Raw genomic sequence first — 56,974 nt, forward strand, 5'->3', positions numbered from 1 at the left:
CCCCGCCACGAAGAAGACGACCGCGCCGATGGCCTGCCAGGGCAGCCACCACCACTGCCAGGCTTCGACGATGCCGGTCAGCGAGAGGGTGCCCGCCGCCATCGCCACACTGGAGGCGGCCAGCACCAGCGGCAGCTCGTACGACATCAGCTGCGCAGCCGACCGCATCCCGCCCAGCACCGAATACTTGTTGCCCGACGACCACCCGGCCATGATCGACCCAAGCACGCCGACGCCCATGACGGCCAGCACGAAGAACAGCCCGGCGTCCAGATCCACGCCGTACAGACCCGGCCCGACCGGGATGACGATCATCACGACCAGGTACGGCACCAGCGCGACCGCGGGGGCGATCTTGAAGATGGCCCGATCGGCGGCGGCCGGGATGACGTCCTCCTTCTGGACGAACTTCACCCCATCCGCGATCAGCTGCGCCCAGCCGTGAAACCCCCCGGCGTACATCGGCCCCAGCCGGGACTGCATATGCGCCATCGCCTTGTGCTCCATCTGCCCGACGATCAGCGGCAGCAGCAGGAACGCGCCGATGATCACGATGAGCCGGAGCGCGATCTCAAGCATCCTTGCCCCAATCGGCCGGAACCCCGGGCGGAGCCATCTTGCGGCGGCTCGGCGCGCCATGACCGGATTCGCCCGGCTCCTTGGCCCCCGGCCAGACCTTCGCCACCCGGGCGGCGAGCACGAAATCCTTACGCAACGGATGACCCTCGAAGCCGTCGGGCAGCAGCAGCGGCTTCAAATCCGGATGACCTTCGAAAATCACCCCGAACATCTCGTACGTCTCGCGCTCGTGCCAGTTCGCCCCCCGATAGACGCCCGTCGCGGAGGGCAAGCGGGGCTCTGCGCGCGGCACCCGCGTCCGGATCAGCAGGTGCGCGAAGGACTCCGGGTCAAAGACGTGCGCCACGACGGAGAAGCCATCCGGCGGGTCGTCGACCCCGGTCAGCCAGTCGAAGAAGGTGAAACCCTGATCGCGAGCGTGCCGCAACGCGTCCGCCCAGCCGGCCGGTTCGACATCGGCGGTGGTCTCACCGAAGCTCTCGGAGAGCACGGCTCCGGGAAAGTCGATCACGCGATCACTCGACCCTTCGCCCGGACAGCCCGCTCAGGCAGGCCCTTGTCGCTGGGCAGCAGCGCGGCGGCCATCAGCAGCAGGCCGACGGTGGGCACACGCGCCGCGTGCATGGCTCGATCAGCCGTGACCGATTCCCGTCCGTCGCCGCTCATGTGATCACCAGGTTCCAACGCGTCTGCCCAGCCGGACGGTTCGACATCGGCGGTGGTCTCACCGAAGTCCTCGGAGAGCACTGCTCCCGGGAAGTCGATCACGCGATCACTCGACCCTTCGCCCGGACAGCCCGATCAGCCGTGGCCGATTCCCGCCCGTCGCCGCTCATGTGATCACCGGATTGCCCGGCTGGTCCTTGGCCCAGACGTAGCGGTCGCTGAGGTTCTCGGTGGCGATCATTTCCTGAAGTTTCACGATGCCGTGGAGCAGGGCCTCCGGCCGGGGCGGGCAGCCGGGGACGTACACATCGACAGGGATGATCTGGTCGACGCCCTTGGTCACGCAGTAGGAGTCCCAGTAGGGCCCGCCCGAGTTGGAGCACGCGCCGAAGGAGATCACGTACTTGGGGTCGGGCATCTGCTCGTAGAGGCGTTTCACAGCGGGGGCCATCTTGTCGGTCACCGTGCCGGAGACGATCATCAAATCGGCTTGGCGGGGACCGTTGGCGAACGGAATGACGCCGAACCTGATGAAATCGTGGCGGCTCATCGAGGTCGCGATGAACTCGATCGCGCAGCAGGCCAGGCCGAAGTTGAACACCCAGAGGGAGTACTTGCGGCCCCAGTTGAGGACGAACTTCATCGGTTTGGGGGCGAGCCGGGAGACCGGCCCCACGGTCGGCATCGGAAGATCGGCCATGCGTGGCATTCTCCTCCTCGAATCACGTCCAGGCGAGTACGCGTTTGCGCCAGGCGTACAGGATGCCCAGCGCGATGAACGCCAAGAACACGAACATCTCCACCAGCGTGGTGAGACCGAAGCCGGCATCGGCGAAGACGGTCGCCCAGGGGAACAGGAACACCGCGTCCACCGCGAAGACCACGTAAAGATAGGTGAACACGTAGTACCTGATCTGCGACTGCGCCCACCCCTCACCAACGGGGTCGACCCCACACTCATAGGTGGTCAGCTTCTCAGCCGTAGGCCGATCGGGCCGAAGCAACCGATTGACCAGCAACCCACCCGCGAAGATCGCCACACCAACCCCGAGCAAAACGGCCACAACCACGTATGACCCGAAATATCCGGTCATCAGCCCTCCTCGCTCCTGCGCAGCCTCCCAAACGAGGTTAACCCAACAACCCCAGGGCAATTCCTACCCTTTGAGTCGTATGTCCCGGCTTGTCCGCGACTGCGCCTGGACTGAGGAATGCAGGTCGCGGAGCGGCCGGAGCGACGAGGGAAGACGCAGGCCAAAGGCGGCCAAACCACCGTGCCGGAGGCGGCCATAGACACAGCCGCAACTGCACCTGGACTGAGGAACGCAGGTCGCGAAGCGGCCGGAGCAACGAGGGAAGACGCAGGCCAAAGGCGGCCAAACCACCGTGCCGGAGGCGGCCATAGACACAGCCGCAACTGCACCTGGACTGAGAAATGCGGGTCGCGAAGCGGCCGGAGCAACGAGGGAAGACGCAGGCCAAAGGCGGCCAGGCCGCCGTGCCGGAGGCGCAGTCATGGACACAACCGCGACTGCGCCTGGACTGAGGAACGCAGGTCGCGAAGCGGCCGGAGTGACGAGGGAGAACACAGGCCGAGGGCGGCCAAGCCCGCCGTGCCGGAGGCGCAGCCAACGTCCCTGCCAAGCCCGCGATCCGAAGGATCGGCATGTCACTGCCACAGACCCGCCACACTCCAGTCAAAGAAACGCCCAAACAATGACAAAGCGGTATGGCGCGTGGACAAATCGTCCTAACGTGGCATACATGCCCTCACTTCGATTCGCCGGAGGAATTACGCTGTGTGTCGCGCTGAGCGCGGGATGCGCCGTAGTCACCTCCTCAGGTGATGGCAACCCCGAAGATCACGTCACGCTGGCATCAGAGCCGACCATGCTCACCTACGTCGACCCGGCCTCGGTCCAAGGCCTGAACCCGGAGACCATCTCCGGCGAATCACGGCAACCCCACCTGCACCTCAGCTACCCCTCCCTAGCCGACACCCCCGCGCTCAACAAGCGGCTGAAAACCGACATGACCAAGGCGGCCAACTACTACACCGCCCACACCAAGACGGCCGACCGTTTCCCCGCCCCCGAATACAACGTGGACTGGCAGCTCACCGCCGCCTCCCCCGACGTGGTCGGGGTCCGGCTGCGCACCGGCGAGTTCGAAGGCACCCGCTGGGCCAACTCCACCAGAACCCTCTGGTACGACCGACCGGCCGACCGCGTGCTCGGCTCCGCCCAATTGGTCAACGACCTGGACCTGCTGGCGGCCCTGGTCAAGCAGCACCTGGCTCGCGACCCCGCGGTGGACTCCGAAGCCGTGCGCCCCGACCCCCTCCTGTTCGACTCGCTGGACTTCAACTCCCGCGGCGATCTGGTGGCGGAGTTCGACGACTACCAGGTGGCCCCGGGCTCGATGGGCCGGATCGCGACCGCCATCCCGCGCAAGGACGCCGACGCCCTGCTCACGCCGTTCGGGCGGCGGGCCAGGCGCGCGGTGGAGAATGTCAAGCCGGCGACCGTTCCGGAGATCGTCACGATGAGCGGGGGCGGCGGGCGGTCCGGGCCGAACGCGGGCACGCCGGACCTGGGCACGGCCGCCGACCGGAAGGGCCGGGTGAACTGCGCGGTCGCCACCTGCGTGGCGCTGACCTTCGACGACGGCCCCGGACCGAACACCGCGCAGGTGCTGGACGCGCTCGGCGACAACCGGGCCACCTTCTTCACCCTCGGGTCGAACGCGGCGGTCCGGCCCGAGTTGCTGGCCAGGATGCGGGAGCGCGGGCACGAGGTGGCCAACCACACCTGGTCCCACCGGGATCTCACCACGATGCCGGAAAACCGGGTGTACGAGCAGCTGAGCCGTACCCAGAGCTTCATCAAGGGGATCACCGGGAACACGCCGACGCTGGTCCGGGCGCCCTACGGCGCGACCGATCCGGACGTGGCCGAGGTCGCCAGGGAGCTGGGCCTGGCCGTGGTGCAGTGGAACGTGGACCCGAAGGACTGGCGGGACGAGGATCCCGACGCGATCGCGGCGCGCACGCTGGGCGGGGTGCGGCGCAATTCGATCGTCCTGCTGCACGACACCAACCCGGCCACCGCCGACGCCATCCCGGCGATCGTGGCGGGTCTCGCCGCGCGCGGGTTCACGCTCGTCACCGTGCCCGAGTTGTACGGCCCTGGGCAACTCGCCCCCGGCCACACCTACGACGCAGGTGGGACGGCTGCCGTCTCGCGTCGTGGGCAACCGCTGCTGTGAGAGCGGCGGGGACATATAGTTAGACAGCGTGACCCGAAACATCCTCTTCACGCGTCGACACGTAGACCTGTGCCGGCTCGCGTCGGGGCTGTGTCGCCGGGCGACCTGACAACAGTGACGTTCCCCCCTGATGGCCCCAGGATCACTGTCCGACCGCTCCGCGTAAGTCACACCCTCGGCGAAGAGCAAACTACGACAATTTTTCGTAGTTCCGGGGACCTAGCATGAAGACAAGAACGCGACGAGCTCCTGCGCTCGGTCGCGTCAAGGAGGATTGAGCAGCTGTGACCAAACAGGTTCAGCAACTCGACCGCGTGATCATCCGGTTCGCGGGTGACTCCGGCGACGGCATGCAGTTGACCGGAGACCGCTTCACAGCGGAGACCGCCGAGTTCGGTAACGACCTCTCCACCCTTCCCAACTTCCCGGCCGAGATCCGCGCTCCCGCGGGCACCCTGCCGGGCGTATCGAGCTTCCAGCTCCACTTCGCCGACCACGACATCCTGACCCCAGGGGACGCGCCCAACGTCCTGGTCGCGATGAACCCGGCGGCGCTCAAGGCGAACCTGTCCGACCTCCCGCGCGGAGCCGACATCATCGCCAACTCCGACGAGTTCACCAAGCGCAACCTGGCCAAGGTCGGTTACGCGGAGAGCCCGCTGGAGGATGAGTCGCTGAGCGAGTGGCGGGTGCACTCGGTGCCGCTGACCTCGCTGACGGTCAAGGCGCTGGAAGAGTTCCAGATCTCCAAGAAGGACGCGGAACGCGCGAAGAACATGTTCGCGCTGGGCCTGCTGTCGTGGCTCTATCACCGGCCGGTCGACGCCACCATCAAGTTCATCGAGTCGAAGTTCGCGAAAAAGCCGGACATCGCCAGGTCGAACGTGGCGGCCTTCAACGCGGGCTGGAACTACGGCGAGACGACCGAGGCGTTCTCGGTGTCGTACGAGATCAAGCCGGCCAAGCTGGCACCCGGGATCTATCGCAACATCTCCGGCAACCAGGCGCTGGCGTACGGATTGATCGCCGCGTCTGTGCAGTCGGGTTTGCCGCTGTTCCTGGGGTCTTATCCGATTACTCCGGCCTCGGACATCCTGCACGAGCTGTCCAAGCACAAGCGCTTCGGGATCCGTACCTTCCAGGCCGAGGACGAGATCGCGGGCGTCGGCGCGGCGCTCGGCGCGGCGTTCGGCGGCGCGCTCGGAGTGACCACGACCTCCGGACCCGGCGTGGCGCTCAAGGCCGAGACCGTGGGCCTGGCGGTGACCACCGAACTGCCGCTCATCGTCGTGGACGTGCAGCGCGCCGGACCGTCCACCGGCATGCCCACCAAAACCGAACAGACCGACCTGCTCATGGCGCTGTACGGCCGGAACGGCGAATCCCCCATCCCGGTCGTCGCCCCCTCGACCCCGTCGGACTGTTTCGACATCGCCGTCGAAGCCGCGCGAATCGCCCTGAAGTACCGCACACCGGTCATATTGCTGTCTGACGGTTACCTGGCCAACGGCTCGGAACCGTGGAAACTCCCGGAGGTCGACGACCTGCCGGATATTTCCGTCGACTTCACCACCGAGGTCAACAGCGACGACGGCACCTTCCTGCCGTTCAAGCGGGACACCGAGACGCTCGCCCGCCCCTGGGCGATCCCCGGCACCCCCGGCCTGGAGCACCGGATCGGCGGCATCGAGAAGGCCGACGGCACCGGCAACATCTCCTACGACCCCAACAACCACGACCTCATGGTCCGGCTCCGGCAGGCCAAGATCGACGGCATCGACGTGCCCGATCTGGAGGTGGACGACCCGTCCGGGTCCGCCCGGGTGCTCGTGCTCGGCTGGGGCTCCACCTATGGCCCGATCGCGGCGGCGATCCGCCGGGTGCGCCGGTCGGGCGGTCAGGTGGCCCAGGCCCACCTGCGCCACCTCAGCCCGTTCCCCAAGAACATCGGCGAGGTGCTGAAGTCCTACGACAAGGTGCTGCTGCCGGAGATCAACCTCGGCCAGCTGGCGCTGCTGCTGCGGGCCAAGTTCCTGGTGGACATCATCAGCTACAACCGTGTTCGAGGGCTTCCGTTCAAGGCCGAGGAGCTGGCAGGCGTGATCCAGGACGTGATCGACAGTGAGTGAGATTACGGTGAACGGCCATCAGAACGGGCGCGGGCTCGCGCTCGTCCCCCGGGCCGAGGGCAAGCAGACGCTGAAGGACTTCAAGTCCGACCAGGAGGTGCGCTGGTGCCCCGGGTGCGGGGACTACGCGATCCTGGCGGCGGTGCAGTCGTTCATGCCGGAGCTGGGCATCAAGCGCGAGAACACGGTGTTCGTGTCCGGCATCGGGTGCTCGTCCAGGTTCCCGTACTACATGAACACCTACGGCTTCCACTCGATCCACGGGCGGGCTCCGGCGATCGCGACGGGGCTGGCCGCCTCGCGGCCGGATCTGTCGGTATGGGTGATCACCGGGGACGGTGACGCGCTGTCCATCGGCGGGAACCACCTGATCCACGCGCTGCGGCGGAACGTCAACCTGAACATCCTGCTGTTCAACAACCGGATCTACGGGCTGACGAAGGGGCAGTACTCGCCCACCTCCGAAATCGGGAAAATCACGAAATCGACGCCGATGGGGTCGCTGGATCGGCCGTTCAACCCGATCTCGCTGGCCATCGGCGCCGAGGCCGGGTTCGTGGCGCGCACGCTGGACAGCGACCGCAAGCACCTGCAGTCGGTGCTGCGCGAGGCCGCCGCGCATCAGGGCACCTCGCTGGTGGAGATCTACCAGAACTGCAACATCTTCAACGACGGCGCGTTCGAGATGATGAAGGACCCGGCGACCCGGGACGCGATCACGGTCAGGCTGGAGCACGGCCAGCCGATCGTCTTCGCCGACCAGGCGGTACGGCTCGCGCCCACCGGCGGCGTGGAAGTGGTCCCCCGGGCGTCGCTGCGCGAGGACGAGATCCTGGTGCACGACGCGCACCACCCGGACCCGTCGCTGGCGTTCGCGCTCAGCCGGTTGGACGAGCCCGCCTTCGCGCACGTGCCGATCGGCATCTTCCGCTCGGTGGACCGGCCGTCCTACGACGAGCTGATGAGCGACCAGCTGGCGGCGGCGACCGCGCAGAAGGGCCGGGGCAGCCTGGCCGACCTGCTGCACGGGGGAGACACCTGGCGGATCAGCTGAGCTGATCGGGATAATTGCGGATCTACCGCTGTCGCGATACGTGCGACGGCGGTAGGTTCGTTGAACCGTTCCAGCTCAGTGGAGGCGATGTGACCGTTCTGTTAGAAGGTGTACCTCTCTACGAACTCGCCACCGAGGAAATAGGCGGCGCGTTCAGCGGAATCCTCGCCGGCAATATCCGCCGAGCCCGCCAGCGCGTGAGCCGCCTGCTCTTCGACTACCGGTACGGCGTGGAGACCACCGAGTTCGCTCACCTCGACCAGTTCGGTCTCGCCCACGAGGAACGCGTCTACTACTCTCCCGCCCACTGGGGCACCCTCCGCCGTACCCTCCCCGCGCACGAGGTCCGCGCCGAGGACGTCTTCCTCGACCTGGGCTCCGGCAAGGCCAGGATGGTCCTGGAGGCCGCCGCCCGATTCCCGTTTCGCAAGGTGATCGGCGTCGAGCTGTCGCCGGAGCTGACCGAGGTGGCGCGGGCCAACCTGAAGTCCACCCGGCTGCCGGTCCACCCGGACCGCGTCGACCTGGTCCAGTCGGACGTGCTCGACTACGAGATCCCCGACGACGTCACCGTGGTCTTCCTGAACAACCCGTTCCGGGGTGAGATCTTCGCCGCCGCGATCACCAAGCTGCTCGCCTCGGTGGACCGCAGGCCGCGGCCGATCAAGGTCATCTACTTCAATCCGACCGAGGAGCCGTACCTGCTCGGCACCGGGCGGTTCCGGCATCTGCGTACGGTCACCCGCGGCCGGGCCAGCGAAATCGATGTGTTCGGAACGACTCGGATATACGCCGTCACCGCGTGATTTCTGTAACAGACTTCGTACAAGCCTGGATAAGAGAGGCATGGCACGCGTGGGGACGGTAACCAACCTGACGGTGCATGGGATCGGGCCTACCGAACGGGAGCTCGATCCGGGTGAGGATGCCACCTGGGTGAGCATCGAGCAGTTCGAGCTGGTCCTCGACGCCGTGGTCGGACGCGACGACGTGCGGGTCACCTTCGACGACGGCAACGCCTCCGACGTCGCGATCGCGCTGCCGAGGCTGCTCGATCGCGGCCTCACCGCCGAGTTCTTCGTGCTGGCGGGGCTGCTCGGCCGGCCGGGACGGCTGACCGAGGACGACGTGCGCCGCCTGGTCACGGCGGGCATGCGCATCAGCTCCCACGGCTGGGCGCACCGCGACTGGCGGCGCATCGACGACCGGCAGGCCGAGGAAGAGCTGGCCCAGGCACATCACCGGCTCGCCGAGTTGACCGGGCAACCGGTGTCCCGGGTGGCGATCCCGTTCGGCTCCTACGACCGGCATGTGCTGCGGCGGCTGCGGAAGGCCGGGGTCACCCGGGCCTACACCAGCGACGGCGGCAGGGCCGTTCCCGGCTCCTGGCTCCAGGCGCGGACCAGCCTGGTCTGCGGCCTGGACGCGGACTGGACCAGGCAGGTGCTGGACGAGACGCCGTCGCCGGTCGTCTGGGCCAGGAAGCTGACCGGCCGTGTGGTGAAGCGGGTGCGTGGCTGACATGCGTGAGATTCCGAGAGTCGCCGTCGTCATCGTCACCTACAACAGCGCGAGCGTGCTGGGCAGCTGCCTGGCGTCGCTCCCCGACGGGGCCAAAGGCGTCGAACTGGCCGAGATCGTGGTGGCCGACAACGCCTCCACGGACGACTCGCTGGCGATCGCCGCGCTCGCCGAGGTCCCGGTCACGCCGGTCCAGCTGGGCCGCAACGCCGGATACGCGGCCGCGGTCAACGCCGGCATCGCCGCCCTGGACCTCGACACGCTCGACGCGGTGTACGTGCTGAACCCCGACTGCCGCCTGCCGCCCGAGTCGATCGCGCCGCTGGTCCGGGCGCTGGACCGGCCGGGCGTCGGCATCAGCGTCCCCAAGATGGTCAACCCGGACGGGTCTCTGCAACCGTCGCTGCGCCGCATGCCGACCGTCGGCCGGGCCGTGATCGAGGCCGTCATCGGCGGCGGCCGGGCCGGGCGGATCGGCCGCCTGGGCGAGCTGATCACCGATCCCCGCGAGTACGTGAAGGCCGGCCCGGTGGTTTGGGCGACCGGGGCGGCCATGCTGATCTCGGTGCCCGCGATCCGGGCGGTCGGCCCGTGGGACGAGTCGTTCCTGCTCTACAGCGAGGAGACCGAGTTCGCACTGCGCGCCGCCGACCTCGGCTGGAGCCTCTGGTACGAACCGGCCGCGCTCATCGAGCACATCGGCGGTGACTCCGGCGTCAACCCGACCCTGGCCGCGCTGCTGCTGGTCAACAAGGTGAAGTTGTTCCGCCGCCGGCGCGGCCCGCTGGCCGGGGCCGCCTACTACCTGGTCGTCCTGGCCGGGGAGTCGGTCCGGGCGCTGGCCGGCCGCCGGGTGTCGCAGAAGTCGGTGCTGTGGCTGCTGCGCCCGTCCCGGCGGCTGACCGCCCTGCCCGGGTGAACGCGATGACCGCCACGATGATCGCGTTCGACCGGCTTGGCGCCGCGGAACTGGACGCCTGGCACGCGCTGCGAGCGAAGAACCCGCTGCTGGACAGCCCGTACTTCCATCCCGGGTTCGCGGCGGCGGTGCACGCGAGCGGGCGGCCGGTCACGGTGACGGTGCTCAGGGACGTCGGCGGCGAGGTGATCGCGCTGCTGGCCGGGCACCGGGACGGCGCGCTGCTGCGGCCGGTGGGCTGGCCCGGCGCCGACTTCCAGGGGCCGGTGCTGGCCCCGGGCACCGCCTTCGACCCCCGGCTGCTGCTCACCGGCGGCGTCCGCGCCTTCGCCTTCGACCACCTGCTGGACGGCCTGGCCGAGGCCGAGCCGTGGGTGCTGTCCCGGCGGCCGTCCCCGTTCCTGGACGTGACCGGCGGCCTGGACGGCTATCTGGGGCGGGCCTCCAAGTCCGGCAAGGACAACATGGGCCAGGCCCGCCGCCGGGCCGCGAAGGCGGGCCGGGAGCTGGGCGAGGTGCGCTTCGCCGCCGACGTGGTGGACGCGGCGGCGCTGGACCGGGTGATCGAGCTGAAGCGAGCCCAGTACCGGACGACCGGCGCGGCCGACTACTTCGCCGAGCCCGGCCGGGCCGAGCTGCTGACCCGGCTCATGCACACCAGGGACCCGGACTTCGCCGGGGTGCTGTCCACCCTGCACGCGGGCCCGACCCTGCTGGCCGCGCACTTCGGCCTGCGCTCCGGCGGTGTGCTGCACTGGTGGTTCCCGGTCTACGACCCGGCCTTCGGCCACCTGTCCCCCGGCTGGATGTTGCTGCGCGAGCTGGTGTCCGCCGCGCCCGCGCTCGGCGTGACCAGGATCGACCTGGGCCGGGGGGACGACGAGTACAAGCGGCGGGCCAAGACCGGGGAGTGCCAGGTGGCCCAGGGCCTGGTCACCGGAAACCGGGTGCGGCTGCTGCTGCGCCGCGCGCAGGAGTCGGCGCTGGCCACGGCGAAAACCTCGGCGGCCGGGCCCGCACTGCGCTACCTGGCGCGGCGTTTGCGAGGCCGTTAGGACGGCGGGTTGGTAACGTTCCAGAGTTAGTGCACGACATGAGTGGAGACGGGGGTTACGCGTGGGAAAGTCGCCCCTAGCCTGACGAAGGGCTCTAAATCGGTGAAGATCAGCATTCTGGGGCTGGCTCGCATCGCGATCGTCATCGTCACCTACAACAGCGCCGCGGTGCTGGCCGAATGCCTTGGCGCGCTGCCCGAAGGTTCGCGGGGGGTCGACCTCACTCAGGTGGTGGTGGCCGACAACGCCTCTCAGGACGAATCCCTGCATATCGCCAAGGAAGCCGGCGCGCAGGTCGTGCAGACCGGCCGCAACGCCGGCTACGCCGCCGCCATCAACGCCGGGATGGCCACGCTGGACCTCGACCAGGTGGACGGGGTGATGGTTCTCAACCCTGACTGCAAGATGCACCCGGGCGCGCTGGCCACGCTCGTGGGGGCCTTGCAGGAGCCCGGCCGGGGCATCGTGGTCCCTCGGCTGACCAAGCCGGACGGCACGCTGCAGCCCTCGCTGCGGCGAGAAGCCACCGTGCACGGCGCATTCGCCGAGGCGGTGATCGGTGGCACCCTGTCCGGCCGGATCGGGATCTTCGGCGAGGTGATCACCGACCCCCGGCACTACGAGCGGGCCGGCCCGTTCGTCTGGGCCACCGGTGCGGCCATGCTGATCGGCACGGACGCCATCCGCCAGCTCGGCCCGTGGGACGAGTCGTTCCTGCTCTACAGCGAGGAGACCGAGTACGCGCTGCGCGCCGCCGACCAGGGCTGGGCGCTCTGGTACGAACCCGCGGCCGTAGTCGAACACATCGGCGGCGACTCCCGCACGAGCCCGATGCTGGCGGCTCTGCTCATGGTGAACAAGGTCCGCCTGTTCCGAAGACGCAGGGGCAGGATCGCCTCGGCCGCCTACTACCTGTCCATCGTGCTGGGCCAGTCGGTGCGTGCGGCCACGGGCAGCCGTACGGCCAGAGCCGCGCTGGCGGCCCTGCTCTTTCCATCACGCCGGATCCGGGAGCTACCACAGTGAAGATAAGCGTCTTCGGCCTGGGCTACGTCGGCTGCGTGTCCGCGGCCTGCCTCGCGGCCCGCGGCCACCAGGTCGTCGGGGTCGACGTCAACCCGGTCAAGGTCGAGCTGATCTCGGCGGGCAAAGCCCCGGTGGTCGAGGAGCGGATCGGCGAGCTGACCGCGGAGATGGTCGGCTCCGGCGCGCTGCGGGCCACCACCGACACCGCCGCCGCGATCAGGGAGACCGACATCTCGCTGGTCTGCGTGGGCACCCCGTCGGCGCCCAACGGCAGCCTGTCCACCGAGTATCTGGAGCGGGTGGCCGACGAGATCGGCGCCGCGCTGCGGAACCAGCCGGGCCGGCACACCGTGGTCTTCCGCAGCACCATGCTGCCGGGCACCTGCGAGTCGCTGCTGGTGCCCATCCTGGAGAAGGCCTCCGGCCTGACCGCGGGCGTGGACTTCGGAGTCGCGGTGAACCCGGAGTTCCTGCGCGAGGGCACCAGCGTGCGGGACTTCTTCGACCCGCCGAAGACCGTGATCGGCGAACTGGACCCGGCCAGCGGCGACATGGTGGCCGACCTGTACGCGGGACTGCCCGGCCAGGTCTTCCGGGTGCCGATCGCGGTCGCCGAAATGACCAAATACGCCGACAACTCCTACCACGGCCTGAAGATCGCCTTCGCCAACGAGCTGGGCGCGATCTGCGCCGCGCTCGGCCTGGACTCGCACCGGGTGATGGACGTCTTCCTGGCCGACACCAAGCTGAACGTCAGTCCCGCCTACCTGCGCCCCGGCTTCGCGTTCGGCGGCTCCTGCCTGCCCAAGGACCTGCGCGGCCTGGTGTACGCGGCCCGTCGCGCGGACGTGTCGGTGCCGCTGCTCTCACACGTGCTGCCCTCCAACGAGGAGCATCTGCGCCGCGCCTTCGAGCTGGTGGCGGTCACCGGCAAGCGCAAGGTCGGCCTGTTCGGGCTGTCGTTCAAGCCGGGCACCGACGACCTGCGGGAGAGCCCGCTGGTGGAACTGGCCGAACGCCTGCTGGGCAAGGGATACGACTTACGGATCTATGACGCCAATGTCGCCCTTTCCCGACTGATCGGCGCGAACCGCGACTACATTGAGGGCAGGCTGCCCCACCTCGGGGATCTGCTCAGCAATTCCGTCGATGACGTGATGAACCATGCCGAGGTCTGCGTGGTCGGCTGCAAGGATCCGGCCGTACTGACCGCCCTCGCCGACAGTGGTGACCGCGCGATCATCGACCTCGTCCGCCTGCCTGACGCGGAAGAGCGTCGGCAACGACCTGGGTATGTGGGACTTGGCTGGTAAAGCGCTCATCCTCGTAGAAAACCTCTCCGTACCGTTTGACCGCAGGGTGTGGCAGGAGAGCGTCGCGCTACGCGAGGCGGGCTGGGAGGTGCACGTCATCTGCCCGCGCGGGACCAAGCGGGACACCGAGGCGGAGGCGGAGATCGACGGCATCAAGATCTACCGCTATCCGCTGCGCGCCGCCACCGGCGGCCCGCTCGGCTACCTGCGGGAGTACGGCTCCGCCCTGTGGCACACCTACCGGCTGGCCCGCCGGGTCGGCCGGGTGGACGTGCTGCACGCGTGCAACCCGCCGGACCTGTTCTTCCTGGTCGCCCGGGCGCTGCGCGGGCGCGCCACCCGGTTCGTGTTCGACCAGCACGACCTGGTGCCCGAGTTATACCTGTCCAGGTTCAACCGGGGGAAGGACCTGCTCTACCGGCTGGTCTGCCGGCTGGAACGCGCCACCTACCGGGCCGCCGACGTGGTCATCGCCACCAACGAGAGCTACCGCCGCGTGGCGCTCACCCGCGGCGGCAAGTCACCCGACCAGGTCTTCGTGGTGCGCAGCGCACCCGCCGTGGAGCGATTCCACCAGGCCGAGCCGGACGAGTCGATCAAGAAGGGCAAGCCGTACCTGCTCTGCTACCTGGGCGTCATGGGCCCGCAGGACGGGGTTGACTACGCGCTGCGCGCGCTGGCCAAACTCCGCTACGAGCAGGGCCGTACCGACTGGCACGCGGCCTTCGTCGGCGCCGGGGACACCTTCGACGCGATGGTGCGGCTCAGCGCCGAGCTGGGCCTGGCCGACTGCGTGGACTTCACCGGGCGCATCCCGGACGAGGATCTGGTGCGCTACCTGTCCACCGCCGACGTGTGCCTGTCGCCGGACCCGCACAACCCGCTCAACGACGTGTCCACCATGAACAAGATCATGGAGTACATGGCGATGGCCCGCCCGATCGTCTCCTTCGAACTGTGCGAAGCCCGGGTGTCGGCGGGCGAGGCGGCCGTCTACGCCCCCGCCAACGACGAGGCCGAGTTCGCCAAGCTGATCGCCCAGCTCCTGGACGACCCGGACGAGCGCCGCCGGATGGGCGAGCTCGGCCAGGCCCGGGTGCGCGGCCCGCTGTCGTGGGAGAACTCCAAGAAGGCGCTGCTCGACGCCTATCAGGCCGCCATCCGATGACCGAAGTCGCCGGTGTGGTCATCCCCGCGCACAACGAGGCGGCCGTGCTCGGCCGCACCCTGGCCCGGCTGCTGGCCGAGGCGGCTCCCGGGGAGTTGGATGTGGTGGTGGTGGCCAACGCCTGCACGGACGGCACCGCGGAGATCGCCCAGGAAGCCGGGGCCAGGGTGATCGAGACCCCCGTCCCCGGCAAGACGCACGCGCTGCGCCTCGGCGACGCGGCCTGCCGCGCCTTCCCGCGCGTCTATCTGGACGCCGACGTCGAGCTGAGCACCGCCTCCGTGCGGGCCCTGGCCGCCGCGCTGGCCCGCCCCGGGGTGCTGGCCGCCGCGCCGGTGCCCGTCTGGGAGCTGGCCGGGTCCGGGTGGCTGGCCCGCCGGGTGCACCGCGTCCACGACCAGCTGATCGGCCCGCGCCGGGCCCTGGCCGGGGTCGGCGTGTACGCGTTGAGCGAGACCGGCCACAACCGGATCTTCCCGCTCCCCGACGTGATCGCCGACGACGAGCTGGTGCACCGCAGCTTCACCCCGGCGGAACGCGCGGTGGTCCCCGAGGCCCGATCGGTGATCCGCCCGGCGCGTACGGTGCGGGCCCACCTGAACCGCAGGGTCCGGGTCAGGCAGGGCAACCGGCAGCTCGCCGAGCTGGGCCTCCCCGCCAGGGAAGGCCGGTTGGGGGTCCGCTCGCTGGTCGCGCTGGTGGGTCGGCGCGCGGTGAGCCCGCTGGACGCGGCCTGCTACCTGGCGGTCCTGGTCGCGGACCGCGCCCTCGCGGCCCGGCGACGTGGTGGCATAACCTGGGCCACGGACGCGAGCAGCCGGTGACACAGCTGACGAGAGGAACATCGATGCGGGGGCGCCTCGGGCGAACCGTCGGAATGGCCGCCCTGCTGACCGTCTTCCTGGCGGCGGCCTGCACCTCCAGCCCGCGGCCACCGGGCGCCGAGCCGACCAGGTCCCCGTCACCGCCGTCGTCCCCTTCACCCAGTCCTTCCGGCGGCTGCGGGCAGTATCCGACGCCGGCGTGCACGGGCGTGCCCAAGGGCACCAAGCTGACCAAGCTGAAGCTGAACATGGACGGCGAGACGCTTCGGATCACCAAGCGCGGCACCAAGCTGGACGCGGTGCACGTGCCCGGCAACCTGCTGATCACGGCCAACGACGTGGAGATCACCAACAGCCGGATCGACGGTCAGATCATGGGGATCTACGATGACAAGCGCTACTCGTTCACGGTCGCGGACTCCACCGTCGGCGCACCGAACCGCTGCGACACCGCCCCCGGCATCCTGGACGCCAACTTCACCGCCACCCGCGTCCACATCCGCGGCCACGGCGACGGCTTCAGCGTCTCCGGCGACAACGTCACCATCACCGACTCCTACGTCCTGCTCTGCTCCAACCCCGGCGACCACTCCGACGGCATCCAAACCGTCGGCGCCAGCAAAAACCTCACCTTCCACCACAACACCGTCGACCAACGCAAAGCACCCTCCCACACCGCCCCCGTCTTCCTCGTCGACGCCACCGAAGGCGTCGTCGTCACCGACAACCTCCTGATCGGCGGCACCTACACCCTCCAGGTCAGAACCGCCCCCGGCGCGATCGCCAGGAACAACGCCGTGGTCAACGAGTCCTGGGACTTCGGCCCGGCCTCGATCGACTGCGGGAACACCACATGGGAAGACAACAAGCTCGTCACCATCGACGACAACTACAACGTCACCGCCGTCGTGGGCCCGCTGGAATGCCCCACCTGACCGCCGCCCTCCTGGTCGCGGCGGCGCTGACCGGCTGCGGCTCCGACGGCGGACGCTCCTTGGCCGACCCGCCCGCCACCACCAAACCGGCCGGGTCATCCGGGTCACCCGAGCCCGCCGCACGGTCGGAGGAACCGCCGACCGCTCTGGTTGGCTACCCGAACGCGGACAGCACCGGCGTGCCCACGGGAACCCGGCTCACCGTCGTGACGGGCGACCAGACCATCAGCGCCGACAACCTGGTCATCACCGGCAAGGACTTCCACGGTTTCGTCACCGTCACCGGATCGAACGTCACCTTCCGCGACTGCGTCTTCCGGGGTCGCGCCACCGACCGCAACGCGGCCCTGCTGGACACCGAACGCGGCCGGAACACCGTGGTCGTCTCCTCCGACTTCGCTCCCTCCCACCCGTCGGCCACCGTCGACGATCTGTGGACCAAGAGCACCCGGATCTACCGGGCCGACATCCGGGGCGGCGTCGACGGCGTCAAAGCCAACAGCCACACCCTGATCCAGGACTCCTACATCCACGACCTGACCTGGTTCGACCGCGATCCGAACCAGAACGGCGGCCCCACCCACAACGACGGCGTGCAGTCCTTCGCCGGGGAACGCGACGTCACGCTGCGGCACAACACCATCGACATGTCCACCACCAAGCAGGCCAACGCCGCCCTGCAAACCTCGGCGCACGACACCCGGGTCCTGAACAACCTGCTGGACGGCGGCGCCTGCGTGCTGAACTTCGACCACACCGTGCTGAACGGCCCGCTGACCGGGATCGAGGTGGCCGGCAACCGGTTCGGGCGGCACTCCGCGTACGACTGCCCGATCCTGCTCAGCACCCGCTCGATCATGACCAGGAACGAGGGCAACGTCTGGGACGACACGGGCCGCCCTATTCCGCCCCCTGAGCGACACGACTGAACCCCCGGTGGGCCTTCGTGTCCTCCGGCGCGCGCGCCATCGCCCTGCGGTCGTCCTCGACGATGCGCAGCAGCACGCAACAGGCCCCGACCATGACGAACATCAGGGATGAGATCTGCGGGAAGGCCAGCAGGTCGAAGGTGACCGCGCCGCCCAGCGGGACGATCGTGGCCGCGGCCAGGGTCAGGGCCAGGTTGCGGTCGCGTGGGTCGTGGCTGAGGTAGCGGGCCCTGACCGCGCCGTACACACCGATCAGGACGAGCCCGACGAAGGCCGCGATGCCCAGCACGCCGGCCTCGACCAGGGAGAGCAGATACTGGTTGTCGAAGACCTGGTGCTTGGGGGCGTACCAGGTGCCGATGCCGCGCCCGAACCAGGGGCTGCGCCAGAACTCCTCGATCGCGTTCGGGTAGTCGTGCACCCGGTAGCGGATGCTGTCGTCCCTGCCGATGTTGGTGAACAGGGTGTAGAAGGCCCCGAGCAGCCCGGGGAAGAGCACCTTCACCACGGCCAGGAAGATGACGACGACGCCGAGAGACTGGAACCGGCGGCGGTTGGGCCAGCCGAGGAAGAGCACGAAGCCGACCGTGATGACGGCCAGGACGCCGGACCTGGAGACCGCGAACATCAGGCCGGCCGCGATCACCGCGGCGGCGGCCCACCAACGCCGGGGCGACTCGCCGCGGTCCCGGGCGTGGAAGCCGTAGTGGATCGCGAACGGCAGGATCATCGCCATGATCACGCCGAACTCGATCGGATGTCCGGTGGTGGCCGGCACCCGCTGGATGCCCGACCGGGCTTCCACGGCCTGCACTTCCACGTCGTTGGAGCTGAGGATGGGCAACTTCATGTAGCCGGTGAGGTCGAACCCGAAGATCCATTGGATCGCTCCCACGACCGCCATCCCCACGCCGGCCACCACCAGGGCCTTCAGCACGAAGTCCAGCCGCTCCCGGCCGCGTACCGCGTCGCACATGCCCAGCGCGAGACCCAGGTTGGCCAGGGCCAGCACCAGCGAGTGGTCGGCCGAGTTGAGCTCGTCGCTGGGCAGGTAGCCGTAGGCGGCATAGCCGTACAGGAAGACGATGGCCAGCGCGTAGGCGAAGATGCCGCGGCGGACCGCGTTGCCGCCCTTGGCCATGCCGAGGGTGGTGGTCAGGTGGGCGCACATCCACATCGTGAGGGTGAACAGGCCGAGCACGTCGGACATGGTCAGCGACATGGGCAGGCCGCGCAGGACCAGCCGGGCGGGGGTCAGCAGCAGCACCAGCACGCAGACGCCCAACAGGGTCGCGCCGTCGGCACGCCGTTCGAACGTGGTGTCCAGCGAGGCGATCGTCGTCATCCGGCCACACCGGAGGGCTGGGCGTCACGGGACTTCGCGGAGGCGGGAGCGGGGTTCCGGACGGCCCGCCTGATGGCCCGGCGAACCAGGTAGCTCTCCAGCGCGAAGGAGGACCACAGGCTCAGCAGCGCGCCCACCCCGGCCGCGGCGGCGGCGGCCCTGGCCCGGCTGCCGTGCTCCGGCTGCGGCGTGGTGGGGGGCACCACGTCCATCGCGGTGAGGAAGGTCGCCGGCGGCGCGTCCACCTTGGTCTGCCTGTTCAGCAGCTCCACCCGGGTCCTGGCCAGCACCCGCGCCACCATGTCGCGGGCCCCCTCCGGGCTGTCGCTCTCCGCCTCCACGAACACGAAGGGACCGCTGGACATGCTCTCCGGGTTGGTGCTGCCGTTGGTGACCTTGTAGGAGGTCGGATCCCCCGGCGTGACCCCCAGCTCGGCCGCGATCTCCGGCGCCCCCATGGCCTGGATCAGGATCGACGCGGTCATGTTCAGCCCGTAGTCGAAGTTGAGCAGCGGATTGATGATCGGATTCGGCAGTTTCGGGTTCGGCGGGACCGTTCCCCCGGTCTTCGGGATGCTCAGCACGATCACCCCGTTGGAGAGGTACGTCGGCGGAATGCTGGTATACACCAGGCCCGCGCCGCCGACGCCGAGCAGCAACACGGGAAGGGCGACGTACCACCGCCTAAACAGGACGAGGACCGTCCCCCAGAAGTCCATGTCATTTCCTTCCCCGAACCTTGACTGGCTATCGCCATGGGATGCGGGTGGTGTTACGGCCATGCGTAACGAGTCAGATGTAGTGCCGATAGCTGATGAGGGGCCGCCCTAGGGGCGTAGCCTAGCCTTCCATCACGGGAGATGTTCGATCAAGTCACCATATACGCAGAAGACGGGAGACCACCGGCCATGACCGAGCTGGCCGTTGTCACGCCGACCTGGAAGCCCGACGGGGAGTTCTTCGCCGAGTTGCACCGGTCCGTGCTGGAGTTCACCTCCGACGACACCGTGCACCATGTGATCGTCCCGGCCGCCCACAAGAGCGCCTTCGCCCGGTACGCGGGCCCGCGCTGCCGGATCTGGACGCACCCGGAGCTGATCCCGCGCCGCTACTGGCGGATGCCGGGCGGGGTGTGGCTGAACGCGGCGCGGCCGTGGCCCCCGGTCCGCGGCTGGGTGATGCAGCAGACCGCGAAGATCGCCGCCGCCGGGCTGATCGAGGCGGACGCCGTGCTGCTGGCCGACTCGGACGTGAGCCTGGTCCGGCCGGTCCACGTCAAGAATTTCCGCACGGACGGCGCGCTGTCGCTGTTCCGCAAGGAGAACGCGGTCCATGCGGACATGGCACGCCATGTGATCTGGCATCGGGTCGCCCGGGACCTGCTCGGCCTGCCGCCCGCGCCGCCCCCGCCGCTGACCGACTACGTGGACGCGCTGGTGTTCTGGGACCCGGCCGTGGTGCGCGGCATGCAGGCCAGGATCAGTGAGACCACCGGCCGGCCCTGGGTGGACGCCTTCAACTCCCAGCTGCACGTCTCAGAATTCATCGTGTACGGCGTCTACGCCGACGAAGTGCTCGGCCGCCGCCCCCCGGCCAGCCCAACCGTCTGCCACAGCAGCTACGACCGCTCGCCGATGGACCACGCGGCGGCCATGGCCTTCGCCGACCGCCTCGGCTCCGACGCGGTCGGGATGATGATCTCCTCGCACTCCGGAACGCCCCTGGAGATCCGCCAGGCGGCCGAGCTCCGCTGCGTCCAGGTAGCCAAGGGATAAGACGGCCAGCCGGCTCAGGAGGGCCGGTGGTCGTCGGGGGAGTTGCCGTTCTGCGCGGCCCTGCCGCCCACCCCTGCCTCGTCCCCGTCGGAGGCCGCGTCCGACACGACCACCACCACGGTGTAGTCGTCGTTGTCGACGTGGACGGGGTCGTTGCGGACAACCGGGCGGGGCTCCTCCTCCACCCGCGTCACCGACCCACTGGTGATCATCGGCGGGTGCGCCTTGCGGATCACCTGATCCGCCCGCCACTGCATGGTGCTGGTGACGTCGTCCATGTCGGCGAAGCCGCCGGGCACGACCACCGGATCGGCCCGGGTCGGCCGCGCGACCGTCCGCACCGTCGGCCGCTTCGGCAGCCGCGACCGGACCACCGCGTAGGCCAGCCCGAAGGTGCCCGCCAGGGTGAGCACGAACGCCGCGATCGCGCCCTGCCACTTGCCGCCCAACTGCAGCTCCGGCACCGACACCGGGACCACCTCGGCCACCGTGATGAAGGTGGAGCGCGGTGCGCCGAGACCCTTCTGGCGGGTGTCCAGCTGACTCCGGATCAGGGCCTGGGTCTTGTCCACCACGGACTTGGCCTGCTCGGCCGTGGGCGCGTCCACCGAGATGAAAATGTACGGCCCCGAGAGGTCCAGCAGATCGGGGTTGGTGCGCCCGTCGTCGATCACCAGGTCGACGGGTCCCCCCACGGGAGCGCCGAGCGAACGCCGGATGTCGGGCGCGTTCATCGACTGGATCATGATGCTCGCCGTCGTCTTGAGCCCGTCGGTGAACTGGAGCAACGGGTTGGTCAGACCGGCCGGTTTGGTCGGATCGGTGGACACCCCCTTGGCCGATGTGGTCAGCACCATGAGGACGTTAGACGTGTAATGGACCGGTACAAAGTAAAAAGTCGCCGCAGCCACCGCAAGCGAAAGGAGCACCAGTGGCGGTCCCACCAGCTTCCGTGCGGTCAGGCTGAGGATTATCTTCCAGAAATCCATAGTTTCCCCGCCCAGGTCATGGCGCACGGGAGCGCCTCGGGCGGCCCCGACCCTACACGGTTGGAATCGCCCACAACTCCTTGATCGTTACATTCGTAACCGAGCAGTAATCGATCACAGACGTTCCGTATACTATCCATCTACCACCCGATGACCATCTCCGAACGGTCTGCTTACCTCCACTCTATGCACTCTCCACAACCGTTACATCGCAGGCTCCCCTGCCGATAGACCCTTCGAGGCCAGAAATCGCACTCGGGGGAAGAGGATCAGATGACGTCTGCTGCGGATCGGCTGGCAACTGGGACGGCTCCGCCGACCGCCCCCGCGCAGCGCCGCCTCGTGGGCCTGGACGGCATCCGCGGACTGGCCGCCCTTTTCGTGGTCCTGCACCACTGCTGGTTATCCACGTTCCCCGGCTTTCCCCGCGACACCGGCCCCGGCTGGGCCTCCTGGCTGCTCTACGGACACTTCGCGGTGGTCGTGTTCATCGTGCTCTCCGGCTTCTCGCTGGCGGTCGCTCCGGCCCGCAGGAGCTGGGAGCTGGGCGGCCTGGGGCGGTTCACGCACCGACGGCTGTGGCGCATCCTGCCGCCGTACTGGCCGGCGCTGGCAATAAGCCTGGCGGTCGCCTGGACGCTGGTGCCACAGCCCGGTGAGGGGCCTCCCACGGCCAAGTCGGTGCTGTTCTACGGGCTGCTGATCCAGGACGTGTTCGGCTCGCCCAGCCCGAACGGGGCGTTCTGGTCGATCGCCATCGAAGCCCAGCTGTACCTGGTCTTCCCGCTGCTCCTGCTGCTGGTGCGCAGGGCCGGGGTGGCGGCGATGCTGGGCGCGGTCGGCCTGGTGGTGGCCGCCATCGGCCTGCTCGCGCCCTCGGTCCCCGCGGTGGACCTGTTGATGCGGTTCACGCCGCAGTTCGCGATGCTGTTCGCGATCGGCGCGGTCGCGGCCGGGGTGGCGGGCGGGCGCTGGCTCCGGGTGCCGTGGGGCTGGCTGTCGCTGCTGGCGGCCGTCCCGGTGCTGACCCTGATCGTGCTGCGCGGCTCGGTGTGGACGGTGCAGAACTTCTACTGGGTGGATCTGGCGCTCGGACCGGCCGTGGGCTGCCTGCTGGCCGCCATCGCGGCCGGCCGCCCCGGCCGGCTGGTCCGGCTGCTGGACACCCGGCCGCTCCGCTCGCTCGGCTCCTACTCCTACAGCCTCTACCTCACCCACGCGCCGCTGGTGGTGACGCTGCACACGCTGGTGATCGCGCCGAACACGACGCCGGGCGTGCCCGCCTTCCTGGCCACCCTGGCGCTGTGCGTGCCGGTGGCGCTGCTGGTGGCCCGGGGCTTCGCGGCCGTGTTCGAGCTGCCCTTCCAGCGGCACCGGACCTGGCCGGAGCTACGTGCCGCGATCCTGGCCCGCTGGGCCAGGATCAGCGGGAGGTCATCAGGCGGGTCGCCCGAGCGCCGAAAGATCTGATCTTCTCGTACGGCACCACCAGCGCCACGTACGTGGCCAGACCGGCGCCGCCGGCCAGCGCCAGCGAGACGAACGGGTTGCCCGCGGTGAGGTAGGCCACCGGCAGCGCGACCGCGAGCAGGGCCAGACCGCCGAACAGCGGGCGGATCAGGGCCGGCAGGATCGGCTTGAGCGTGATCCCGGTCCGGCTCACCGCGACGACGGCCAGCGGCAGCGCGACCAGCAGGGCCGCCCCCGCCTGGCCGACGGCGGCCCCCCTGATGCCGTCCAGGTGGGTGCAGGCGATCACGGTGGGCACCATGACGGCGCCGTACCCGATGTTCATCCAGACCGTGGCGCGGGTGGCGCCCTGGCCGTTGAGGATGTCCAGGGCGAAGGAGGTGAGCATGCGGACCAGCATCAGCAGCGCCAGGAAGCGCAGCACGCCGGCCGACTGGTCCCAGACGGGGCCGTACAGCACGAAGACGATCTGGTGGGCCAGCGCGCCCATCAGCAGCGCCAGCGGCAGCACGCCGCTGAACAGCAGCGTGACCGAACTCTGCACGCCCCGGGAGAGCTCGTCGTCCTCGCCCTCGGCCAGCCGGGAGAATCCGGCCAGCGACACCTGCCGGATGGCGCTGCCGACCAGGCCGGGCACCCAGCTGGAGACGTTGAAGGCGAGCATGTAGTAGCCGAGCGGCGCCTCGCCCATGATGTTGCCGACGATGACGTACCCGACGTTGACCAGCAGCGTCTCCAGGCCGATGCCGGCCGCGGACGGGAGGCCGAAGCGCAGCAGCCGCCCGGCGACGGGCCGGTCGAAGCCGATCCGGAACGGCATCCTCGCCCAGAAGAGCACCAGGATCCCGGTCACCACCGCCGCCGACACCTGACCCCAGGCGAAGCTGTACGGCCCGGCCCCCCCGGCGGCCAGCGAGATGGCCAGGGCCGCGTTGACCACGAACCCGGCCAGGATGGCCATGCTGCTCTTGTCCTGCTGGAACCGGCGCAGCAGCACGCCGGTGCGGACCGCCGTGATCGCCTCGACCAGGATGACCGCGGTCAGCAGCCGCACCACCGGGGTCGCGTCCGGGCTGCCCGCGGCGGCCGCGTAGTAGGGCGCGCCCACCCAGAACGCGCCGTACAGCGCGGTCGCCGAGAACAGGTTCAGCAGGGTCGCGGTGGGGGCCATCTCCTCGACGGAGCCACGCCACTGGATGGTGGCGGCCATGATGCCGAGGTCCTTGATCACCATCACGATGTTGGTGGCGGCCAGCGCGACCGCGTAGACGCCGAACTCCCCGGGAGCCACCAGACGGGCCAGGATCAGGCCCATGACGAAGGAGCCCGCCTTCATCACCAGGTTGCCGAGCAGGCTCCAGCCGAGCCCGCGCCCGGCCTTGCGCCGCAGCGAACCCGAGGTGAGCTGGTCAGGGCTCTGGATGGTGCTGTCAGTGCTTCGATCGGGAGTCACGGGCGGAGCGTGTCGTCTATCGTGCCGTCGACGCGCCGGGCGGAGAGCCGGGCCAGCCGGGTGAACCGGTTGGCGAAGGCGTCCTCGGTCAGCCCGTGCCGCCGGTAGGCGTCCAGCAGTTCGATCGCGCCGACCTTGACCGTCCGGCTCGCCTCGTAGCCGGGCAGGGCGGCTCTGATCTTGCCGAAGTCCACCCGGTAGGAGCGTGGGTCCGCGCCGGCCTCGCCGGTGATGGTCAGCACGGACCCGGGCACCGCCTCGACCACCTCGTTCGCGATCTCGGCCACGGTCAGGTTGTTCTGCTCGGTGCCGACGTTGAAGGCCTGGCCGTGCACCGCGGCCTTCGGGGCGCTCAGGACGGCCGCGAACGCCTCGGCGATGTCCAGGGCGTGCACCAGCGGACGCCACGGCGTGCCGTCGGAGAGCACCTTGACCTGGCCCGACAGGTACGCGTGCCCGACCAGGTTGTTCAGCACGATGTCGGCGCGCAGCCGGGGCGAGAACCCGAACGCGGTGGCGTTGCGGAGGAACACCGGGGTGAAGTCGTCGTCGGCCAGCGCGAGCAGATCGTCCTCGACCCGGACCTTCGACTCCGCGTACGGCGTGACCGGTCGCAGCGGGGCGTCCTCGGCGAGCAGGTCGTCCCCGCCGGAGGCGCCGTAGACCGAGCAGGTGGACGCGTACAGGAACCGGCTCACCCCGGCCTCCTTGGCCAGCAGGCCCAGCCGGGAGGAGGCGTGATGGTTGATGTCGTAGGTGAGCTCGGGGGCCAGCGCGCCCAGCGGGTCGTTGGACAGCGCGGCCAGGTGGGCGACCGCGTCGAAGCCGGCCAGCTGCTCGGGGCGCACGTCGCGCAGGTCCACCGCGAGGGACGGGCCCTCCGCCGGCGCGGGTCCGAGCAGGCAGTCGGCGAACAGGCCGGAGTCCAGACCGACCACCTCGTGCCCGGCGGCGGTCAGCACCGGGGCCATCACGCTGCCCAGATAGCCCTGGTGGCCGGTCAGCAGTACCCGCATCAGTTCTCCAGATCGAGAGTCAGTTTGTTGGCATGGAACGCCTCGGCATAGCGGGCGTGGCATTCGATCCCGCGGATGCGAGCCAGGCCGAGGAACGCCTCCCGGTCATACCACGGTTTGCTCCGCTGGGACGGGTAGTGCCGCTGGAGCAGGCTCACCTTGGCCTCGGCGACCTCGGGGGTGAGCGGCTGGTAGACCGAGGGCGCGGCCAGGTCGCCGTCCCATTTGACGATCTCGTACGACAACGCCAGATGATCGCGAAACACCGTGGGCACCAGCTTGGCCAGCCCCCGATGGTCCTGGTGCGCGTCTCCCCGCCAGGGGCAGAACAGCAGCTGCGGGTCGATCTGGCCGCGCAGGTTCGCCACCGCGTCCTTGGCCTCCTCCCAGTGCGCGGGCAGCCGCCCATCCGGGATCTTGAGCACGGTGATCCGCAGGTCGGCGTCCGGGCAGAACGCGGCGAGTGCGGCCCGCTCCTCGTCTTCCCGCTCGGTGCCGCCGCCGGACAGGATCAGCGCGTCCACCCGCAGCCCCGGCCGGGCCGCGCAGAGGGTGAGCAAGCTGCCGCCGGCGCCGATGGCGAGGTCGTCGCAGTGCGCGGCCAGCGCGGCGACGGCGGTCACGGAGGTCGGGCGGAGGCCGATCACGCGCGCTCCCACAGCGCCCACGGCCGCTCGCCGCGCGCGTACTCCTCGTTCAGGGCGACGCGTTCCTTGACGGTGTCGGTCGGCCGCCAGAAGCCGCGATGCGGGTAGCCCAGGAGCTTGCCGCGCTTGGCCAGTTCGGCGCAGCCGTCCGCGACCAGGTCGCCGTTCTCCGGAATGTGATCAAAAATCTCCTGCCGAAGGACGAAATATCCCCCGTTTGCCCACAACGGCATGTCGCTGACCGGCGTGATGCCGCCCACCCGGCCGTTTTCGCCGATCTCGATGCAGTGGAAGGTGTCCGACGGGGGGACGACGGTCATCGAGGCGCCGGCGTCGGACGCGGCGAACCTGGCGATCATTTCGTCCAGCGGGGCGTCGGTCAGCACGTCGGCGTAGTTGGCCAGGAACATCTCCTCGTCCGCCACATACTGGCGCACCCGGCGCAGCCGCTCGCCGATCGGCGAGTCCATGCCCGTGTCCGCGAACGTGATCGACCAATCCGAGATGTCGGTGGACAGCATCTCCACCTTGCCGCCGCGCAGGACGAAGTCGTTGGACGCGGTCTCCTCGTAGTGGAGGAAGAAGTCCTTGACGTAGTGGGCGCCATACCCCAGGCACAGCACGAAGTCGGTGTGGCCGAAATGCGCGTAATACCGCATCACATGCCAGATGAGGGGTCGAGGACCTACCGGCTGCATCGGCTTGGGGACGTCACCCGGCGCGCCGCTGCGCATCCGGGTGCCGTACCCGCCACAGAACAGGACGACCTTCACACGATCTCCAGGGGACGGAATCGGGAGACTACCCTGTCTCCCCACTTTCGGACATGACGTATCGATGACGCGGCGGGTCCGGCGGAGGTTGGCGATCCGGCGAACTTCGCCAGGTCAGGAGCGGCCGAAGGCCATCTTGGCGACCTTGCGGACCCGGCGCGCCGCGGTCTGCCGGTGCCTGCGCACGTACAGCCCGCCGACCGCGCCCCGGATCTGGCGATACTGCTCGGACGTCAGCGTGCCGTCCGCGACCTGGGCGCGGGCCCAGTAGAGGGTCTCTCGGCACTGGAGCAGCGTGGAGCAGTAGCCCTTCCAGGTCGGCACGCCGAGGCGGCGCGCCAGCTTGCCGCGGTGCTTGATGTCCCAGTGCCGCGAGGCCAGCACCTCGTTGATGTGCTCCCACGGTCCGCCCATGGCCAGCCGGGCGGCGAACACCTGATCCTCCCTGGGCATGTTGCGGCGGGGGGACATGGCGGCCACCTGGGCGCGGCGGACCATGCCGTACAGCGGGTCGATGATCAGATAGCTCTCGTTGAGCAGCCGCGACAGCTCGGCGACGCGCTCCGCCGGATCATCGGAGTTGAGGCCGGAACCCGGCGCGGCCTCCTCGTACCGCTCGGTGCGGACGATGCCGTCCCGGGTGTCGGTGTAGGAGATCTGGGTGGTGACCATCAGGAGCCGGGGATCGGCGGCGAACGCGTCCAGGCACTTGGTGGAGTAGGTGGGGTCGAGCCGGTCGTCGTCCCCGATCCACCGGAAGAACTCGCCCTTGGCGTTCTGGATGGCGAAGTCGAAGTTGCGCAGCATCCCCAGGTTCTCCGGCTGGCGGAAATAGGAGATGCGGCTGTCCTCCGCGGCCAGGCCGCGGCACAGCTCCTCGGTGGAGTCGGTCGACGCGTTGTCGGTGATGACCAACTCCATGTCGCCGTGCTGCTGAGCGAGGACCGACCGGACCACGCCTTCCATGACGTCGGCGCCGTTGTATACCGGCAGGCCGATGGACACTAACATCTGTGCTCTCCTCGGGGGTGGATCTTTTCGTGGGTCAGCGCGGCTCGACGCGTTCCAGCCAGATCTCGCGCCAGAACGGCAGGTGCCCGCGGGGGCAGTTCATGTTGGGGACGCCGGGGCAGACCACGTCCTCCAGCACGATGCAGGGCGTCTTCATGGTCAGCATCCGGCCGGTCGGCTCGTCCAGGCAGCGCTCCACCCGGCCGATCACCCGCGCGGTCTGGCCGCAGAACCGGGTCAGCCCCACCTCGAAGCCCATGCCGCGGTTGCGCAGCTGCGGGTCGAGGGTGGCCGCGATCTCCTCTTTGGACTTGACCCGGACCAGCTCGCCCGGTTTCAGGTCGAGGGTCTGCACGGGGGTGCCGCCGACGGCGGTGCCCCTGAGGAAACCCCACTCGAGCCCGCCCTTGATCCACAGCCGTCTGGGCAGCACCCGGCGGCTGAGGCTCTGCAGGCGGTTGAACAGGCCGATCAGGAAGGCGCGGAAGGTCTCGAAGGCGGTGGCGTTGCCGGAGCGCACGTCCCAGGCGTACTGCCGGAAGTCCTTGAGCGGAAGGCGCTCCGGGGCGGCGCGGAGGATCTCGGTGGCCTGGCAGGCGTAGCGGGGCGCGCCGTCGGGGAACGGCTCGCGGAGGGTGTTGCGGTGCAGGATTTGCACGTCCACCGGCCCAGACCGGCGCGGCGGCGGGTCGTCCGCGGGGCCCTCCCCCTTCCGCAACCAGGCGGTCTTCCAGTAGAAGAGGCAGGCGGTCTGGCAGCCGCCGTGCGCGCCGCCGTCGCACCTGGACCCGGTCAGGTGCACCGCGTCGGGCATGTGCCGCAGACCGGTGCGTTCGATGGTGTCGCAGAGCTTGTGGGCGACCTTGTAGACGGTGAGCTTCTTGCCGCAGTAGTCCAGCATCTCCGGCATGAAGGGGAGCCCGTCGAGCTCCCCCTGCTCGTCCAGCGTCGCGAGGATCTCCTCGGCGCTGAGCACCTCGACCAGATCGCCTACCTTGAGGGATTCTGGCGCTTTTACGGCCTTGGTGGCCTCGGTCATATTCGCTCCCCGCCCTCTGGTGACTGCTCGATCAGGAGACCGGCCTCGGTCAGGGCCTCGGCCGCCTCCACCAGCGCGGCGAACGGGATCTCCGATCGCTGGGCGATGTCCAGAAGGCTGTGGTCACCATCGGAATAGTTAAGTATCCATAAGATCGCCATCTGGTGTTGCTTGTTGTCGCGGTTCAGACTCGGTGAGGTGTAAAGTCCCCGTTTTCCGAGCTGCGGTTCTCCGTACGGCTGGAGGTTCAGGTAAACGCGATCGCCCTCCAGCACCTCCACGATCTCCCGCACCGCGGCCAGGGTGTCGGCCATGGCGTCGGGCGTGACCAGCTCGGGGTCGTCCGCCGAGGTGTGATATTCGGGGTACCCCTCGTTCGGTGACCTGGTCAGCAGGCCCACCGGCAGGTTGAATCCGGGCGAGCAGAACTGCCGCTCGTCGTAGCCGTACGGGGTGAAGTCCACCACCGTGTGCTCCCGCTCGCGCAGCGCGTACGCCGCGACCCGGTCCACGGCGGCGTCGCCGCGCCGGCTGCGCTTGTACCGCAGCGGCCCGGGATCGCCCGCGCAAGCCAGCACCAGGCCGTGCTTGACCAGGCCGAGCCGGTCCCGGTTGCGGGCCAGCCAGGTGATCGAGCCGATCGTGCCCGGGGCGAACAGGAACCGATAGGTGAGCCGCGGCCCGCCCGGGATCCCGGCCAGCGCCTGAGCCAACTCGACCGCCACCGCGATGCCCGCCAGCGTCTCGTTGGCCAGCGCGGGATGGCAGGTGTGACAGACGATCAGCACCTCGTCGGCCAGCCGACCCGGCACCACGTGCTCGGCGTAGGTGAGGTGGCCGTCGGCGAGGGTGGCGTCGATCCTGACCTCGTACTCCTCGTCCTCCTGGAGTTCCTTCAGCGTGTTGTCGCTCAGGCAGAACCCCCAGGTCCCGGAGTAGTACCCGGCCCGGTACGGGATCAGGTCCGGCTGCCCCGGCAGCGTGTGCAGGTGCTCGCGCAGCTCGGCGAACGGCAGCGTGGCGTGCACCGGCACGCTGTAGCCGACCACATGCAGCGGGGTCGCGGCGAAGTCCACCACCCGCCGGCCGGTCCGGTCCTTGACGTACGCGTCCCGGATGTTCCACTCCTGGGGAATCGTCCAGTCCAGCACCGGGGTGCCGGTCGGCACCTCGTGCACCTCCAGCGGGATGCTCTCGCCGATGATCTCCAGGGTCCGCCGGACGCCGTCGCCGGTCATGCTGCGGCAGATCGGGTGCAGCCGCCGGACCAGCGCGTGCATCCGCGCCCCGGCAGTCACACGATCTCCAGGGACGGGATCGGGAAGACCAGCTTGCCGCCCCAGTCACGGACATAGGACAGCTGGTCGGTCAGCTCCGCCTTCAGGTTCCAGGGGAGCACCAGCACGTAGTCCGGGCGGTCCGCCGCGATGCGCTCCGGCGGGAAGATCGGCACCCGCGTTCCCGGGGTGAACCGGCCGTGCTTGTACGGATTGCGGTCGACGGTGTACGCCAGCAGATCCGGCCGGATGCCGCAGTGATTCAGCAGCGTGTTGCCCTTGCCCGGCGCGCCGTACCCCACCACCGAGCGCCCCTCGTCCGCGGCCCGTACCAGGAACGCCAGCAGATCCCGGCGAACCTTGGCGACGCGGTCGGCGAACTGCCCGTACCCCGATATATCCAGCAATCCCGCGGCTTGCTCCCGCGCGATCACCTCGCCCACCCGGTCGCTCACCGCGGCGCCCAGCTCCATCGGCCGCGCCCACAGGCGGATCGAACCTCCGTGTGTCGGGAGCAGCTCCACGTCCACCAGGGCGAGACCTCCGCCGGCCAGCGCCTGCCGTGCCGAGGCCACGGAGTAGTACTGGAAATGCTCGTGATAGATCGTGTCGTACTGATTCAGCTCCATCAGCGTCAGCAGATGCTGAACCTCGATCGACACCCATCCGTCATCGGCGACCAGCGCCCGCAGGCCCTGGGTGAAGCCCACCACATCCGGAATGTGGGCGTACACATTATTTGCAACGACCACGTCGGCGGGCCCGTGCTCCGCCCGCACCCGTGCCCCGACCTCGGGCGACAGGAACTCCGTCACCGTCGGAACGCCACGCTCCCGCGCGACCGCCCCCACGTTGGCCGACGGCTCGATCCCCAGGCAACGGACCCCCCGGTCCACCACGTGCCCCAGCAGATATCCGTCGTTGGACGCGACCTCGACGACGAAGCCCGGCCGCAGCCGGTCCACCACGTCGTTCACGAACCCCTTCGCGTGCTCCACCCAGGACGACGAATACGACGAGAAATACGCATACTCCGTAAATGTCTCCTCGGGCGTAATGAGCGGAGGAATCTGCGCGAGCCAGCAGGACGTGCAAACCCGCAAATGTAATGGATATGTCATCTCCGGTTCATCCAGCTGACCCGCCGTCAGGAACAGCTCGCACGGCGGCGTCGCGCCCAGGTCCACCACACTGGACAAACTGCCCGAACCACACAAACGGCAGGTAACGGCGGCGAGCTCTCCGGCGGATGGCACGTTCCCATGGACGGTCATGGCATTCCCGATCTTGTGTGACTGATGTTTCTCAACGTATCCAAGACGCCGGTGAGGCGGGGTTGGTTGGCGTGGCAATAGGACGACATTTCCCCTCCAGACCAACGGCTCGCCAGCGAATTATTCGGGCCCTTCCCCTCAAGCGTTACAACCAGGCGATCATAGACGAACGACTGTGCGATGCTCTCGTGCATGGACCGCCTGAGCATCGACGGAGCGTGGGTTCACACGCCCACCGTCCACTCCGACCCCCGTGGCACGTTCCACGAGGCCTTCCGCGCCACCGACCTGCGCGCCGCCGCCGGACGCCCGATGGAACTCGCCCAGATCAACAGCTCCACCTCCAGGCGCGGCGTGCTGCGCGGGGTGCACTTCGCGGCGGTGCCGCCGGGCCAGGCCAAGTACGTCACCTGCGTGTCCGGTTCCGTGCTCGACGTGGCGGTGGACCTGCGGGTGGGTTCGCCCACGTTCCTGCGCTGGGAGAGCGTGGTCCTCGACGACGCCACCCGCAAGGGGATCTACCTGGCGGAAGGGCTCGGACACGCCTTCCTGGCGCTGAGCGAGCAGGCCACCGTCGTGTACGTCTGCTCCCAGCCGTACGCGCCTGGCCGGGAGCACGGCGTCCACCCCCTGGACCCGGATCTCGGCATCGACTGGCCGGCCGGCCTGACCCCGCTGCTGTCGGACAAGGACGCCGCCGCGCCCACCGCCAAGGAGGCCATGGCGGCCGGGCTGCTCCCGGATCACGACACCTGCCTGGCCCACTACCGATCGCTCGCGGGCTGAGCGACCGGGTTCAGCGACGGCCAGGCCGCCCGCAGGCCCGCCCGCCAGTCTCGGATCGGCGGCAGTTCCGCGGCGGCCCACCGGTCGTGGCCGAGCACGCTGTTGACCGGCCGCTGGGCCGGGCGCGGGAAACGCGCCGAGGGGATCGGAACCACCCGGTCCGGATCCGCGCCGAGCAGCCGGAAAATCTCCTGGGCGAAGCCGTGCCAGCTGGTCCTGCCCTGGCTGGTGCCGTGATAGATCCCACCGGGGTGCCGCCTCCGCCCCAGCTGGAGCAGCCGCGCCGCCAGGTCGGCGGTCCAGGTCGGCTGCCCGAACTGGTCATCCACCACGGTCACCTGATCCTGCGAGCCGGCCAGGCGGATCATCGTGCGGGCGAAGTTGGGGCCGTGCGCGCCGTACAACCAGGCGGTGCGCACCACCGTGCCGCCGTGCGCCAGCACGGCCCGCTCCCCGGCCAGCTTGGTCCGCCCGTACGCGTTGACCGGATCGGTCGCCTCGTCCTCCCGGTAGGGTCCGGAGCCGGTGCCGGCGAAGACGTAGTCGGTGGACACGTGCAGCAGCCGGGGACCGCAGGCCGCGGCCAGTGACCGCACGGCGTACCCATTGACGGCCAGCGCCTCCGGCTCGTGCGTCTCGGCATCGTCCACCGCCGTCCAGGCCGCGCAGTTGATCACTACCTGGGGGTTCAGGTCCCGCACGGCGACGGCCACCGCGTCCGGATCGGTCAGGTCGAGCTCACCGCGGCCGAGGGCGGCGACCTGCTCGCCGTCCCGGGTGAGCGCCTCGACGACATCGGCGCCGAGCATGCCGCGGGCGCCCGTCACCAGCCAGGTGGGGTTCATGATCTGCCTGTCTCGGGAAGGGCGAGCTCGGTGAGCGTCGCACGGTGGTCGCAGTGCGGCAGCGCGAACGCGTCGAACCCCAGCACGGCGATGCGCCGGTCGGCCAGGACATGATCGATGGCGACCTTGGGGAAGAACGGCGGCTGCTCATAGTAGGGCCAGGTCATGGTCAGGCCCTTGCCCACGACGTCGGCGGCGTCGCGGTAGCCGGTGGCGATCAGCTCGCGCAGCACGGCGTGGTCGAGCGAGGAGTTGAAGTCCCCGGCCAGCACCCGCAACCGCCCGCCGACGGGGGCGGGGGGCAGTGCCCGGATGCTCGACGCCCAGCACCCGACCCGCCAGCCGCTCGACGGCGCGCACGCGTGCACCGCCACCACATCCAGCTCCTGCCCCCCGGGCAGGGTCACCACGGCGGGGATCTGGGCCGGTCCATCGCCCGGGATCGGGGTGTCGCCGGGCCGCAGCGGATGCCGGGAGAACACCGCGGAACCCCAGGCATCCTCCAGCGGCTCCCCCACCCGGTTCGGCAGGAGCTCGCTGATGCCCCGCTCCGTCAGCGCGTCGGCCAGCCAGGGCGCGTACTCCAGCAGGATGAGCACATCGGGGCGGATGGCGCGGATCGCGGCCATCAGCGCGCCGGCGTCCACAGTGCCGTTGAAGGCGTTCAGGGCCAGCACCTTGACGCGCGGGCCCGAGACGTCTGGATTGCCGCTCGGCAGCGCCCTGGGCAGCACGATCACCGCGAACATGGCCACCACCGCCAGCCAGGCCAGCGCCGGGGGCCACCGGCGCAGCGCGACGGCCAGCGCCAGTGGCAGCACTGCGGCGGCGGCCACATACGGGGTGAAGGACACCGCCTGGGACCAGCGGAACTTCGGTTCGGCGCCGGTCAGCCTGAGCACCGCCCAGGCCGCGAACGGGACCAGCAGCGCCCACAGGGCAGGAGCGATCCACGCCCGGGGAGCGGTGGTGGCGATGTGCTGAACCTCCAGCGTGATGCGCACGACAGCGGTCGGAGGCTACCGCGAACCCGACCGCAGCGGCTTCCACCAGGACGGGTTGTCCACATACCAGCGCACGGTCTCGGCCAGCCCGTCCTCGAAACTCACCTGGGGAGCGTAGCCGAGCGCGCGCAGCCGGGAGTCGTCGAGGGAGTAGCGCCGATCGTGGCCCTTGCGGTCGGGCACCCGCTCGACCATGTCGGGGGCCGCCTCCAGAGCGGTCAGCAGCCGCTCAGTGAGCTCCAGGTTGCTCAGCTCGGCGGTGCCGGCGATGTGGTAGACCTGCCCGGGCTCGCCGCGCTCGGCCACCAGCTGGATGCCCCGGCAGTGGTCGTCCACGTGCACCCAGTCCCGGATGTTGCCGCCGTCGCCGTACAGGGGGACCTTGCGGCCTTCGATCAGATTGGTGACGAACAGCGGGATGATCTTCTCGGGGAACTGGTAGGGCCCGTAGTTGTTGCCGCACCGGGTGATGGACACCGGCAGCCCGTGCGTGGTCGCGTACGCCATCGCGATCATGTCTCCGCCCGCCTTGGCCGCCGAGTACGGCGAGCGCGGCGCCAGCGGCGTGTCCTCCGCCCAGCTGCCGGTCTCGATGGACCCGTAGACCTCGTCCGTGGACACCTGCACGACCCGGCCGACGCGAGCCGTCAGGCAGGCCTCCATCAGCGTCTGGGTGCCCAGCACGTTGGTGCGCACGAACTCGGCAGGGCCCTCGATCGACCGGTCCACGTGCGACTCGGCCGCGAAGTGCAGCACCACATCGTGCCCGGGGACCAGGTCGGCCAGCAGCCGGGCGTCGCAGACGTCTCCGTGCACGAAGGTGTGACGGCCCGCCACGGGGGCAAGATTGGCCAGGTTACCGGCGTAGGTGAGCCGGTCGAGAACGGTGACTTCGGCGCCCGCGAAGGCGGGGTAGCCATCGGACAGGACGGTGCGCACATAATGGGAGCCGATGAAGCCGGCCCCGCCGGTGACAAGCAATTTCACGGGGAGATTCACAACCTGTTCGTCGTTGCCGTTCGTTGTTCACTTCGCAGCGGTTACGTCGTACCGACTCCTCAACGGACGCTTGGGTTGACCTCGTTCAGGCCAGCCAAAGCGACATGATAGGAAATTTCGCCAAAATTGATGCGAGTCCGTTACCTCACCCGCCACAATGGTCCCCCGGTACGCACACAAGTATGGACGAGCCGAGCGCCCAAAGCGCGGAGGTCAGATAAATGGCCCATTCACACTCGCACCGTCGCGGCTCCCTGCGGCGCTCGTTATCACGGTCCCGCGTCGCGTACGCGTTGTCCGGCACGCTGGTGGCCGTCGCCGTCTCGGTGACATTCCTCACCTCAGGCAACGACGGAGGACCGGCCGGGCAGACCGCCAAGCTGACCGCCGCCACCCCAGCGGCCGCGCCTGAGGTCAATGAAGTCAGCTTCTGGACGCCGACCGCCGCGATCAAACCGCCCCGGCACAAGGACAAGACCCCGCTGGAACTGGGCACCCGGTTCACCGTGGATCGGGACGGCTGGGTGACCGGCGTGCGCTTCTACAAGGCCAAGGGCGAGAAGGGCAAGCACACCGGCAACCTCTGGAATTCGAAGGGCGTCAAGCTGGCCAGCGTCCGGTTCACCGCCGAGACGGCCGCCGGCTGGCAGGAGGCCCGGTTCGGCGCGCCGGTCCAGGTGCGCGCGGGGTCCACGTACACGATCTCTTACCACAGCACACACGGCACCTACGTCGGCAAGCCCGGCGTCACCGGCCTGGCGGCCGGCCCGATGGCCACCCCCGCCAGACGAACCGGCGTCTACCGGTACGGCAAGAGCGGATTTCCCCGCGAGTCGAACCCGAAGAACTACCACTACTACGTCGACCCGATCTTCCGCTGGATGGACTGGCGGCCGAATCCGGTCGAAACCACCGCTCCCGTGGTAACCCCGACCCCGGCCGAGCCGGCCGTCGTCACGCCGACGCCGAGCCCCTCGCCCACACCGACGCCTATCGTGACCGTCACTCCCACCCCGTCGCCGACACCGACCCTGACACCGACACCGACGCCCACACCCAAGGTGACACCCACCCCCAAGGTGACGCCGACCTTCACGGCGAGCCCGCTGCCCCCGGACCCGGGCAGCCGGACCTGCGCCGACTTCCCCACCCCGGCCTGCACCGGTGTGCCCCCGGGCATCCAGCTGAAGAAGCTGGCGCTGAACTTCGACGGTGACTCCTACCGGGTGACCCAACCGGGCACGGTGCTCGACGGGGTGCACATCCCCGGCACGCTGCTGATCACGGCGAACGACGTGACCGTGCGCAACAGCCAGATCGACGGCCAGATCATGGGCGTGTACGCGGACAAGCGCTACTCGTTCACGGTCACGGACTCCACCGTCGGCGCACCGAACCGCTGCGACACCGCCCCCGGCATCCTGGACGCCAACTTCACCGCCACCCGCGTCCACATCCGCGGCCACGGCGACGGCTTCAGCGTCTCCGGCGACAACGTCACCATCACCGACTCCTACGTCCTGCTCTGCTCCAACCCCGGCGACCACTCCGACGGCATCCAAACCGTCGGCGCCAGCAAAAACCTCACCTTCCACCACAACACCGTCGACCAACGCAAAGCACCCTCCCACACCGCCCCCGTCTTCCTCGTCGACGCCACCGAAGGCGTCGTCGTCACCGACAACCTCCTGATCGGCGGCACCTACACGCTGCAGATCAGAACCGCCCCCGGCGCGATCGCCAGGAACAACGCGATCGTGAACAACAGCTGGAACTACGGCCCGCTCAACGTGGATTGCCGTAACACGGCCTGGTCGGGGAACAAGCTGGTGACCATCGACAACGACTACAACGTGACCTCCACCGTCAGCCAGCTGGACTGCGGCGGCTGACCCCGGACATGAAAGAAGGGCCCCGGACGCATCCGGGGCCCTTCTTTCATGTCACGAGCTGATCTGAACCTGGCTGTGGTCGCCGAGGACCAGCCGGTGCGCCCGGGGCATGCTGGGCGCGGGGGTGACCACCACGTCGTGGCCGATCAGCGAGGACTCGATCCGGCGCACCCCGGTGATGGAGGCCCGGGGCAGGACGATCGAGTACTCGATCTCGCTGCCCGCCACGACGCAGTCGGCCGCGATCGAGGTGAACGGGCCGACGTAGCTGTCCCGGATGCTGGCACCCCCGCCGACGATGGCCGGGCCGACGATGCGGGAGCGCTCGATCACCGCGCCCGGCTCCACCACCACCCGGCCGATCAGTTCGCTGGCCGCGTCCACCGATCCCTCGATCCTGGTCTCCACCGACTCCAGCACCAGCCGATTGACCTCCAGCATGTCCGCGACATTACCGGTGTCCTTCCAGTAGCCGGAGATGACGGAGGACTCCACCCGGTGGTCGTGATCGATCAGCCACTGGATGGCGTCGGTGATCTCCAGCTCGTGCCGCCAGGACGGCTTGAGCTCGCCGACCGCCTCGTGCACGGCGGAGGTGAACAGATACACCCCGACCAGGGCCAGGTCGCTCTTGGGCCGGCGCGGCTTCTCCTCAAGCGCGACCACCCGGCCGTCGCCGTCCAGCTCGGCCACGCCGAACTGGCTGGGATTGGCCACCTGGGTGAGCATGATCTGGGCGGCCGGGCGATCCCGGACGAACCGCTCGATGACGCCGTTGATGCCGCCGACGATGAAGTTGTCGCCGAGATACATGACGAAGTCGTCCTCGCCGAGGAACTCGCGCGCGATCAGCACCGCGTGCGCGAGCCCCAGCGGGGCCTCCTGGCGCAGGTAGGTGACCTCGACGCCGAATCGGGAGCCGTCGCCGACGGCCGCCTCGATCTCGGCGTGGGTGGAGCCGACCACGATGCCGATCTCCCGGACCCCGGCCGCCGCGATGGCCTCCAGGCCGTAGAACAGGACCGGCTTGTTGGCGACCGGGACCAGCTGCTTGGCGGAGGTGTGGGTGATCGGCCGGAGCCTGGTGCCAGATCCTCCGGCGAGCACGAGGGCTTTCACGGCTAGTAGGCTCCGTTTCCGTTCTTCATGACCGACCACGTCTTCCACAGGATCTGCAGGTCCAGGATGAGCGACCAGTTCTCCACATACCGCAGGTCCAGGCGGACCGACTCCTCCCAGGTCAGGTCGGAGCGTCCGGAGACCTGCCAGAGGCCGGTCATGCCGGGTTTGACGACCAGGCGGCGGCGCACGTCCTCGCCGTACTGGGCGACTTCCTCGGGGAGCGGCGGGCGCGGCCCGACCAGCGACATCTCGCCCCGCAACACGTTCAGCAGCTGCGGGAACTCATCCAGCGAGAACCGCCGGAGCACCGCTCCCACCCTGGTCACACGTGGATCGTTCCGCATCTTGAACAGCACGCCGTCGAACTCGTTGTCCTCGTGCAGCTGCTGCTTGAGGCGTTCGGCGTCCTGCACCATGGTGCGGAACTTGAGCACCCGGAACTCCTTGCCGCCGCGCCCGATCCTGGCCTGGCGGAACAGCGCGGGGCCCGGGCTGGTGCTGCGGATCACCGCGGCGATGGCCAGCATCGGGATGGCGGCCACCAGCAGCACGGCGGAGGCGAGAACCTTGTCGAACAGGTTCTTCATGATGTGCTTGGTGCCCTCGAACTCGGGGTGTTCGACGTGCAGCAGCGGCATTCCGGCGACCGGGCGGATGCTGATCCGGGGACCGGCCACGTCCATCAGCGCGGGGGCCACGAACAGGTCGGTCTTGGCCGCCTCCAGGCTCCACGCCATCCGCCGCAGCGCGGAGCCGTCCAGCTCCGGGCAGGCCAGGATGGCCACCGAGTCGGCGTCGGTCTTCAGCACGACCTCGTCCACGTTGGTGAAGTCGCCCAGCACGGGCACGCCGTCCACGTCGAGACTGCTCCCGTTGGGCAGGCAGGCCGCCACGATGCGCATGCCGTGGTGCGGCTGGCGGCGGAACTGCATCACCAGGTCGAGCACGGCCTCGCGATGGCCCACCGCGACGACATTGCGGACATAGTGGCCGTCGCTCCGACGACGGTGCAGGTGCTTACGCATGCGATACCTGAAATACAAGGTCAGGAAGAGGGCCAGCGGGAACATCGCCATCACGAAGCTGCGCGCGATGGTGGTCTGCGTGGCGTAGGCGCCGATGGCGACCGAAGCCGTGAGCCCCATGCCCCCCGTGAAGACGGCCCGAAACTCGTCGGTGCCCTCTCCGTGCACCCGTTTTCGGTAGGCCCCGGCGATCGCCATGGCGATCGGCCATGCCAGGGCCAGGGATAAGCCCAGGAACGCCTCGTATTTCGGAATCCACGCACCGAGCCACAGGCGCACGCCGATAACGGTCTCGCACGCGATCATCGCGCAGGCCAGGTCTCCGGCCAGCAGGACGCGCGCATACGTTCGAGTCCAGATGCTGGTCGCCGTCCGGACCTTCTGCTCAGGAACGCCCTTAGCGGACGTCTGAAGCCCCACCCTCATGACACTCCACCTGCTGCCTCGTTGTTCGCAATGAACAAGACGCGCACCCCGTCCGATTGGTTGACCTATTTCTCTGATGCACCAGGAGAGGGGGGTACCCGAGGTAAATGCTAAAGATCGAGACCCTACAAGGGAACGATCACATCTGTCCACAATCGGCCGAAACCGGGGTACCCAGTCGCTTGACGGAACGATCCAAAGATGTACAGAGAACTTGTCCCCGAACTAGGTTCGGGGAGCATGACGGTACGCGTGGAACGGCAAGGATCTTTGACGACCGTGATTCTGGACCGGCCAGATGTACGGAATGCGGTCGATGGCCCAACAGCAGCCGGACTCGCGGCGGCTTTTCGGGCATTCGACGCCGATGACGCCTCCTCGGTCGCGATTTTGTGGGGAGCGGGGGGCACTTTCTGCGCCGGAGCCGACCTGCACGCGATCGGCACCGAGCGCGGCAACCAAGTCACCGAGGACGGCGACGGCCCGATGGGCCCGACCCGGATGCGCCTCTCCAAACCGGTCATCGCGGCCGTCGAGGGCCACGCGGTGGCCGGCGGCCTCGAACTCGCGCTCTGGTGCGACCTCCGGGTGGTCGCCGCCGATGCCACCTTCGGGGTCTTCTCCCGCCGCTGGGGCGTGCCCCTCATCGACGGCGGCACGGTACGGCTCCCGCAGCTGATCGGCACCGGCCGCGCCCTCGACCTGATCCTCACCGGCCGGGCGGTCTCCGCGCGCGAAGCCCTGGACATCGGCCTGGCGTCCCGGGTGGTCCCCAGCGGCACCACCCGCCAGCACGCCGAGGCCCTGGCGGCCCAACTGGCCGCGTTCCCCCAGGCGTGCCTGCGCAACGATCGCCTCTCCGCGCTGGAGGCGGAGTCGATGGCCACCGAGTTCCGCTACGGCCTGGCCTCACTCCAGGCCGGGCTGGACGGCGTGGAAAGGTTCCGCTCGGGAGCAGGACGGCACGGAACCTAGCGCGATGTCCAGAAATGTTCGCCGGGTGGAAGCTGCCAATCGCGGAGGCCGATGAGCCATGGTGACCCGGCCAAGGTCGTGGTCACCGCATTAGTCGTATTCCAGATCCGGCAGCGGCGACGGCGGCTCCGGGCTCCGCCATACGACGACATATCCGGAATGTGCCGTCTCCACGGCGGAGCTCAGCCGATCCAGATCGAAGTCCGGCAAGTAGCGCAGGCGCGCCAGAAATGTGGCGTCCGTCGCGGATCTGGGCACGACGCAACCCTCGCCCTCCCGATCGAGGAGGACGATGAGGACATCCGCGTCGTCGTTGTCCTTGGCGTAGGCGTCCTTGTGGTCGGCCCCGCCGACGCGGACCTCGACCACGTCCTCCCAGGCGAGCGCTTCCACGCTGCCGTCGGAATAATGACGCGTCACACCCTCTTCGGTGACATACACGTATGAATCCGGCACGCGCGAATCCGTGCCCGGCTCTGGCACTGAATTGCCGTGCATGGCCGCGATTCTGACGACTCCCGGGTGTTCCCGGCAAGAGACGGCCTCAACTGCGCCATTCCAGGTGTTCCCGGACGGCGCGCCGGGCCGCCTCGGCCGGGCCGCGCTCGATCGCGGCCAGCAGGTCACGGTGTTCCGCGATCAGTTCGGCGCGTTCGCGGTAGACCGCGCGGAGCCGTACCAGGCCGAGGCGGGTCTCGGCGGCGAGGGCGGCGTAGAGGCGTTCCAGGCGCGGGCTGCCGACGGCGACGATCAGCGCCTGGTGGAAGGCCATGTGCTCGGCGACCACCTCGGCCCAGGGTTCGTCCGGCGGGAGTGCCTCCATCCGGGTCAGCGCGGCTTCCGCCTCAGGGATGCGGTGGCCGTACAGAGCTTCGGCCATGAGTTCTTCGAGCGGGCCGCGGACGTACATGAGGTCGGCCAGGTCGGAAGTGGTGATCTCCGGCACGTACGCGCTGCGGTTGCGCTCGCGGCGGAGCAGGCCCTCGTGCACGAGCGCGGCCAGGGCCTCCCGGACGGTGGGCCTGGCCACGCCGTAGGTGTCGGAGATCTCCTGCTCGGGGAGGGAGGTGCCGGGGGCCAGGTCGCCGGACAGGACCCTCGTGCGCAGGGCGTCGGCGAGGGCCTCGACGGTGGAGACGGGGCGCAGCTTCACGCTGCCGAGCCTAGAGGGACTCGACGTTCTGGTAGAGCTACGACGATCAGGCTGGTGGCCAGCAGGGCTAGGCCGGCCCAGGAAAGGGGGGTCAGGCGTTCGTCGAGCACGGCTACGCCAAGCAGGGCGGCGACCGCTGGTTCGGCCAGGGCGAGGGTGGCGGCGGTGGCGACGGGGGTGGTGCGCAGGCCCCGGCCGTACAGGACGTAGGCGAGAGCGGTGGTGGCGGCGCCCAGGTAGAGGGCGGTGAGGAGGCCGGACGGCGTGGTCAGGAAGCCAGGGCCGGAGAGCAGGAGCACAGGGAGCATCAGGACGGCCGCGCCGCCGAACATCGTGCCCATCACCGTGTCAGAGGGGGTGCCGCGGTCGATCGCGCGGGCCGCGGTCACCGCGTAGGAGGCGTAGAGCAGGCCGCCGAGCAGGGCGAGCCCGATGCCGCCGGGATCGGCGCCGCCCTCGCTGCCGCCGCCCAGGACCAGCACCGCGCAGCCGGCGACGGCTGCGAGCGTGCCGCCGAGCCAGCGGGCCGAGGGGGTCGTGCGGTCGAGCGCCCAGGAGAGCAGGCCGGTGAAGACCGGGCCGCTGCCGATCGCCACCACGGTGCCGATGGCCACGCCGGTCCTGGCGACGGCGGCGAAGTAGCACAGCTGGTAGGCGGCGACGCAGACCGCGCCGAGCAGCAGGTCGCGGCCGAAGGCCCGGGAGCGGAGGAACAGCAGGGCCAGGATGGAGCCGCCGATCACCAGCCGGGCGGCGGCCAGGGAGACCGATCCGGCGCTCGCGAAGGCCCCGGCGGTTCCCGCGGTTCCCCAGAGAACGGCGGCGGCAACGATACGCATGAACTGATTGTCTTACAATCAGACACTGGATGCACCTCCTATGCGCATTAGGAGTCGTATCGTTAAGAAAGTCACCTAGTGGCCCAGCTCACACATTGCTAGTGTTTCGCCACTATTAACGCATGTGTACGGGGTCCCCTATGGCTGGCCGCAAACGTTCCGTCCGCGTCAAGATCTTCGCCATCCTGCTGCTTCCGGTCGTCGCATTGACCGTCATCTGGGGATTCGCCGCCGCGATCAGCGTGCAGACGGGCATGGAGTACATCCGCATCGGCACGGTTTACGAGCATGTGGTGGCACCCGCCAGGGTCGTGCTGACCGAGCTGCAGAACGAACGCCTCCGGTCGCTGTCCTACCTGGGCCGCACGAGCACCTACCACGCCGACCTGGACACCCAGCAGGAGACCACGGACGCCGCCGCCGCGGCGCTGGCCGCGCACGCCACCGAGGCGGAGAGCTCGACCCCGCCGGCCATGTGGGAGCGGGTCCAGGAGTTGCTGAACCAGCTCAGCCGCCTGGACACGGTGCGCGAGCAGGTCGAGAACCGGGACATCTCCCGGCTGGACGCGCTGGAGGAGTACAGCTCCATCGCCGAGGTCGGCTTCCAGGTCTACGACCGGCTGATGATCTCCCCCGACATCGACCTGGTCGCCCAGACCAAGGCGATCATCCTGGTCGGGCGCGGGCGGGAGATCGTCAGCCAGCAGTCCGCGCTGCTGGCGGGCACCCTCGGCGCCGGGAAGATGACCGAGGACGAGCGCGCCGCCTTCGCCGAGATGGTGGGGCAGCGGCGACTGTTGTACCAGCTGGGAACGAGCCAACTCGACGACGAGCTGCGCCAGCCGTACGACGCGTTGAACGCCTCCCCCATCTACGCCGACTATCTCACCCTGGAGAAGGGCGTCACCGAGGTCGTCCGGCCGGGCAAGGTGCTGCCGATCGAGGCCGCCCGCTGGCAGGCCACCGCCGAGGCCGTCTCCATCACGCTGGACAAGCTGGGCGGCGAGATCGCCAGGAAGATCACCGAACGGGCGGCACCGCTGGCCGAGAGCGTGCTCTGGCGGGCCGCGCTGCTCGGCGTGCTCGGCCTGGTCGCCGTCGTGGTGACCGTGTTCTTCTCCTTCCGGTTCGCCCGCAAGCTCGCCACCGAGCTGGCCGGGCTGCGGCACGCCGCGCTCGACCTGGCCGACCGGCGGCTGCCCGACGTGGTACGGCGGCTGCGCAACGGCGAGGAGGTCGACGTGGCCGCCGAGACGCCGCCGCTGGCCGTGGCCCGCGACACCACCGAGGTGGACGACGTCAGCACGGCGTTCGCCTCCGTGCAGCGCACCGCCGTCGAGGCCGCCGTCGGGCAGGCCCGGCTGCGCAAGGGCGTCGGCATGGTCTTCCTCAACCTGGCCCGGCGCAGCCAGTCGCTGCTGCACCGCCAGCTGGACCTGCTCGACACGCTGGAGCGGCAGGTCGCCGACCCGGCCGTGCTGGAGCAGCTGTTCGGCATCGACCACCTCACCACCCGCATGCGGCGGCACGCGGAAGGCCTGATCATCATGTCCGGCGCGGCGCCCGGGCGCGGCTGGCGCGACCCCGTCTCGCTCTACGACGTGACCCGCGCCGCCGTCGAGGAGGTCGAGGACTACCTGCGGGTCCTGATCGCCGTGCCGCCCGAGACCGCGCTGGCCGGGCCCGCCGTCACCGACGTCATCCACCTGGTGGCCGAGCTGGTGGAGAACGCGTGCATCTTCTCCCCGCCCAACACCCAGGTCTTCGTCCGGGGCGAGCTGGTGGCGCGCGGGTTCGTGCTGGAGGTGGAGGACCGCGGTCTCGGCATCGGCGCCGAGGAGCTGGCCCACCTCAACGAGCGGCTGGCGGAGCCGCCCGAGTTCGACCTGGCCGACAGCGACCGGCTCGGCCTGTTCGTGGTCGGCCGCCTCGCCCAGCGGCACGGCGTCCGCGTCTCGCTGCGCGCCTCCCCGTACGGCGGGACCACCGCGATCGTGCTGCTCCCGCCGGACATCGTGGTGGAGGGCGAGCCGGAGGAGTACACGGTCGAGCGGCTCATCCCGCAGCAGCCCGCGCTCACCCCCGTGCCCTCCGAGGGAGACGGCCTGCCCCGGCGCGTACGGCAGACAAGCCTGGCGCCCCAGCTGCGCGGAGAGAACTCGTGACCGACGAACGCCCCCTGCTTCGGCCTTACACGCTCACCCGGGGACGAACCCGCCCGACCGGGCCCGACTTCGACCTGGTGACGATCGTCAGGGCGCTACCGGCCTCGAACGTGACCGGTCTGCCGCCCGAGCAGCTACGGATCCTGCGGGCCTGCCAGTCCCCGGCCTCGGTGGCGGACATCGCCTCCGATGTCGGGCTTTCGCTGAACGTGGTGCGCGTGCTGCTGGGGGATCTCCGCGAGCTCCGCCTGATCGCGGCCCGGCCGCCCGCGACCGTCGCGCAGCTGCCGGAGGAGCGCATCCTGCGGGAGGTCATTCAGGGGTTGCACGCGCTCTGAATCGCCTGGTCGAGGTGCCAGCGGGCGGGCATGATCAGGTCCTCGGCGTACCGGTTGAGGACGGCGACGGGCGTGCCGGTCTCGATCTCCTCCAGGCGGAGTAATTCCTGGTCTTCGAGGGTGATCGCGCCGCCGATCGTCCACGCGCCGTCGTCGTGCGGGCGGAGGGACACCTCGAAGGACATCTCCCGGCCGTCGGGGAGGGTGAACCACATGCCGAGCCGTACCGCGCCGACCAGGTCGGTGATGGAGTGCCAGGCGCGCAGGTTCGGCAGGAAGTCGAGGTAAAGCTCCCGCCCAGCGATGCTGAAACGCTCGGCGGCGGCCATCAGCGCGGGCAGCAGCTCGGTCATCGGGGGGGCCATTTCTCAGTCAGGGAGAGAACACCACACAGCGTAACTGTTGTTTAGACCGCGCCTCCGGCCGCTCACCTGAGCATTTGAGTCCGACTCTTGACGACAATGTGCCGCGCAAGTTAAATCAAGGATCGAAATAAGGTGTTGATTTACGGCATGTCGTAAGTCGCGTCTGTTGGACCTTCACCCCCCGCTTCCGCTGTGGAGACACGCATGAGAGGTCTGTCCCGAACTGCCGCCTTATTCACCGCATCCGCGGTGGTGGCGGCACTGATCACCCTTCCCGCCACGCCTGCCTTCGCCGACACCCTGGTGTCGCAGGGCAAGCCCGCCACCGCCTCCTCCGTCGAGAACGCCGGCATGGCCGCCGGCAACGCCGTCGACGGCAACACCGGCACCCGCTGGTCCAGCCTGGCCACCGCCGACCAGTGGCTCCAGGTCGACCTGGGGTCCTCGATCCCGCTGACCCGGGTCATCCTGAACTGGGAGGCCGCGTACGCGACCGCGTACAAGGTGCAGGGCTCCCAGAACGGAACCACGTGGACCGACCTGCGATCCGTCACCGGAGGTGACGGCGGGATCGACACCTGGGACATCACCGGCAGCGCCCGCTATGTCCGCATGCTCGGCATCACCCGCGCCACCGGCTGGGGCTACTCCCTCTGGGAATTCCAGGTGTACGGCGAGCCCGGCGGCACCACCGACCCCTGCCCGGCCGCCAACGCCGCGCTGAACAAGCCCAGCAGCGCCTCCTCCGTCCAGAACGCGGGCTTCCCCGCATCGGCCGCGTTCGACGGCAACAACGGCACCCGGTGGTCCAGCGCGGCCAGCGACCCGCAGTGGATCCAGGTGGACCTCGGCTCCACCCAGACCATCTGCGCCATCGACCTGCGCTGGGAAGCCGCGTACGCGAGCGCCTTCAAGCTCCAGGTCTCCGCCAACGGCGCCGACCCCTGGACCGACCTGAAGTCGGTCACCGGGGCGACCGGCGGCGTGCAGTCCCACGCCGTCAGCGGCTCAGGCCGCTACGTCCGGATGCTCGGCACCACCCGCGCCACCGGCTACGGCTACTCGCTCTGGGAGTTCGCGGTGCGCACCACCACCACGCCCACAGACCCGATCCCCGGCGGCGGTTCGCTCGGGCCGAACGTGCACGTCATCGACCCGTCGATGTCCAGCGCCACCATCCAGAGCGCCCTCGACACCGTCTTCACCCAGCAGGAATCCGCCCAGTTCGGCACCGGACGGCACGCCTTCCTGTTCAAGCCCGGCACCTACAACGTCAACGCCCGGGTCGGCTTCTACACCTCGATCGTGGGCCTCGGCCAGAACCCCGGCGACGTCGTCATCAACGGCGGCGTGACCGTGGACGCGGGCTGGTTCGGCGGCAACGCCACCCAGAACTTCTGGCGCTCCACCGAGAACCTGGCAGTGCAACCCACCGGCGGCGAGAACCGCTGGGCCGTCTCCCAGGCCGCGCCGTTCCGCCGCATGCACATCCGCGGCAACCTCAACCTGGCGCCCACCGGGTACGGCTGGGCCAGCGGCGGCTACATCGCGGACAGCAAGATCGACGGCTCGGTCGGCCCGTACTCCCAGCAGCAGTGGTACACCCGGGACAGCACCATCGGCAGCTGGGTCAACGGCGTCTGGAACATGGTCTTCTCCGGCGTCGCCGGCGCGCCCGCCAACTCCTTCCCCGAGCCGGTGTACACCACGCTGCAGAACACCCCGATCAGCCGGGAGAAGCCGTACCTCTACGTGGACGGCGGCGGCAACTACCGCGTCTTCGTCCCCGCCCTGCGCACCAACGCGCGCGGCCACAGCTGGGCCAACGGCCCCACCGCCGGCACCTCGCTCCCGCTGACCGACTTCTACGTCGCCAACCCGACCGACACCGCGGCCACCATCAACGCGGCGCTCGCCCAGGGTCTCAACCTGCTCCTCACCCCCGGCATCTACCACGTCAACGCCCCCATCAACATCAACCGGGCGAACACCATCGTGCTCGGCCTCGGCCTGGCCACGATCATCCCTGACAACGCGGCCACCGCGATCAAGGTCGCCGACGTGGACGGCGTCAAGCTGGCCGGCTTCCTCATCGACGCGGGCCCGCAGAAGTCCGACGTGCTGATCGAGGTCGGCCCGGCCAGCTCCAGCGCCGACCACGCCGCCAACCCCACCACCCTGCAGGACGTCTTCGTCCGCATCGGCGGCGCCTTCGCCGGCAACGCCACCACCAGCCTGGTGATCAACAGCGATGACGTCATCATCGACCACACCTGGCTCTGGCGCGGCGACCACGGCGAGGGCATCGGCTGGACCGTCAACACCGCCGAAACCGGCATGATCGTGAACGGCGACGACGTCCTCGCGACCGGCCTGTTCGTCGAACACTTCCGCAAGTACGACGTCGAGTGGTACGGCGAGCGTGGCCGCACCATCTTCTTCCAGAACGAGAAGGCCTACGACCCGCCCAACCAGGCCGCCTACATGAACGGCACCGTCAAGGGCTGGGCCGCCTACAAGGTCGGCCCGAACGTGAACGTCCACGAGGGCTGGGGCATGGGCAGCTACTGCTACTTCAACGTCGACCCCACCATCGAGGTCGACCGCGTCTTCGAAACCCCCATCAAACCCGGCGTCAAATTCCACAGCCTCCTCTCCGTCTCCCTAGGCGGCAACGGCCGAATCAACCACGTAATCAACGACACCGGCGCCCCCGCCTTCGGCACCGCCACCATCCCTTCCAAGGTCGTCTCCTACCCGTAACCCATCCCTAACCCAGGAACCGGCCGCCTCCCAGCCCTCAGGGGCGCAGAGCCCGGCCGGTTCCTACGGCCACACGGTTGCGATTTCGTGCGGGTCATCACGGCGACAACGGGGCCGGGCGGAGCCCGGAATCAAACAAAGGGTGGGCGGGTGGGACTCCCACGGTAACCATCGTCATCCCTCTCCCAGCTCCTCGAAGAGCGTCAACTGCAGTCCCGCTTCCCCTTCAAGCCGCGCGTTCAGCGAACCCCACGGCGTCCGCGTCGGCGCCGCGATCACCTGCGCCCCCGCCTCGGCCAACTCCGCTGTCACCCGCGCGGCATCCCCCACCTCAAAAGCCACCCGAATATGCCCAGCGACCCGCCGCCCCACCTCAACCCGATCGATGAACTCCGCCTGCCGCGCGTCGACCAACTCCAACGTCGCCCGCCCCGCGTCCAGCAACCGAACCCGCCCATCCTCCGACGAGAAGTCAGCCAACTCAGGCAACCCCAACACATCCCGATAAAACCGCAACGCCCTCTCGTAGTCGTCCGCGGTCACAACCAGCCGAAGCTCACGCACACCCATACCGGGATAGTAGACAGAGGCCCTCCGCCCCTTCGTGCGCCAACCTCCCAAACCACCGGCAGATCCACCACCGCAACAGCGGCAGACCCACCACTGATGTTGCGGCAGATCCACCACGATCATGACGGCAGATCCACCACCAATGCTACGGCGAGACCACCACTGATCTAGCGGCAGATCCACCACGGTAGCGCTAGATCGGCCTATATTTAGGCGGTGGACATCGATGAGTTGACCGTCTTTCCCCGCCGCGCGGAGGCCATGGCGATGGAAGCCCTCGCCGACACCCGCGTCGTCGTCATCAATGGCGCACGACAGGTAGGCAAGAGCACGCTCGCGAAGGCCATCGTTCAGCGGTCACCTGGTTCTCGTGAGATCTACTTGGACCAAGCGGCGGTTCGCGCGGCCGCCCGCCGGGATCCGGACGGGATCGTCTACCACGACGGGCTCACCCTCATCGATGAGATCCAGCGCGTGCCCGATCTCCTGCTCTCCATCAAGCGAGAAGTCGACGCCGATCCCCGACCGGGTCGTTTCCTGCTGACAGGTTCGGCGCGTCTTCTGGGCCTTCGCGACCTCCCCGACGCCCTCCCAGGTCGCACGGAGACCATCGAACTCTGGCCGCTCTCCCAAGGGGAGATCGAGCGTTGTCCCGATGGTTTCATTGACGCCGCATTCCATGAGGGTCCGGAGCTCCGAGTCCCAAAATCCCGGCTTCGCCGGGCCGACTACGTCGATCGGGCGCTCACCGGCGGCTACCCAGAGGCCGTCCACCGCTCGACACACCGGAGGCGAGCCCGATTCTTCGAGTCGTATATCACCGATCTGATCAATCGGGATGTGAAGCAGGTGGCCGACATTGAGCGGCCATCAGATATGCGGCGTTTGCTGAACGTCCTATGCGGCCGCATGGGAGGTCTGTTGGTCATCGACCACCTCAGCAACGACCTCGGGCTCCCCCGCACGACAGTGAAGCGCTACATCGATCTACTCGACCTGATCTACGTGGTGCGAAGAATCCCGGCCTGGTCCGCCAACACCACCACCCGAGCCGTGGCGACCCCGAAACTCCTCGCGGTCGATACGGGCCTAGGTGCTCACCTCTCCGGTCTCACACCAGCCCGCGTGGCGGGAATCACCGCCCCGATCGGCCCACTTCTGGAGAACTTCGCCCTGAGTGAGCTGGCCCGCCAACTGACCTGGGCAGAGGAGCCCGTCCACCTCTACCACTACCGAACCCGCGACAATATCGAAGTCGACGCCATCCTCGAACGGGCATCCGGCGAGATCATCGGCATCGAAGTCAAGGCAGCCGAAGCTGTCCGAGCAGACGACTTCAGAGGCCTCCGTCACCTGGCGGACAGGGTGGGCGACCGCCTCATCGCCGGTTTCGTCCTCTACTCAGGCCAGGAAAAACTCCCATTCGGCGACCGGATGCGCGCGCTCCCGATGTCTGCCCTATGGGAGGTCGCTCCCTGAACCGGTGAGTCGTTGATCGCTTCTCCTTGGAAGGGAGGCAACAACATCGGAAGCATGATCAGCACGGTCATTGCGTAACCTGCAACGTAGCTTGCAGGTTACGCAAGTTCCCAGGTCAAGAGGGAGGGCTACGTACCGGAGTCGGCGGGGGCGGGGTTCGTTGTGCTGGGGGTGGGCCGGGGCTCGACCTTGTTGCCGCGCAATGCTGCTTCGACCTGGAGGAATGCTCGGAAGAATATGACGCACGGCTTTCCTGATTGTTTGTAGCCGAGTGCGAGGTCTTCGGCGGCGCGCCGGAGTGGGGTGCCCTTCAGGCGGAGCGCGGCGGCCTTCTCGACCTTGCCGGTGGCCTTTCCGCGCCAGAAAGCGGCCATGTCCAGAAGACAGTTCTTTCCGTTGGTGTCGTCGGCCATGATGGACGCTTCGCAGGCGAGGAGAATGGCTGCCTGGTAGGCCGCGTTCGCGTCGCCCATGCCGGCCCGGCGGAGAATCGCGGCGCCGCTCCTGCCCCAGGCTCGGGGCATCCGAAACTGGACGGACGGAATTCGCTGCACCCGTACTTCCTGGATGGTGGGTTCGAGGATGTCCCCGGGTGTCCAGCGTGGCGAACTGACGTACGCCAGGGAGCCGCCTGTTTCGAGTTTGGCCGCTTTCCAGAGGCTGCCGAACTCCGCCATCAACTCCCTCGCCGGCGGCACCTCGAGCTCGTTCGCGACCGCGAGACGATGGCACACGGCCACGAAGGTGTGAAAGAACTGCCAGTCCGGAAGCTTACGAAACTTGCCGCTCAGGACCTCGGACACGGTTGAGGTGGGGAGGCGTTTCCAGGCGATGTGGATTCTGGCCCCCTGCTGCTCCTCGATGAGATCGTTGGCGACCTGATCGACCATCTGCAGGGTCGGGTGGCCCGCGTCGAGATGGAGGCTCCTGGACCTCTCAAGTAAGTGATCTACATGACACCGACTTGCGCTCGCTTCACTCATGAGCAAGATCCGTTTCAGGACTACGGTCAGGCGGCAAGCAAAAGGGACATCAGGCGCGTTCAGCCCTTGCCCACCAGGAGTCACACCGGTAACTCCGGTGCATATGTCAGGCTAGTGGGGCTTAGCACGCCCTGCACCGATAATTCCTGATTCTGGGTTTGCTACCGCCATAGGGGCAATCGGTGTCAAAAATCCGCAAGCATCCGGAGCCGTCCGGATCCATCCGGATATGTCCGGCGACGTTCACACTCGTCCGCCGGCAGCGATTGTTGTCCGAAGTTCAGCCGATCCGTGGACTCAACCGTCACACGATGGTAGAAAGATCGCCCAGTTGCTCACCGCGACGATCTGAGAATAATTCTCTTTCGCATCGAATACAATGCGACGACCATCGTCACATCACATTCGCGCGGTTCCGGGCATCGCTATAACCTGATCCAGCGAAGTGAGCGTGCGAAAGTGTCACGACTGACGTCCTTGACCATTGCGGGCCTGATCTCCATTATCCTCGCGCTGTGCTGCTACATCGTGAGCGTCGCGTCCGGCATGGCCCCCTCCGCGGCGGTCCTCACCGCGGGCGGCGCGTTCCTGGCCGTGGCCACCCTCACCGTCCTGATTCTCGAATACCTCCGCTAAACCCACGATCACCTCCGGGAGGGCCTGCCATGACCAGCACAGAACTACGGCTGAGGGATGTATATCCGCACCTCACCGCCAACATCGTCGCTCTGCTCGCGCCCGACCCGCTGGCGGCCACCGTCGACGCCTTGCCGTACCTGGGCAGATGCACCTGCACACCCACGTGCGTCAACCTTCTCACCGCGCCCCCGGGCTCGGCCGGATACGACCTGATCGAACTGGAACGCGGCGACGAACCCGTCATCTGGCTCAACCTCAACCCGTCAAGAACCGCGATTGTCGACATCGAAGTGCTCGACCCCCGCGAATTGACGACCACCCGCCCGGTAGCGCAGTCGACGGTCGTCTCATAAATCCCAACCGCAAGCCCTGCCCGGATGGCGTTTTCATACTTTGGGCCCATCCGGAGTGAGGCGAGTTTTCGTACCATGATGGGGTGCTTCCCCTTCTTCGTTCTGTGTGGGACGAGCCTCGTCCGCCCAATCCGCCGCGGCGGGTGTGGCGGGACTGGGCGCTCGTGGGCCTGCTGGTGCCGATCGCCGTGCTCGAAGGGGTTCTGCGGAAAGACCTTCCGTGGCCGGTCATTTCGGTGATCCTCACCGCCGGGCTGGTGCCCACCCTGTTGTGGCGCCGGACCAGACCGCTGCTGATGGTCGTGATCGCCTTCGGCGTCCCCGGCGTGGCCGACCTGTTGGCGGGCAGCGGCTCCTTAGAGACGAACACGATGGTGTATCTGCTGCTCCTGGTGTACGCGTTGGTCCGGTGGGGATCCGGGCGCGAGGCGGTGATCGGGCTGGCAGTCATTCTCGCCAAGGCCTCCTTCTCGCTGGCCGCCACCTACACCACCACCGGCATCGCCGACGTGATCGGTGGAAGCACCGTCCTGCTGCTGGGCATCGCCCTGGGAGCGGCGTTCCGGTATCGGGCCGGGGCGAGGATGCGTGAGCTCGATCAGGTCAAGTTGCTCGAACGTGAGCAGCTGGCGCGTGAGCTGCATGACACTGTCGCGCATCACGTCTCAGCCATGGCGATCCGAGCTCAGGCGGGCCTCGCGACGGCGGCGGCGCAGCCGAACGCGGCGACCGAGGCGCTGCAGGTGATCGAGGCGGAGGCGTCGCGTGCCCTCGCCGAGATGCGCAGCATGGTTCGGGTGCTCCGCCGCGACCAACCGGCGGACCTGACGCCGGGGCGACGCATCGCCGATGTCGAGCAGTTCGCGAGCCCTGGCCGCTCGGGGCCGTCCGTCGAGGTGGAAATCCTCGGCGACGTCGACGACGTTCCGCCATCGGTCGGGGCCGCGATCTACCGCCTCGCCCAGGAGTCGATCACCAACGCCCGGCGGCACGCGCGCCACGCCACGCGCGTGGAGGTCAGCGTCGCCGCCGACGAGACGTCCGTACGCCTGCGGGTGAGCGACGACGGCGAGACCAGCCAGATTCGCCAGCCGGGATACGGGATCATCGGCATGGTGGAACGCGCTGACCTGCTCGGCGGCACCTGCGTGGCGGGCCCGAACCCGGATCGAGGGTGGACCGTGACCGCCGTCCTGCCTCGCGCCGGGGCGGCCACATGAGCATCCGGGTGATCGTCGCCGACGACCAGGAGATCGTCAGGACGGGGCTCGTGATGATACTCAACGCCCAGCCGGACATCGAGGTCATCGGCGAGGCGGCCGACGGGCGGCGAGCCGTCGAACTCGCCCGCCGCCTGCGCCCCGACGTGTGCCTGTTCGACATTCGCATGCCCGCCATCGACGGCATCCAGGCCACCCGCGCGCTCGCCGGGCCGGGCGTGGAGGATCCGCTCGCGGTCGTCGTCATCACCACGTTCGACCTCGATGAGTACGTCTACGCCGCGCTGCGGGCCGGAGCCCGGGGTTTCCTGCTCAAGGACGCCGGAACCGCGCTGCTCTCCCAGGCCGTACACGCCGCGGCCGACGGCGACGCGCTCATCGCCCCGAGCATCACCGCTCGCCTGTTAGGGGCTTTCGCCCGCTCCGGGCCGGCCGAACCGGCGATGCGGCCGATCGAGGAGCTCACGGAGCGGGAGGAACAGATTCTCGCCACGGTGGCACGCGGGCGGACCAACAGCGAGATCGCCGACGAGCTCTACATCTCGCTCAGCACGGTCAAGACCCACATCACCAGCCTCATGGCCAAGCTCGGCGTCCGCAATCGCGTCGAGATCGCCATCTGGGCGTACGAGACCAACCGGGTTAGGAACGGATGATCCATTCGGCCACGGCGAGGTTGATCACCCAGGCGGCGCCCAGGAGCAGCGTTCGGGTGAGCCCGACAGGCGTGCCGATGAGCAGCATCGCGGGAAGGTGGATCAGCGCCTGGGTGCCCGCGCCCTGGCCGATCGCGTAGCCGCGGATCATCCAGGCGCGGTGCCGGGTGATGTCCCGCCGCCGGATCGCGGCCAGGCCGAGGAGGATGCACGCCGCCATGGCCGTACCGAACAAGATCCGGAAACCGGAGAGGAGACCATCATCGCCGGCGGGGAGGGGCGAGAACAAGGTCATCCACAGGCCTGTGAGCGCGGCGAGGAGTCCGCACACGATCAGCAGGCGTCCGGCGGCGCGGTGCCAGCCTGGCCTGCGACGGCGGAACCCGGGGACGAACTGGAAGGCGCCCAGAACGCAGTACGTGCTGGCGCCGACGATGTGCAGTGCCACGGGCAGTGGAGCCTCGAAGAACCGCGCGTTCTCCGGCGTGATCGCCGCACCTCCCGTCAGCTCGGTGAGGCGTATGGCGCCCGCGACCACCGGGACGAAACTGAGCGTGATCAGCGCAACCGGCGCGAGCGTCGCCGCTCGCTTTTGGTGGGTCATGACCCGATCGTGACGGCTGAGGTGACGCTGGTTCATCGACAGAACAGCCGGAGCTGAGCTGGCCGATCATCCATCAATCGGGCGTACTTTCGGCCGATGAGCCTTTCGCGCGATTTTCCTACGCTCGGGGGAAATCAGCGGACAAGGAGAATGTGATGAAGGCGTTCGTTCTGCGCTCGTACGGCCCAACCGACGTTCTGGATCTCACCGACATCGACAAGCCCGTGCCCGGCGACGACGAGGTGCTGGTTCGGGTCGTCGCCACCTCGGTCAATCCGTACGACTGGCATAACATGCGCGGCGAGCCGTACCTCGCGCGGCTGATGCCTGACGGGCTCGGGCTGCGCACCCCGAAGCTCAGCATCCTGGGTGTGGACATCGCCGGAAACGTCGAGGCGGTCGGCAAGGACGTGACGGAGTTCCACCCGGGCGACGAGGTGTTCGCGATGCTTTTACAGGGCGGCTTCGCCGACTACGTGTGCGTACGGGAAAGTGAGCTGGCGCCGAAACCGAAGAACCTGTCGTACGAGCAGGCCGCTGCCGTGCCGATGGCGGCCAACACCGCCCTGATCGGCCTGCGCGACGTGGGACGGCTCCAGCCGGGTCAGCAGGTCCTGATCAACGGAGCTTCGGGGGGCGTGGGAACGTTCGCGGTGCAGATCGCCCGAGCCTTGGGCGGGGAGGTCACGGGCGTCTGCAGCACGAGGAACGTGGACCTGGTCCGCTCCCTTGGCGCGAGCGACGTCATCGACTACACCCGCGCGGATTTCACACGAAATGGGCGCCGCTACGACCTCCTGCTGGACGTCGCGGGAGGCCGGTCGATGTCGGCGTGCCGACGGGCGCTGACACGCAAGGGCGCCCGCGTCATCGTCGGCGGACAGTCCGGCCGATGGATACGACCGATGGGAAGCATGATCTCGGCGGTCGCGCTATCGGGGTTCACCTCCCAGCGCGCGGCCCTGGCGGACGTGGTCCGATGCACGGAGAACAAGCAGAACCTGATAGCGCTGACCGAGTTCATCGAAAGCGGCAAGATCACCCCGGTCATCGACCGGCGTTACCCGTTCGAGGAGATCCCGGCGGCCATCAGCTATCTGGAAAAGGGGCATGCCCCAGGAAAGGTCGTCATCACGGTCTGAGGGGCCAGAACACCGCTGCTGTTCGTGGCGCCGGCGCGGCGAGAACCACCACCAGCGCTAACGGCGCCGGGTAACGGTGAGCATTGGGTTAGGTGCAACGTCAGGAACAGGTGCCCTTCTTCGTGAGCCGGCCGCCGATGACCTTGTTGTCGCACGCGATGGTGTTGCCGCCCACGGTGTCGTTGATGCCGACGCCCTTGCCACCGGCAAGATCGATCCTGTTCTTGCGGAAGATGTTGCCGGTGCCCCAGCCATCGATGATCTCGTGCGTCTGGAAGCCGTCCTGCGGCGTCTTCTTTCCGGAGTTGCCCTCGATCACGTAGTTGTTGCCCTTGACGTCGACCCAGGAGTCGTTGACGTCGTCCCCGATGAGCGCGGACCCGTCGAAGATGTTGCCGACGATGCGGCCCCCGCTGGTGCCTTCCTTGATGTCGATGGCTTCGGCCGTGGCCCGGATGACATTTCCGCGCACCAGGTTTCTGTCGCTCTGGTCCATCCGCCCGCCGGTGTACTTGCCCCAGTTGGATTCCGCCGACCCGAGATAGACGCCCTCACCGAACTTCGCGCGGCGCAGGCCGGTGTTGTAGATCTTGCTGTACTGCACGATGTTGCCGGTGCTGAAATTGCGCAGATGGATCGCCTCGTCGCCGATCTCATGCACGGTAAGGCCCTGGATGATCGAGCCTCTGGTCCGGTCAGCCATGATGCCCTTCTGGCTGTTCTGGACCGAGAAGCCCACCAGTCGCCAGTAGCTCACCTTGTTGAGGTGGAAGGCGTACCCGTTCTTGATGCCGCCGCCGTCCAGAACCGCTTTGGCGGTGCCACACAGGAAGATCGGCTTAGCCTTCGTGCCTGACTTCTGGGCGACGAACTTGCCCTTGTAGATGCCAGGACGCAGTTGGATGACCTCACCCGGCCGGGCCGACTTGATCGCCTGCTGGAGCGCCGAGGCGTTGCCGACGATCTTGGTGGGCTGCGGGCAGCGTACTTTGCCGGGTCCCGCAGGCACGCGCGCGAGCGGTGCGGGAGCCGACACCGAAACCATCCTTAGACCGCGAAGCTCGCTGCCGTCCTCGCCGTTCCCAAGACTCGTCGCCACACCACTCCCGGCCACGAGCCACACTCCCGTGGCCATGACCAGCGAGCCGACCAGCCCTCCGGCGAGCGTGACATCGAC

At 68.7% G+C, this 56,974-nt stretch carries 57 protein-coding genes and 1 pseudogene (1 of these 58 cut by a window edge); 29 read left to right on the forward strand and 29 right to left on the reverse strand.

The window, feature by feature from the left end; all coding sequences use genetic code 11:
- From Amac_RS55930 to Amac_RS08290, 5 genes are all read right to left on the reverse strand, one after another.
- On the reverse strand, positions 1-579 hold a 579-nt coding region (locus tag Amac_RS55930), incomplete at its 3' end, for a complex I subunit 1/NuoH family protein (protein ID WP_246268157.1).
- Positions 572-1,090 carry an NADH-quinone oxidoreductase subunit C gene (locus Amac_RS08275; RefSeq protein WP_155353735.1) on the reverse strand — a complete coding sequence of 173 codons (519 nt, stop codon included), beginning with the start codon at positions 1,088-1,090 and terminating at the stop codon, positions 572-574. The genes Amac_RS08275 and Amac_RS55930, both read right to left, overlap by 8 nt.
- Entirely contained in the window at positions 1,087-1,347 is a 261-nt protein-coding gene (locus Amac_RS08280; protein WP_155353736.1) for a hypothetical protein, read from the reverse strand. Before Amac_RS08280 ends, Amac_RS08275 begins: the two co-directional genes overlap by 4 nt.
- A gap of 64 nt (positions 1,348-1,411) precedes the next feature.
- Positions 1,412-1,945: an NADH-quinone oxidoreductase subunit B gene (locus tag Amac_RS08285; protein WP_155341561.1), complete on the reverse strand. Its 534-nt coding sequence runs from the start codon at positions 1,943-1,945 to the stop codon at positions 1,412-1,414.
- Positions 1,946-1,967: 22 nt separating this feature from the next.
- Positions 1,968-2,339 (reverse strand): NADH-quinone oxidoreductase subunit A, encoded by a 372-nt coding sequence (locus Amac_RS08290; protein WP_155353737.1) that lies wholly within the window; start codon positions 2,337-2,339, stop codon positions 1,968-1,970.
- 670 nt (positions 2,340-3,009) lie between these two features.
- Between Amac_RS08290 and Amac_RS08295 the strand changes: the two genes are divergently transcribed.
- The 14 genes from Amac_RS08295 (at position 3,010) to Amac_RS08355 (ending at position 17,385) form a co-directional block, all read left to right on the forward strand.
- The gene (locus tag Amac_RS08295; RefSeq protein ID WP_170322384.1) at positions 3,010-4,512 is read left to right on the forward strand and encodes a polysaccharide deacetylase family protein; all 1,503 of its coding nucleotides are present in this window, start codon (positions 3,010-3,012) and stop codon (positions 4,510-4,512) included.
- A gap of 28 nt (positions 4,513-4,540) precedes the next feature.
- Positions 4,541-4,621, forward strand: a complete 81-nt coding sequence (locus tag Amac_RS57875; RefSeq protein WP_373869706.1) for a putative leader peptide — start codon at positions 4,541-4,543, stop codon at positions 4,619-4,621.
- Between the two features lie 175 nt (positions 4,622-4,796).
- On the forward strand, positions 4,797-6,641 hold the full coding sequence (locus Amac_RS08300; RefSeq protein WP_155353739.1) for a 2-oxoacid:acceptor oxidoreductase subunit alpha: 1,845 nt from the start codon (positions 4,797-4,799) through the stop codon (positions 6,639-6,641).
- 7 nt (positions 6,642-6,648) lie between these two features.
- Positions 6,649-7,695 (forward strand): 2-oxoacid:ferredoxin oxidoreductase subunit beta, encoded by a 1,047-nt coding sequence (locus tag Amac_RS08305; RefSeq protein WP_246268159.1) that lies wholly within the window; start codon positions 6,649-6,651, stop codon positions 7,693-7,695.
- 89 nt (positions 7,696-7,784) lie between these two features.
- Positions 7,785-8,501, forward strand: coding sequence for a class I SAM-dependent methyltransferase (locus tag Amac_RS08310; protein ID WP_155353741.1), 717 nt, complete (start codon positions 7,785-7,787; stop codon positions 8,499-8,501).
- A gap of 40 nt (positions 8,502-8,541) precedes the next feature.
- Entirely contained in the window at positions 8,542-9,216 is a 675-nt protein-coding gene (locus Amac_RS08315; protein WP_155353742.1) for a polysaccharide deacetylase family protein, read from the forward strand.
- A gap of 1 nt (position 9,217) precedes the next feature.
- Positions 9,218-10,135, forward strand: a complete 918-nt coding sequence (locus Amac_RS08320; protein WP_155353743.1) for a glycosyltransferase family 2 protein — start codon at positions 9,218-9,220, stop codon at positions 10,133-10,135.
- Positions 10,136-10,140: 5 nt separating this feature from the next.
- Entirely contained in the window at positions 10,141-11,190 is a 1,050-nt protein-coding gene (locus tag Amac_RS08325; RefSeq protein WP_246268161.1) for a GNAT family N-acetyltransferase, read from the forward strand.
- 102 nt (positions 11,191-11,292) lie between these two features.
- Positions 11,293-12,216 (forward strand): glycosyltransferase family 2 protein, encoded by a 924-nt coding sequence (locus tag Amac_RS08330; RefSeq protein WP_246268163.1) that lies wholly within the window; start codon positions 11,293-11,295, stop codon positions 12,214-12,216.
- A complete protein-coding gene (locus Amac_RS08335) occupies positions 12,213-13,529 on the forward strand; it encodes a nucleotide sugar dehydrogenase (RefSeq protein WP_155353744.1) in 1,317 nt (438 codons plus the stop codon). The genes Amac_RS08330 and Amac_RS08335 overlap by 4 nt, the downstream gene beginning before the upstream one ends.
- Before the next feature lie 46 nt (positions 13,530-13,575).
- The gene (locus tag Amac_RS08340) at positions 13,576-14,697 is read left to right on the forward strand and encodes a glycosyltransferase family 4 protein (RefSeq protein ID WP_246268164.1); all 1,122 of its coding nucleotides are present in this window, start codon (positions 13,576-13,578) and stop codon (positions 14,695-14,697) included.
- The gene (locus Amac_RS08345) at positions 14,694-15,521 is read left to right on the forward strand and encodes a glycosyltransferase family 2 protein (protein WP_155353746.1); all 828 of its coding nucleotides are present in this window, start codon (positions 14,694-14,696) and stop codon (positions 15,519-15,521) included. Before Amac_RS08340 ends, Amac_RS08345 begins: the two co-directional genes overlap by 4 nt.
- Positions 15,522-15,544: 23 nt before the next feature.
- Positions 15,545-16,456 carry a right-handed parallel beta-helix repeat-containing protein gene (locus Amac_RS08350; protein WP_155353747.1) on the forward strand — a complete coding sequence of 304 codons (912 nt, stop codon included), beginning with the start codon at positions 15,545-15,547 and terminating at the stop codon, positions 16,454-16,456.
- On the forward strand, positions 16,444-17,385 hold the full coding sequence (locus tag Amac_RS08355; RefSeq protein WP_155353748.1) for a hypothetical protein: 942 nt from the start codon (positions 16,444-16,446) through the stop codon (positions 17,383-17,385). The genes Amac_RS08350 and Amac_RS08355 overlap by 13 nt, the downstream gene beginning before the upstream one ends.
- Here Amac_RS08355 and Amac_RS08360 read toward each other — a convergent pair.
- Positions 17,357-18,730 (reverse strand): O-antigen ligase family protein, encoded by a 1,374-nt coding sequence (locus Amac_RS08360; protein WP_155353749.1) that lies wholly within the window; start codon positions 18,728-18,730, stop codon positions 17,357-17,359. The genes Amac_RS08355 and Amac_RS08360 overlap by 29 nt on opposite strands.
- On the reverse strand, positions 18,727-19,449 hold the full coding sequence (locus Amac_RS08365; protein WP_155353750.1) for a hypothetical protein: 723 nt from the start codon (positions 19,447-19,449) through the stop codon (positions 18,727-18,729). The genes Amac_RS08360 and Amac_RS08365 overlap by 4 nt, the downstream gene beginning before the upstream one ends.
- Positions 19,450-19,638: 189 nt before the next feature.
- Here Amac_RS08365 and Amac_RS08370 point away from each other — a divergent pair, with 189 nt between their 5' ends.
- Positions 19,639-20,505, forward strand: a complete 867-nt coding sequence (locus tag Amac_RS08370) for a DUF6492 family protein (protein ID WP_155353751.1) — start codon at positions 19,639-19,641, stop codon at positions 20,503-20,505.
- Positions 20,506-20,519: 14 nt separating this feature from the next.
- On the opposite strand, the gene Amac_RS08375 is transcribed toward Amac_RS08370, so the two are convergent.
- Positions 20,520-21,362, reverse strand: coding sequence for a hypothetical protein (locus Amac_RS08375; protein ID WP_155353752.1), 843 nt, complete (start codon positions 21,360-21,362; stop codon positions 20,520-20,522).
- Between the two features lie 405 nt (positions 21,363-21,767).
- Here Amac_RS08375 and Amac_RS08380 point away from each other — a divergent pair, with 405 nt between their 5' ends.
- Positions 21,768-22,964 carry an acyltransferase family protein gene (locus Amac_RS08380; protein WP_155353753.1) on the forward strand — a complete coding sequence of 399 codons (1,197 nt, stop codon included), beginning with the start codon at positions 21,768-21,770 and terminating at the stop codon, positions 22,962-22,964.
- Here Amac_RS08380 and Amac_RS08385 read toward each other — a convergent pair.
- The 8 genes from Amac_RS08385 to Amac_RS08420 all read right to left on the reverse strand — a co-directional run bounded on the left by Amac_RS08385 (position 22,918) and on the right by Amac_RS08420 (position 31,454).
- On the reverse strand, positions 22,918-24,417 hold the full coding sequence (locus Amac_RS08385; protein WP_246268165.1) for an oligosaccharide flippase family protein: 1,500 nt from the start codon (positions 24,415-24,417) through the stop codon (positions 22,918-22,920). The genes Amac_RS08380 and Amac_RS08385 overlap by 47 nt on opposite strands.
- Positions 24,414-25,433, reverse strand: coding sequence for an NAD-dependent epimerase/dehydratase family protein (locus Amac_RS08390; protein WP_155353754.1), 1,020 nt, complete (start codon positions 25,431-25,433; stop codon positions 24,414-24,416). The genes Amac_RS08385 and Amac_RS08390 overlap by 4 nt, the downstream gene beginning before the upstream one ends.
- Positions 25,433-26,080 carry a PIG-L deacetylase family protein gene (locus Amac_RS08395; protein ID WP_155353755.1) on the reverse strand — a complete coding sequence of 216 codons (648 nt, stop codon included), beginning with the start codon at positions 26,078-26,080 and terminating at the stop codon, positions 25,433-25,435. The genes Amac_RS08390 and Amac_RS08395 overlap by 1 nt, the downstream gene beginning before the upstream one ends.
- On the reverse strand, positions 26,077-26,853 hold the full coding sequence (locus Amac_RS08400) for a sugar phosphate nucleotidyltransferase (RefSeq protein WP_155353756.1): 777 nt from the start codon (positions 26,851-26,853) through the stop codon (positions 26,077-26,079). The genes Amac_RS08395 and Amac_RS08400 overlap by 4 nt, the downstream gene beginning before the upstream one ends.
- Before the next feature lie 114 nt (positions 26,854-26,967).
- Positions 26,968-27,864 carry a glycosyltransferase family 2 protein gene (locus Amac_RS08405; RefSeq protein ID WP_155353757.1) on the reverse strand — a complete coding sequence of 299 codons (897 nt, stop codon included), beginning with the start codon at positions 27,862-27,864 and terminating at the stop codon, positions 26,968-26,970.
- A gap of 34 nt (positions 27,865-27,898) precedes the next feature.
- On the reverse strand, positions 27,899-28,903 hold the full coding sequence (locus tag Amac_RS08410) for a hypothetical protein (protein WP_155353758.1): 1,005 nt from the start codon (positions 28,901-28,903) through the stop codon (positions 27,899-27,901).
- The gene (locus Amac_RS08415; RefSeq protein WP_246268166.1) at positions 28,900-30,201 is read right to left on the reverse strand and encodes a DUF4910 domain-containing protein; all 1,302 of its coding nucleotides are present in this window, start codon (positions 30,199-30,201) and stop codon (positions 28,900-28,902) included. The genes Amac_RS08410 and Amac_RS08415 overlap by 4 nt, the downstream gene beginning before the upstream one ends.
- Positions 30,198-31,454 carry a class I SAM-dependent methyltransferase gene (locus tag Amac_RS08420; protein WP_155353759.1) on the reverse strand — a complete coding sequence of 419 codons (1,257 nt, stop codon included), beginning with the start codon at positions 31,452-31,454 and terminating at the stop codon, positions 30,198-30,200. The genes Amac_RS08415 and Amac_RS08420 overlap by 4 nt, the downstream gene beginning before the upstream one ends.
- Before the next feature lie 192 nt (positions 31,455-31,646).
- Here Amac_RS08420 and rfbC point away from each other — a divergent pair, with 192 nt between their 5' ends.
- Positions 31,647-32,240, forward strand: coding sequence for a dTDP-4-dehydrorhamnose 3,5-epimerase (rfbC, locus tag Amac_RS08425; RefSeq protein ID WP_155353760.1), 594 nt, complete (start codon positions 31,647-31,649; stop codon positions 32,238-32,240).
- Here the strand turns inward: rfbC and rfbD are convergent.
- The 3 genes from rfbD to rfbB are packed head-to-tail and all read right to left on the reverse strand — an operon-like array spanning position 32,219 to position 35,076.
- Positions 32,219-33,085, reverse strand: a complete 867-nt coding sequence (rfbD, locus tag Amac_RS08430; protein WP_155353761.1) for a dTDP-4-dehydrorhamnose reductase — start codon at positions 33,083-33,085, stop codon at positions 32,219-32,221. The two genes, rfbC and rfbD, sit on opposite strands and share 22 nt — an antisense overlap.
- The gene (locus tag Amac_RS08435) at positions 33,082-34,089 is read right to left on the reverse strand and encodes an endonuclease/exonuclease/phosphatase family protein (protein WP_155353762.1); all 1,008 of its coding nucleotides are present in this window, start codon (positions 34,087-34,089) and stop codon (positions 33,082-33,084) included. The genes rfbD and Amac_RS08435 overlap by 4 nt, the downstream gene beginning before the upstream one ends.
- Before the next feature lie 15 nt (positions 34,090-34,104).
- Positions 34,105-35,076, reverse strand: coding sequence for a dTDP-glucose 4,6-dehydratase (rfbB, locus tag Amac_RS08440; RefSeq protein ID WP_155353763.1), 972 nt, complete (start codon positions 35,074-35,076; stop codon positions 34,105-34,107).
- A gap of 233 nt (positions 35,077-35,309) precedes the next feature.
- Here rfbB and Amac_RS08445 point away from each other — a divergent pair, with 233 nt between their 5' ends.
- A complete protein-coding gene (locus Amac_RS08445) occupies positions 35,310-36,980 on the forward strand; it encodes a DUF4082 domain-containing protein (RefSeq protein WP_155353764.1) in 1,671 nt (556 codons plus the stop codon).
- A 51-nt stretch (positions 36,981-37,031) separates the two neighbouring features.
- On the opposite strand, the gene Amac_RS08450 is transcribed toward Amac_RS08445, so the two are convergent.
- The gene (locus Amac_RS08450) at positions 37,032-38,099 is read right to left on the reverse strand and encodes a glucose-1-phosphate thymidylyltransferase (protein WP_155353765.1); all 1,068 of its coding nucleotides are present in this window, start codon (positions 38,097-38,099) and stop codon (positions 37,032-37,034) included.
- Between the two features lie 2 nt (positions 38,100-38,101).
- Positions 38,102-39,553 carry a sugar transferase gene (locus Amac_RS08455; RefSeq protein ID WP_155353766.1) on the reverse strand — a complete coding sequence of 484 codons (1,452 nt, stop codon included), beginning with the start codon at positions 39,551-39,553 and terminating at the stop codon, positions 38,102-38,104.
- Positions 39,554-39,793: 240 nt separating this feature from the next.
- Here Amac_RS08455 and Amac_RS08460 point away from each other — a divergent pair, with 240 nt between their 5' ends.
- Positions 39,794-40,528 (forward strand): crotonase/enoyl-CoA hydratase family protein, encoded by a 735-nt coding sequence (locus Amac_RS08460; protein WP_155353767.1) that lies wholly within the window; start codon positions 39,794-39,796, stop codon positions 40,526-40,528.
- 90 nt (positions 40,529-40,618) lie between these two features.
- Here Amac_RS08460 and Amac_RS08465 read toward each other — a convergent pair whose 3' ends face one another.
- The 3 genes from Amac_RS08465 to Amac_RS08475 all read right to left on the reverse strand — a co-directional run bounded on the left by Amac_RS08465 (position 40,619) and on the right by Amac_RS08475 (position 42,520).
- Positions 40,619-40,984: a hypothetical protein gene (locus tag Amac_RS08465; protein ID WP_246268167.1), complete on the reverse strand. Its 366-nt coding sequence runs from the start codon at positions 40,982-40,984 to the stop codon at positions 40,619-40,621.
- Positions 40,985-41,072: 88 nt separating this feature from the next.
- Positions 41,073-41,681 carry a GntR family transcriptional regulator gene (locus Amac_RS08470; protein ID WP_155353769.1) on the reverse strand — a complete coding sequence of 203 codons (609 nt, stop codon included), beginning with the start codon at positions 41,679-41,681 and terminating at the stop codon, positions 41,073-41,075.
- Positions 41,678-42,520 (reverse strand): EamA family transporter, encoded by an 843-nt coding sequence (locus tag Amac_RS08475; protein WP_155353770.1) that lies wholly within the window; start codon positions 42,518-42,520, stop codon positions 41,678-41,680. The genes Amac_RS08470 and Amac_RS08475 overlap by 4 nt, the downstream gene beginning before the upstream one ends.
- Positions 42,521-42,660: 140 nt before the next feature.
- Between Amac_RS08475 and Amac_RS08480 the strand changes: the two genes are divergently transcribed.
- Together Amac_RS08480 and Amac_RS08485 are read left to right on the forward strand one after the other, a co-directional pair.
- Positions 42,661-44,685: a sensor histidine kinase gene (locus Amac_RS08480; RefSeq protein WP_170322385.1), complete on the forward strand. Its 2,025-nt coding sequence runs from the start codon at positions 42,661-42,663 to the stop codon at positions 44,683-44,685.
- Positions 44,682-45,023, forward strand: a complete 342-nt coding sequence (locus tag Amac_RS08485; RefSeq protein WP_155350637.1) for a DUF742 domain-containing protein — start codon at positions 44,682-44,684, stop codon at positions 45,021-45,023. Before Amac_RS08480 ends, Amac_RS08485 begins: the two co-directional genes overlap by 4 nt.
- On the opposite strand, the gene Amac_RS08490 is transcribed toward Amac_RS08485, so the two are convergent.
- Positions 45,002-45,376 carry a hypothetical protein gene (locus Amac_RS08490; RefSeq protein WP_155353772.1) on the reverse strand — a complete coding sequence of 125 codons (375 nt, stop codon included), beginning with the start codon at positions 45,374-45,376 and terminating at the stop codon, positions 45,002-45,004. The genes Amac_RS08485 and Amac_RS08490 overlap by 22 nt on opposite strands.
- 216 nt (positions 45,377-45,592) lie before the next feature.
- Between Amac_RS08490 and Amac_RS08495 the strand changes: the two genes are divergently transcribed.
- The gene (locus Amac_RS08495; protein WP_155353773.1) at positions 45,593-48,151 is read left to right on the forward strand and encodes a discoidin domain-containing protein; all 2,559 of its coding nucleotides are present in this window, start codon (positions 45,593-45,595) and stop codon (positions 48,149-48,151) included.
- Positions 48,152-48,325: 174 nt separating this feature from the next.
- Here Amac_RS08495 and Amac_RS08500 read toward each other — a convergent pair whose 3' ends face one another.
- Positions 48,326-48,721, reverse strand: a complete 396-nt coding sequence (locus tag Amac_RS08500) for a VOC family protein (protein ID WP_155353774.1) — start codon at positions 48,719-48,721, stop codon at positions 48,326-48,328.
- Between the two features lie 267 nt (positions 48,722-48,988).
- Between Amac_RS08500 and Amac_RS08505 the strand changes: the two are divergent.
- Together Amac_RS08505 and Amac_RS58465 are read left to right on the forward strand one after the other, a co-directional pair.
- Positions 48,989-49,828 (forward strand): annotated as a pseudogene (locus Amac_RS08505) (ATP-binding protein); the annotation flags it as partial.
- Positions 49,829-49,846: 18 nt separating this feature from the next.
- Positions 49,847-50,200, forward strand: a complete 354-nt coding sequence (locus tag Amac_RS58465) for a DUF4143 domain-containing protein (RefSeq protein ID WP_507762641.1) — start codon at positions 49,847-49,849, stop codon at positions 50,198-50,200.
- A 128-nt stretch (positions 50,201-50,328) separates the two neighbouring features.
- Here the strand turns inward: Amac_RS58465 and Amac_RS08510 are convergent, their stop codons facing one another.
- Entirely contained in the window at positions 50,329-51,090 is a 762-nt protein-coding gene (locus tag Amac_RS08510; protein ID WP_155353775.1) for a hypothetical protein, read from the reverse strand.
- A gap of 552 nt (positions 51,091-51,642) precedes the next feature.
- On the opposite strand from Amac_RS08510, the gene Amac_RS08515 reads away from it, so the two are divergent.
- From Amac_RS08515 to Amac_RS08530, 4 genes are all read left to right on the forward strand, one after another.
- Positions 51,643-51,819 (forward strand): hypothetical protein, encoded by a 177-nt coding sequence (locus tag Amac_RS08515; protein WP_155353776.1) that lies wholly within the window; start codon positions 51,643-51,645, stop codon positions 51,817-51,819.
- A gap of 29 nt (positions 51,820-51,848) precedes the next feature.
- Positions 51,849-52,175 (forward strand): hypothetical protein, encoded by a 327-nt coding sequence (locus Amac_RS08520; protein WP_155353777.1) that lies wholly within the window; start codon positions 51,849-51,851, stop codon positions 52,173-52,175.
- A gap of 83 nt (positions 52,176-52,258) precedes the next feature.
- The gene (locus Amac_RS08525) at positions 52,259-53,395 is read left to right on the forward strand and encodes a sensor histidine kinase (protein ID WP_155353778.1); all 1,137 of its coding nucleotides are present in this window, start codon (positions 52,259-52,261) and stop codon (positions 53,393-53,395) included.
- Positions 53,392-54,051 (forward strand): response regulator, encoded by a 660-nt coding sequence (locus Amac_RS08530; protein WP_155353779.1) that lies wholly within the window; start codon positions 53,392-53,394, stop codon positions 54,049-54,051. Before Amac_RS08525 ends, Amac_RS08530 begins: the two co-directional genes overlap by 4 nt.
- On the opposite strand, the gene Amac_RS08535 is transcribed toward Amac_RS08530, so the two are convergent.
- Complete coding sequence (locus Amac_RS08535) at positions 54,038-54,655, reverse strand: DUF2306 domain-containing protein (RefSeq protein WP_155353780.1); 618 nt, start codon at positions 54,653-54,655, stop codon at positions 54,038-54,040. The two genes, Amac_RS08530 and Amac_RS08535, sit on opposite strands and share 14 nt — an antisense overlap.
- 155 nt (positions 54,656-54,810) lie before the next feature.
- Between Amac_RS08535 and Amac_RS08540 the strand changes: the two genes are divergently transcribed.
- Positions 54,811-55,797, forward strand: coding sequence for an NAD(P)-dependent alcohol dehydrogenase (locus Amac_RS08540; protein ID WP_155353781.1), 987 nt, complete (start codon positions 54,811-54,813; stop codon positions 55,795-55,797).
- Between the two features lie 100 nt (positions 55,798-55,897).
- Here Amac_RS08540 and Amac_RS08545 read toward each other — a convergent pair whose 3' ends face one another.
- On the reverse strand, positions 55,898-56,974 hold the 3' portion of the coding sequence (locus Amac_RS08545) for a right-handed parallel beta-helix repeat-containing protein (RefSeq protein WP_218040944.1). It continues 39 nt past the right edge of the window; 1,077 of the gene's 1,116 nt are visible here — the last part of the coding sequence; its start codon lies off the right edge, out of view; it ends in the stop codon at positions 55,898-55,900.

It is taken from the genome of Acrocarpospora macrocephala (assembly GCF_009687865.1).
In the GTDB taxonomy this organism is placed as follows: domain Bacteria; phylum Actinomycetota; class Actinomycetes; order Streptosporangiales; family Streptosporangiaceae; genus Acrocarpospora; species Acrocarpospora macrocephala.

Coding starts and splice junctions, on each gene's coding strand:
- Amac_RS08445 (WP_155353764.1), top strand. CDS start 35,310: ATGGCCCATTCACACTCGCACCGTCGCGGCTCCCTGCGGCGCTCGTTA.
- Amac_RS08520 (WP_155353777.1), top strand. CDS start 51,849: ATGACCAGCACAGAACTACGGCTGAGGGATGTATATCCGCACCTCACC.
- rfbD (WP_155353761.1), bottom strand. CDS start 33,085: ATGAACCCCACCTGGCTGGTGACGGGCGCCCGCGGCATGCTCGGCGCC.
- Amac_RS08375 (WP_155353752.1), bottom strand. CDS start 21,362: ATGGTGCTGACCACATCGGCCAAGGGGGTGTCCACCGATCCGACCAAA.
- Amac_RS08530 (WP_155353779.1), top strand. CDS start 53,392: ATGAGCATCCGGGTGATCGTCGCCGACGACCAGGAGATCGTCAGGACG.
- Amac_RS08510 (WP_155353775.1), bottom strand. CDS start 51,090: ATGGTCGATCAGGTCGCCAACGATCTCATCGAGGAGCAGCAGGGGGCC.
- Amac_RS08290 (WP_155353737.1), bottom strand. CDS start 2,339: ATGACCGGATATTTCGGGTCATACGTGGTTGTGGCCGTTTTGCTCGGG.
- Amac_RS08315 (WP_155353742.1), top strand. CDS start 8,542: ATGGCACGCGTGGGGACGGTAACCAACCTGACGGTGCATGGGATCGGG.
- Amac_RS08320 (WP_155353743.1), top strand. CDS start 9,218: ATGCGTGAGATTCCGAGAGTCGCCGTCGTCATCGTCACCTACAACAGC.
- Amac_RS08345 (WP_155353746.1), top strand. CDS start 14,694: ATGACCGAAGTCGCCGGTGTGGTCATCCCCGCGCACAACGAGGCGGCC.
- Amac_RS08500 (WP_155353774.1), bottom strand. CDS start 48,721: ATGGGTGTGCGTGAGCTTCGGCTGGTTGTGACCGCGGACGACTACGAG.
- Amac_RS08460 (WP_155353767.1), top strand. CDS start 39,794: ATGACGGTACGCGTGGAACGGCAAGGATCTTTGACGACCGTGATTCTG.
- Amac_RS08490 (WP_155353772.1), bottom strand. CDS start 45,376: ATGACCGAGCTGCTGCCCGCGCTGATGGCCGCCGCCGAGCGTTTCAGC.
- Amac_RS08535 (WP_155353780.1), bottom strand. CDS start 54,655: ATGACCCACCAAAAGCGAGCGGCGACGCTCGCGCCGGTTGCGCTGATC.
- Amac_RS08390 (WP_155353754.1), bottom strand. CDS start 25,433: ATGCGGGTACTGCTGACCGGCCACCAGGGCTATCTGGGCAGCGTGATG.
- Amac_RS08455 (WP_155353766.1), bottom strand. CDS start 39,553: ATGAGGGTGGGGCTTCAGACGTCCGCTAAGGGCGTTCCTGAGCAGAAG.
- Amac_RS08475 (WP_155353770.1), bottom strand. CDS start 42,520: ATGCGTATCGTTGCCGCCGCCGTTCTCTGGGGAACCGCGGGAACCGCC.
- Amac_RS08365 (WP_155353750.1), bottom strand. CDS start 19,449: ATGGACTTCTGGGGGACGGTCCTCGTCCTGTTTAGGCGGTGGTACGTC.
- Amac_RS08370 (WP_155353751.1), top strand. CDS start 19,639: ATGACCGAGCTGGCCGTTGTCACGCCGACCTGGAAGCCCGACGGGGAG.
- Amac_RS08360 (WP_155353749.1), bottom strand. CDS start 18,730: ATGACGACGATCGCCTCGCTGGACACCACGTTCGAACGGCGTGCCGAC.
- Amac_RS08420 (WP_155353759.1), bottom strand. CDS start 31,454: ATGACCGTCCATGGGAACGTGCCATCCGCCGGAGAGCTCGCCGCCGTT.
- Amac_RS08495 (WP_155353773.1), top strand. CDS start 45,593: ATGAGAGGTCTGTCCCGAACTGCCGCCTTATTCACCGCATCCGCGGTG.
- Amac_RS08380 (WP_155353753.1), top strand. CDS start 21,768: ATGACGTCTGCTGCGGATCGGCTGGCAACTGGGACGGCTCCGCCGACC.
- Amac_RS08410 (WP_155353758.1), bottom strand. CDS start 28,903: ATGACCGAGGCCACCAAGGCCGTAAAAGCGCCAGAATCCCTCAAGGTA.
- Amac_RS08285 (WP_155341561.1), bottom strand. CDS start 1,945: ATGGCCGATCTTCCGATGCCGACCGTGGGGCCGGTCTCCCGGCTCGCC.
- Amac_RS08325 (WP_246268161.1), top strand. CDS start 10,141: ATGACCGCCACGATGATCGCGTTCGACCGGCTTGGCGCCGCGGAACTG.
- Amac_RS08405 (WP_155353757.1), bottom strand. CDS start 27,864: ATGTTAGTGTCCATCGGCCTGCCGGTATACAACGGCGCCGACGTCATG.
- Amac_RS08350 (WP_155353747.1), top strand. CDS start 15,545: ATGCGGGGGCGCCTCGGGCGAACCGTCGGAATGGCCGCCCTGCTGACC.
- Amac_RS08480 (WP_170322385.1), top strand. CDS start 42,661: ATGGCTGGCCGCAAACGTTCCGTCCGCGTCAAGATCTTCGCCATCCTG.
- Amac_RS08355 (WP_155353748.1), top strand. CDS start 16,444: ATGCCCCACCTGACCGCCGCCCTCCTGGTCGCGGCGGCGCTGACCGGC.
- Amac_RS08540 (WP_155353781.1), top strand. CDS start 54,811: ATGAAGGCGTTCGTTCTGCGCTCGTACGGCCCAACCGACGTTCTGGAT.
- rfbC (WP_155353760.1), top strand. CDS start 31,647: ATGGACCGCCTGAGCATCGACGGAGCGTGGGTTCACACGCCCACCGTC.
- Amac_RS08295 (WP_170322384.1), top strand. CDS start 3,010: ATGCCCTCACTTCGATTCGCCGGAGGAATTACGCTGTGTGTCGCGCTG.